The sequence below is a fragment of the Pseudomonas sp. GD04015 genome (assembly GCF_029837675.1).
Taxonomy (GTDB): Bacteria; Pseudomonadota; Gammaproteobacteria; order Pseudomonadales; family Pseudomonadaceae; genus Aquipseudomonas; species Aquipseudomonas paralcaligenes.
In genome coordinates this window covers 1-55,059 of sequence record NZ_JAOEEE010000030.1, presented here as the reverse complement: position 1 = coordinate 55,059, position 55,059 = coordinate 1, and the positions used below count along the sequence as shown (strand labels likewise).

Genomic DNA, 55,059 nt, shown 5'->3' with positions numbered 1-55,059 from the left:
GCGCCTCGCTGTGGGCGGCGGACAGCGTCACCCGCAGGCGCGCGCTGCCGGCCGGCACGGTGGGTGGGCGGATAGCGCCGACCAGCAGGCCGCGCGCCTTCAGCAGGGCGGAAAGCTTCAGCGCGCGCTCGCTGTCGCCGACCAGGATCGGCTGAATCGGCGTGGGGCTGTCCATCAGGCTCAGGCCGATTTCGGCCGCACCGGCGCGGAAGCGGGCGATCAGCCGGTTCAGGTGCTCGCGGCGCCAGTGCTCGGTGCTCAGCAGCTCCAGGCTCTTCAGAGTGGCGCAGGCCACTGCCGGCGGCTGGCTGGTGGTGTAGATGTAGGGCCGGGCGAACTGGACCAGCGTCTCGATCATGTCCGCGCTGCCCGCGACGAAGGCGCCGGCCGTGCCGAACGCCTTGCCCAGGGTGCCGACCAGCACCGGCACGTCGTCCAGGCCCAGGCCGAAGTGTTCGACGATGCCGCCACCCGTGGCGCCCAGCGGGCCGAAGCCGTGGGCATCGTCGACCATCACCCAGGCGCCCCGGCTGCGAGCCTCGGCGCAGAGTTCGGGCAGGTCGGCGAGGTCACCGTCCATGCTGAACACGCCGTCGCTCACCACCAGGGTATTGCCCTGGGCCCGGTCCAGGCGCTTGCTGAGGCTCACCGCGTCGTTGTGCAGGTAGCGCGAGAAGCGCGCGCCGGACAGCAGGCCGGCGTCCAGCAGGGAGGCGTGGTTGAGGCGGTCTTCCAGTACCGTGTCGCCCTGCCCCACCAGCGCGGTGACGGCCGCCAGGTTGGCCATATAGCCGGTGGAGAACAGCAGCGCGCGGGGCCGGCCGGTGAAGGCGGCCAGCGCCTCTTCCAGTTCGTGGTGCGGGCCGCTGTGACCGATCACCAGGTGCGAGGCGCCACCGCCCACGCCCCAGCGCTCCGCGCCGGCGCGCAGGGCCGCGATCACCTCGGGATGGTTGGCCAGGCCCAGGTAGTCGTTGGAGCAGAAGGCCAGCAGGCGCTGGCCGTCGACCAGCACGTCCGGCCCCTGCGGCCCCTGCAACAGCGGGCGCTGGCGGAACAGCTGGGCGGCCTGGCGTTCGGCGAGGCGGGAAGCGAGATCGAAAGACATGCAGTAGCTCCAAGCGGCAAGCCTCAAGCTGCAAGCCGCGCGCACCTGGCTTGCAGCTTGAGGCTTGTGGCTGCCGTTGTCAGACGGCCGCGTCGTAGAACAGCTGCGAATCGCGCTGCTCGACCAGGGCCTGCTCGATGGCCGCCTGGTGCACTTCGTCCGAGTGCTCCTCGCGCGCCTCGGGCTTGATGCCGAGGCGCTTGAACAGCTGCATGTCCTTGTCGGCCTGGGGGTTGGCGGTGGTCAGCAGCTTCTCGCCGTAGAAGATCGAGTTGGCGCCGGCCATGAAGGCCAGGGCCTGCATCTGCTCGTTCATCTGCTCGCGGCCGGCGGACAGACGCACGTGGGACTTCGGCATCATGATCCGCGCCACGGCCAGCATGCGGATGAAGTCGAACGGGTCAACGTCTTCCTCATGGGCCAGCGGCGTGCCCTCGACCTTGACCAGCATGTTGATCGGCACCGATTCCGGGTGCTCCGGCAGGTTGGCCAGCTGGATCAGCAGGCCCGCGCGGTCGTCGAGGGACTCGCCCATGCCGAGGATGCCGCCGGAGCAGATCTTCATCCCAGCGTCGCGCACGTAGGCCAGGGTCTGCAGGCGCTCGGAGTAGGTGCGGGTGGTGATGATGTTGCCGTAGAACTCCGGCGAGGTGTCGAGGTTGTGGTTGTAGTAGTCGAGGCCGGCTTCGGCCAGGGCGCGGGTCTGCTCCTGATCGAGCCTGCCGAGGGTCATGCAGGTCTCCAGGCCCAGCTTCTTCACGCCCTCGACCATCTTCAGCACGTAGGGCATGTCCTTGGCCGACGGGTGCTTCCACGCCGCGCCCATGCAGAAGCGGGTGGAGCCGATGGCCTTGGCCTCGGCGGCCGCCTCCAGCACCTTCTGCACCTCCATCAGTTTCTGCTTGTCCAGGCCGGTGTTGTAGTGGCCGGACTGCGGACAGTACTTGCAGTCTTCCGGGCAGGCGCCGGTCTTGATCGACAGCAGGGTGGAGACCTGCACCCGGTTCGGGTCGAAGTGCGCCCGGTGGACGATCTGGGCCTGGAACAGCAGGTCGTTGAACGGCTGCTCGAACAGCGCCTTCACCTCGGCGAGGGACCAATCGTGACGGGTGGCGGAAGCGATGCTGGCGCTCATGGGGATATTCCTTGTTCTAGGCTGTGTGACACGGCTGCGAGGCATAGTCGAAGGAAGGACCATGCGCTGTCAACCACTCACGGATGACCAGGTTTACATCTGGACAAAAAACAAACAGCACTGCCTGCTCTGCGACGAGGTGGCGGACACCGGCCATCCCCTGTGCGGCGCCTGCCAGGACGAGCTGCCCTGGCTCGGCGGGCACTGCCGCATCTGCGCGGTGCCGCTGCCGGCCAGCGGGCTGGTCTGCGGCGCCTGCCAGAAACGGCCACCGGCCTTCGCTCGGGTGGAGGCGGCCTGGCGCTACGCCTTTCCGGTGGACAGCCTGATCACCCGCTTCAAGCACCAGGCGAGATGGCCTCTGGGACGCCTGCTGGCGGAGCAGTTGTCACATCACCTGCTGCACGCCTTCGCCGAAGGACTGCCCCGGCCCGCCCTGCTCCTGCCCGTGCCGCTGGGGCGCAAGCGCCTGCGCCGCCGAGGCTTCAACCAGGCCGGGATGCTGGCCGACTGGCTGGGGACCACGCTGGGAATACCCGTGCGCGGCGACTGGCTGCTGCGCCCGCGGGAGGGCGCGAACCAGCAGGAGCTGGACGCCGCCGCGCGCCGGCGCAACCTGCGCCATGCCTTCGCCCTTGCCGATCATGCACAGCCGGACGGCCTGGCCGTGGCCTTGGTCGACGACGTGCTCACCACCGGCGCGACGGCCGAGGCACTGGCGCGACTGCTGCACTCACGCGGCGCCACCCGGGTGGACGTCTATTGCCTGGCCCGTACCCCGCGGCCCGGCGACTGAACCGGTAAAGCGGCCCTGCCGGGGGTACACTGGGCGCCCCCACCGGAGCACGCCATGAGCCATCCCTTCTCCACCCTCACCCCCGATCTCGTTCTCGATGCCGTGGAAAGCCTCGGCTACCTGAGCGACGCCCGGGTGCTGGCGCTGAACAGCTACGAGAACCGGGTCTACCAGGTCGGCATCGAGGAGAGCGAGCCGCTCATCGCCAAGTTCTACCGGCCGGACCGCTGGAGCGACGCGGCGATCCGCGAGGAACACACGTTCAGCCGGGAACTGGTCGAGCACGAGGTGCCGGTAGTGGCGCCGCTGGAGCGCGACGGCGAGAGCCTGTTCGAACACGCCGGCTTCCGCTTCGCTCTGTTCCCCCGCCGCGGCGGCCGGGCGCCGGAGCCGGGCAACCTGGACCAGCTGTACCGGCTCGGCCAGCTGCTCGGCCGCCTGCACGCGGTGGGGGCGACCCGCCCCTTCACCGAGCGCGAGACCCTGGCGGTGGACAACTTCGGCCATGCCTCCCTGGACACCCTGCTGCAGGGCGGCTTCATTCCGAGCGGCCTGCTGCCGGCCTACCGCTCGGTGGCGCAGGACCTGCTGGGCCGGCTCGACGCGCTGTTCGGCCGGGTGCGCTACAACGCCATCCGCCTGCACGGCGACTGCCACCCGGGCAACTTGCTGTACCGCGACGAGACCTTCAACGTGGTCGACCTCGACGACTGCCGCATGGGCCCCGCCGTGCAGGACCTGTGGATGATGCTCGCCGGCGAGCGCCAGGAACGCCTGGGCCAGCTCGCCGAGCTGATCGACGGCTACCAGGAATTCCACGACTTCGACCCGCGCGAGCTGCCGCTGATCGAGGGCCTGCGCGCCCTGCGCCTGCTCCACCACAGCGCCTGGATCGCCCGCCGCTGGGACGACCCCGCGTTCCCCCTGGCCTTCCCCTGGTTCGCCAACGAGCGCTACTGGGGCGACCAGGTGCTGATGCTGCGCGAGCAGATCGCGGCCCTCGACGAAGAGCCGCTGCGGCTGTTCTGAGGGTCAGGCGCGGGAGGCGTTGCGCACGGAAATCTGCGTATTCAGCGTCCAGAAGTCGTACAGCACGCCGATCAGGAACAGGCCGCCGGTGCACAGGTAGATGATGCCGGTGATCCACTTGCCCTGGTACATGCGGTGCACGCCGAACACGCCGAGGAAGGTCAGCAGAATCCAGGCGACGTTGTAGTCGACCTCGCCGGCGGTGAAGCGCAGGTCGGCCTCGCGGTCCATGGACGGGATCAGGAACAGGTCGATGATCCAGCCGATGAACAGCAGGCCGAAGGTGAAGAACCAGATGGTCCCGGTCACCGGCTTGCCGTAGTAGAAGCGGTGCGAACCGAGGAAACCGAAGATCCACAGCAGATAGCCGATGACCTTGCTGTGCGTGTCCTGTCGTTGCATGTGACCTCCCTGAATGACGGGCCGACGACCGGCCGGGACGAGACCTTGCGCGTTAGTTGATCACAAAATACTGTATATAAAAACAGTATATCGACCGACGCATGGAACTCATCGACAAACTAACCGTATTGGCCGACGCGGCCAAGTACGACGTGTCCTGCGCCAGCAGCGGCGCGCCGAAGCGCGACTCGCGGGGCAAGTCCGGCCTGGGCGCGACCAACGGCATGGGTATCTGCCACAGCTTCACGCCGGACGGGCGCTGCGTGGCCCTGCTGAAGATCCTGCTGACCAACTTCTGCCTGTATGACTGCCAGTACTGCGTCAACCGCCGCTCCAGCGACGTGCCGCGCGCCCGCTTCACGCCCGGGGAAGTGGTGCGCCTGACGCTGGACTTCTACCGGCGCAACTGCATCAGCGGCCTGTTCCTCAGCTCGGGGATCATCCGCTCGGCCGACTACACCATGGAACAGTTGGTGCGCGTCGCCAAGCTGCTGCGCGAGGAACACGAGTTCCGCGGCTACATCCACCTCAAGACCATCCCCGACGCCTCGCCCGAGCTTATCGCCGAGGCCGGCCGCTACGCCGACCGCCTCAGCGTCAACATCGAGCTGCCCAGCGAGGCCAGCCTGATCCGCCTGGCGCCGGAAAAGAGCGTCGGCACCATCAAGCAGGCGATGGGCTCGATCCGTCTGGGCGTGGACCAGGCCAGCGAGGAAAGACGCGGTCCGGCCTTCGCGCCCGCCGGGCAGAGCACGCAGATGATCGTCGGCGCGGACGACACCGACGACCGCACCATCCTCCACACCGCGCAGACCCTGTACGGCGCCTACAAGCTCAAGCGGGTCTACTACTCGGCCTTCAGCCCCATCCCGCACAGCCCGAAGAGCGTGCCGTTCGAGGCGCCGCCGCTGCTGCGCGAACACCGCCTGTACCAGGCCGACTTCCTCCTGCGCGGCTACGGCTTCGACGTCCGCGAGCTGATCGCCACGCCCGGCAACCTGGCCCTCGACATCGACCCCAAGCTGGCCTGGGCGCTGGCCAACCGCGCCCACTTCCCCCTCGACCTGAACCGCGCGGAACCGGCGATGATCGCCCGCGTGCCGGGCATCGGCGTGCTCAGCGCCAGGCGCCTGGTCGAGCTGCGCCGCCAGCGGCGGATTCGCTACGCCGACGTGGTGCGCCTGCGCTGCGCAATGGACAAGGTCAGGCCCTTCATCGTTACCCAGGACTACCGGCCCCGGCAGGCCACGCTGGAGTCCGCCGCCCTGCGCCGCCAGCTCAGCGACACGCCGGCGCAGATGGCCCTGTGGTGATGCACGACGCGCGCTTCGACGGCAGCTTCGCCGACTGGCGCCGCGAGGCCCGTCGCCTGCTGCAGGCCGGCGCCGAGCCCCAGGCGGTGAACTGGCGGACGGACGACGACGGCGGCCAGTTGTTCGCCGGCCTGGCGCCCACGGCCCCGGCGCCCGTGTCCGCGCCCGCCCCGCGCATCCCCCGGGAGCTGCCCGACCTGCTGGAGAGCGCGTCGCGCTACCGCGCCGACGACCGCTGGGCCCTGCTCTACCGGGTGCTCTGGCGTGTAGCCCACGGAGACCGCGCAGCCATGCTCGCCGGGGACGGCGACGGCAGCGTGCTGCAGCGACGGATCAAGGGCGTGCGCCGCGAGGCCCACCACATGCACGCGTTCCTGCGCTTCCGGCAGCGCCCCGCCGAGGCGGGGCCGCCGACCTTCGTCGCCTGGCACGAGCCGGCCCACGACATTCTGGAGATGGCCGCCGGTCATTTCGCCGAGCGATTGGGGCGCAACAGTTGGCTGATCGCCACGCCCGACGCGGCGGCGCTCTGGGATGGCACCCGGCTGCGCTTCCTGCGGCCCTGCCCGGCGGAGCTGCGCGAACTGGCGCGCAGCGCCGAGGACCCCGGCGCCGAACTCTGGCTGGCCTACTACGGCAGCACCTTCAACCCGGCGCGACTCAACCGCGACGTGCTGGAAAGCAACATGCCGGTGCGCTTCTGGAAACACCTACCGGAAGGCCCGCTGATCCCGCAGCTGATGAGCCAGGCCCGCGCCGGCCAGCAGCGCCTGGCGCAGGCCGCCAGCGTCGGCGAGCGGCAGGGCAAGGAGGTGCTGATCGCCAGCGACAAGGCCCAGCCGCGCCGGGCGCCGAGCACCTCGCTGGGCGAATGCCGCGACTGCGACATCTGGCGCGGCGCGACCTGCGCGGTGCCGGGGGAAGGGCCGGAGCAGGCGCCGATCATGCTGGTCGGGGAACAGCCGGGCGACCAGGAAGACCTCGCCGGCCGCCCCTTCGTCGGGCCGGCCGGGCAGGTGCTGAACCGCGCGCTGGCGCGGGCGGGGCTGCGCCGCGAGGCGCTGTACCTGACCAACGCGGTGAAGCACTTCAAGTGGACTCCCCGGGGCGGCCCGAACAGCCGCGCCGCCACCCGCAAGCATGCCACGCCCAAGCCGGGCGAGATCGAGGCCTGTCGCCGCTGGCTCGACGAGGAGCTGGCGCGGGTCGCGCCCGAGGTGGTGGTGGCCCTCGGCAAGACGGCCCTGGCCTCGCTGCTGGAAACCTTCGAGCCACAGCGTCTGCGCCTGGCGGACTTCGCCGGCGCGCCGTTCAGGCAGGGGGAGCGATGGATTGTGGTGGCGCCCCACCCGGCAGCGGTGCTGCGGGCGGGGGAAGAGGGCGAGAAACGCTTCGCCGAGCTGGTCGCAGCCCTGGAGCAGGCGCGCCGGCTGGCGGCGGGGGCGGTCAGCGGAAGCGCCGCCCCGGGTCTTCGTCGCTGACCTCCAGGCTCAGGCCCTGGGCGATGCTGGTCAGGTGGTCGCCGTCGGTCTCCGAGCCCAGCTTGATCATCAGGCGCAGGTCGTTCGCCGAGTCGGCGTAGAGCAAAGCATCTTCGTAAGTGATCTCGCCCTGGGTGTAGAGGTTGTACAGCGCCTGGTCGAAGGTCTGCATGCCCAGCTCGGTGGAACGCTTCATCAGACCCTTGAGCTCATGAACCTCGCCCTTGCGGATCAGGTCGGCGGCCAGCGGGGTGTTGATCAGCACCTCGATCACCGCGCGGCGGCCCTTGCCGTCCGGCGTCGGCACCAGTTGCTGGGCGACGATGGCCTTGAGGTTGAGCGACAGGTCCATCCACACCTGGTTGTGCCGGTCCGGCGGGAAGAAGTTGATGATCCGGTCCAGCGCCTGGTTGGCGTTGTTGGCGTGCAGAGTGGCCAGGCACAGGTGGCCGGTCTCGGCGAACGCCACGCCGTAGTCCATGGTTTCCCGGGTACGGATCTCGCCGATCAGGATCACGTCCGGCGCCTGGCGCAGAGTGTTCTTCAGCGCCACCTCGAACGACTCGGTATCGATGCCGACCTCGCGCTGGGTGACGATGCAGCTCTGGTGCTGGTGGATGTATTCGATCGGGTCTTCGATGGAGATGATGTGGCCGCTGGTGTTCTTGTTGCGGTAGCCGATCATCGCCGCCAGCGAGGTGGACTTGCCGGTACCGGTGGCGCCGACGAACAGCACCAGGCCGCGCTTGGTCAGCGCCAGCTTCTTCAGCACCTCGGGCAGCTTGAGGTCGTCCAGGGTCGGGATGTTGGTCTCGATGCGGCGCAGCACCATGCCCGCCAGGTTGCGCTGGTAGAAGGCGCTGACCCGGAAGCGGCCGATGCCGCGCGCGCTGATGGCGAAGTTGCACTCGTGGTTCTCGGCGAACTCGCGACGCTGCTGCTCGTTCATCACCGAGTGCACCGTCTCGCGGGTCTGCTCCGGAGACATGGAGGTCTTGGTCACCGGCATGATCTTGCCATTGACCTTCATCGAGGGCGGCACGCCGGCCGTGATGAACAGGTCCGACCCGCCCTTTTCCACCATCAAGCGCAACAGTTTCTCAAATTCCATTTTTCCCGCCCATGTGTCTCGTGCGTGGCCGACACGGCGGCCACGTCATTATTAGAAGTTTTCCGGCGTCTTGGCCTTCTCGCGCGCCGCGTCGCGGCTGACCAGGCCCTTCGCCACCAGGCCCTTAAGGCAGTTGTCGAGGGTCTGCATGCCCAGCGAACCACCGGTCTGGATCGACGAGTACATCTGCGCGACCTTGTCCTCGCGGATCAGGTTACGGATCGCCGGCGTGCCGATCATGATCTCGTGGGCCGCCACCCGACCGCCGCCGATCTTCTTCAGCAGCGTCTGCGAGATCACCGCCTGCAGCGACTCGGAGAGCATGGAGCGGACCATGGACTTTTCCTCGGCGGGGAACACGTCCACCACCCGGTCGATGGTCTTGGCCGCGGAGGTGGTGTGCAGGGTGCCGAACACCAGGTGGCCGGTTTCCGCGGCGGTCAGCGCCAGGCGGATGGTCTCCAGGTCACGCATCTCGCCCACCAGGATGATGTCCGGGTCTTCCCGCAGCGCCGAGCGCAGGGCCTCGGAGAAGCCATGGGTGTCGCGGTGCACCTCGCGCTGGTTGACCAGGCACTTCTTCGATTCGTGGACGAATTCGATCGGGTCCTCGATGGTGAGGATGTGGTGGTACTTGTTGTTGTTCAGATAGTCGAGCATGGCCGCCAGGGTGGTCGACTTGCCCGAACCAGTGGGGCCGGTCACCAGCACCAGGCCGCGCGGCACGTCGGTGATCTTCCTGAACACCTCGCCCATGCCCAGCTCTTCCATGGTCAGCACTTTCGAGGGAATGGTCCGGAACACGGCGCCGGCGCCGCGGTTCTGGTTGAAGGCGTTGACCCGGAAGCGCGCCACGCCGGGCACTTCGAAGGAGAAGTCGGTCTCGAGGAATTCCTCGTAATCCTTGCGCTGCTTGTCATTCATGATGTCGTAGATCAGCGCGTGGACCTGCTTGTGGTCCATCGGCGGCAAGTTGATCCGGCGCACATCGCCATCGACGCGAATCATCGGCGGCAGACCCGCCGAGAGGTGCAGGTCCGACGCGCCTTGCTTGGCGCTGAAGGCGAGCAGCTCGGTAATATCCATGGGACTCCCCAATCGAATGCAAGCAGGTAGAATGCCGCAGACCCCTGACGGGCGGGCTATAGAGCGCAAGTAATGTCCACGATAGCAGAGAATATTGCAAAGGTTCGCGAGCGTATCCGTGAGGCGGCGCAAGCCTCGCAGCGCAATCCGGACTCGGTCCGCCTGCTCGCCGTGAGCAAGACCCACCCCGCGCAGGCGGTGCGCGAGGCCAACGCCAGCGGCCAGGTCGACTTCGGCGAGAACTACCTGCAGGAAGCCCTGGCCAAGCAGCTCGAGCTGGCCGACCTGGACCTGGCCTGGCATTTCATCGGTCCGATCCAGTCGAACAAAACCAAGGCGATCGCCGAGCACTTCCACTGGGTGCATTCGGTGGACCGCCTGAAGATCGCCCAGCGCCTGTCCGAGCAGCGCCCCGATCACCTGCCGCCGCTGAACGTCTGCCTGCAGGTCAACGTCAGCGGTGAAACCAGCAAGTCCGGCTGCGCGCCGGAGGAGCTGCCCGCGCTGGCACAGGCGGTTACACAACTGCCGCGACTGCGTCTGCGCGGATTGATGACAATCCCCGAACCCAGCGACGACCCGCAGGCCCAGCGCGAGCCCCTGGCCCGCCTGCGCCAATTGCGCGACGCGCTGAACGCTGACCTCGACACCCTGTCCATGGGCATGAGCCAGGATCTGGAAGCCGCCATCGCCGAAGGCGCCACCTGGGTGCGCATCGGCACCGCATTGTTCGGCGCCCGGGACTACACCAGCCCGATCGCGGTCAGCCCCACTAATAAAGGAAACACACGATGAGTCACCCCCGCATCGCCTTCATCGGCGCCGGCAACATGGCCGCCAGCCTGATCGGCGGGCTGCTCGCCCAGGGCCTGCCGGCCAGCCACATCCGTGCCAGCGACCCGGGTGCCGAGCAGCGCGCCAGGGTCGCCGCCGAACACGGCATCGAACTGTTCGAAAGCAACGCCGAGGCCATCGCCGGCGCCGACATCGTGGTGCTGGCGACCAAGCCGCAGGTGCTCAAGGGCGTGTGCCAGGCCCTGGCGCCGAGCCTGCAGGCGGGCCAGCTGGTCGTCTCCATCGCCGCCGGCATCACCTGCGCCAGCCTCACTGCCTGGCTCGGCGAGGTGGCGCTGGTGCGCTGCATGCCCAACACACCGGCACTGCTGCGCCAGGGCGTCAGCGGCCTGTACGCCAACCCGCGGGTGTCTGCCGAACAACGCCAGCAGGCCGAACAGCTGCTGGGCGCCGTCGGCCTGGCCGTGTGGTTGGACGAGGAGCGCCTGATCGACGCCGTGACCGCCGTCTCCGGTAGCGGCCCAGCCTACTTCTTCCTGCTGATCGAGGCGATGACCGCCGCCGGCGAGCAGCTCGGCCTGCCCCGCGAAACCGCCGCCCAGCTGACCCTGCAGACCGCCCTGGGCGCAGCGCGCATGGCCACCGAAAGCGACGTCGACGCCGCCGAGCTGCGGCGCCGGGTCACCTCCCCCAATGGCACCACCGAAGCGGCGATCAAGACCTTCCAGGCCGGCGGCTTCGAGGCCTTGGTGCAACAGGCCCTGGATGCCGCCGCCCGGCGCTCCGCCGAACTCGCCGAACAACTGGGTCAATAAGGAATCCGCATCGATGAACGGACTGGATACCGCCGCCATCTACATCCTGCAGACGCTGGGCAGCCTTTACCTGCTGATCGTCCTGCTGCGCTTCGTCCTGCAACTGGTTCGCGCCGACTTCTACAACCCGCTCAGCCAGTTCGCGGTCAAGGCCACCCAGCCGCTGCTGCGCCCGCTGCGCCGGCTGATCCCGGGCTTCGGCGGCCTCGACCTGGCCTCGCTGCTGCTGGCCATCCTGCTGCAGATGGTGATCATGGCCATCACCCTGCTGCTGGCCTACGGCACCACCGGCAACCCGCTGCAACTGCTGATCTGGGCGCTGATCGGGGTGACCTCGCTGTTCCTCAAGATCTTCTTCTTCGCCCTGATCATCAGCGTGATCCTGTCCTGGGTCGCGCCGGGCAGCTACAACCCGGGCGCCCAGCTGGTGAACCAGATCTGCGAGCCGCTGCTGGCGCCGATCCGCAAGCTGCTGCCGAGCCTCGGCGGCCTGGACATCTCGCCGATCTTCGCCTTCATCGCGATCAACCTGCTCGACATGCTGGTGGTGAAGAACCTCGCCGCCGCCACCCACATGCCGTCGGTACTGGGCCTGCTGATGTGAGCTGGTTCCGCTGGGATGGCGAGGACCTGATCCTCGACTGCCACCTGCAGCCCCGGGCGAGCAAGGACGAATTCGCCGGGCTGCACGGCGAGCGGATGAAGATCCGCCTCACCGCGCCGCCGGTGGAGGGCAAGGCCAACGCCCACCTGATGGCCTTCCTGGCCGCCGCCTTCGGCGTCGCCAAGAGCCAGGTGAGCCTGGAGAGTGGCGAGCTGAACCGGCAGAAGCGGGTGCGCGTGCGCGCCCCCCGCACCCTCCCCGACCTGCCCGGGCTGACCGTCCGCCCTGCCTGAACAACCACCCGGCCACAGTTCCGTCATCCGTCGATTGACGGCGGCCATGGCCGTCGCATAATGCGGACATCTCCGGTGAACCGTCCCGGATCGTTGCGCCCTTGTCGAGCCACGAACCACCCCTCGGAGGAGTGTCGGGATGAGCATGGAACGTCTCAGCCAGCAGGTAGATGCCTACGTCGCCTGGAAGCGCGAGCTGATGCGCGAGATCACCCGCTACCGCAGCTGGCTGGCGCAGCACCGCCTCGGCTCGGAAGCGATGGACGCCCGCCTGGAGCGCTCCCTCAAGCTGCTGCGCACCGACCATATCACCCTGGCCTTCGTCGGTGAGTTCTCCCGCGGCAAGACCGAGCTGATCAACGCCCTGTTTTTCTCCGAGTACGGCCAGCGCATGCTGCCGTCCCACGCCGGGCGCACCACCATGTGCCCCACCGAACTGTTCTTCGACCCCCGCTCCGAGCGCCCCTACATCCGCCTGCTGCCGATCGAGACGCGCATGGCCGACGCCAGCGTGTCGCAGTTCAAGCGCATCCCGCGGCACTGGGTGAACATCCCGCTCGACCCGAGCGACCCGGACAACATGGCCCTGGCCTTCGCCCAGGTGGCCAAGACCAAGCCGATGCCGGTGGAGCAGGCGATCCAGCTCGGCTTCCTGCCGGACATGCTGGAGGCGACCGGCAAGCCCGGCCAGGTGCTGGTGCCGGCCTGGCGCCACGCCATGGTCAACTTCGACCACCCGCTGCTGCGCCAGGGCCTGCGCATCCTCGACACGCCCGGCCTCAACGCCCTCGGCAGCGAACCCGAACTGACCCTGTCGATGCTGCCCAATGCCCAGGCGATCCTGTTCCTGCTGGCCGCCGACACCGGCGTCACCTCCAGCGACATGGCGATCTGGAACGAGCACATCCGCCAACTCGATGGCGACGCCCAGGCCAGCCTGTTCGCCGTGCTCAACAAGGTCGACGTGCTGTGGGACGACCTGGCCGGCGAGGAAAGCGTCGCCAGGGCCATCGCCCAGATGCAGGACGCCACCGCTCGCCAACTCGGCATCTCCACCGCCAGCGTGCTGCCGCTGTCGGCCAAGCAGGCCCTGCTGGCCAAGGTGCGCAAGGACGAGCCGCTGCTCGCCCGCAGCCAGTTGGCCGACCTGGAGAACCTGCTGTGCGAACGCATCGTCGCGCAGAAGGAACGGCTGCTCGAAGACCGCGTGGTCAACCAGGTGCTGGCCCTGCTTAACAACAGCCAGCACGTGCTGAACCTGCGCCTGGAAAAGGTGCGCGAGCAGCAGTCGTTGCTCCAGGCGCACCAGCACGACAACGGCCAGTTGCTGTTCGACCTGACCGCCAAGACCAAGGAAGACCACAGCCAGCACCACAAGCGCCTGCTCGGCCTGAAGACCAACCAGCGCCTGCTCCACCGCCAGGGCGACCTGCTCCGCGCCGCGGTGCGCCCGGAGCGCCTGGAAGACCACCTGGCCCAGGTTCGCCAGGGCCTGAGCGGCAGCTGGACCACCCTCGGCATCAACCAGGCCATCGTCGAGTTCTTCCGCAACGTGGAGCACGACCTCGGCAACCTGGCGCACGAGGCCGAGATGGCCAACAAGATGGTCGCGGCCATCTACCGCCGGCACAACGAGGAAAACCCGCTGCACGGCGTCGATGCGCCGAAGTTCAACAGCCGCGGCTACCAGCGCGAGCTGCAGCAGCTGCGCGGCAAGGCCGACCAGTTCCGCCTGCACCTGAAGACGCTGATGACGGAACAGCGCAGCCTGACCCGGCGCTTCTTCTCCACCCTGGTGCAGGAGGTCGTCGGCCTGCACCGGCGCCTGCGCAGCGAAGCGGAACAGTGGGCCAGCGACGCCCTGATGCCGCTGATGCAGAACACCCTCGAACACAAGCAGATGCTCGAGAGCCACATGCTGCGTCTCAAGTCCCTGGCCCAGGAAACCCAGCAGGCGCGCCAGCGCGGCCAGCAGCTGGCCGGCTACTGCACCCAGCTGGAGAACCAGCTGGCCCAGGCCGGCGAGATGCTCCGCGCCCTGCGCAAGCCGGCACCTATCCAGCGCCAGGGCAAGGTGGTCACCCTGCCCGGCGTCGCCCGCCAGCAGAGCGCCGCCGACCCGGCGTGAGGCCAGCCAAATCAGCGGCTTAGCCACGGCCCCCGCGCTTGCTGCCGGGGGCCGTGCTCTTTAGACTGCTGCACTTTCCTGCAGCGAGAGCTGGCTCGATGCCGACCGTTTTCCCCGCCGATTCCGTAGGCCTGGTGACCCCGCAGGTCGCCCGCTTCAGCGAACCGCTGGCGCTGGTCTGCGGCCGCAGCCTGGCCGACTACCAGCTGGTCTACGAGACCTACGGCACCCTCAACGCCTCGGCCAGCAACGCCGTGCTGATCTGCCACGCGCTGTCCGGCCACCACCACGCCGCCGGTTTCCACAGCGTGGAAGACCGCAAGCCAGGCTGGTGGGACAGCTGCATCGGCCCGGGCAAGCCGATCGACACCGATCGCTTCTTCGTCGTCAGCCTGAACAACCTCGGCGGCTGCAACGGCTCCACCGGCCCCTCCAGCCTCAACCCGGCCAGCGGCAAGCCCTACGGCGCCGACTTCCCGGTGATGACGGTGGAGGACTGGGTGCACAGCCAGGCGCGCCTGGCCGACCTGCTCGGCGTGCGCCAGTGGGCCGCGGTGATCGGCGGCAGCCTCGGCGGCATGCAGGCCCTGCAGTGGACCATCAGCCACCCGGAACGGGTCCGCCACTGCCTGGCCATCGCCTCGGCGCCCAAGCTCTCGGCGCAGAACATCGCCTTCAACGAGGTGGCGCGCCAGGCCATCCTCACCGACCCGGAATTCCACGGCGGCCACTTCCAGGAACAGGGCGTGGTGCCCAAGCGCGGCCTGATGCTGGCGCGCATGGTCGGCCACATCACCTACTTGTCCGACGATGCCATGGGCGAGAAATTCGGCCGCGAGCTGAAGACCGACAAGCTCAACTACGACTTCCACAGCGTCGAGTTCCAGGTCGAGAGCTACCTGCGCTACCAGGGCGAGGAGTTCTCCGGGCGCTTCGACGCCAACACCTACCTGCTGATGACCAAGGCGCTCGACTACTTCGACCCGGCCGCCGCCCACGGCGGCGACCTGGCCGCCACCCTGGCCGCGGCCAGGGCGGACTTCTGCGTGATGTCCTTCACCACCGACTGGCGCTTCTCGCCGGCGCGCTCACGGGAGATCGTCGACGCCCTGCTGGCGGCGAAGAAGAACGTCAGCTACCTGGAGATCGACGCGCCGCAGGGCCACGACGCCTTCCTGATGCCGATCCCGCGCTACCTGCAGGCCTTCGGCGCCTACATGAAACGGATCGAGGTATGAGCATGCGCGCGGATCTGGAGATCATCCAGGAATGGATTCCGGCCGGCAGCCGGGTGCTCGACCTCGGCTGCGGCGACGGCGAACTGCTGGCCTGGCTGTACGCCAACAAGAACGTCAGCGGCTACGGCCTGGAGATCGACCCCGAGAAGATCGCCAAGTGCATCGCCGGCGGCGTCAACGTGATCGAGCAGAACCTCGACGAGGGCCTGGGCAACTTCGCCGACAACAGCTTCGACGTGGTGGTGATGACCCAGTCGCTGCAGGCCCTGCACTACCCGGACAAGGTCATGGCGGAAATGCTGCGGGTCGGCAAGACCTGCATCATCACCTTCCCCAACTTCGGCCACTGGCGCTGCCGCTGGTACCTGACCACCAAGGGCCGCATGCCGGTGTCCGAGTTCCTGCCCTACACCTGGTACAACACGCCGAACATCCACTTCTGCACCTTCGAGGACTTCGAGCGCCTGTGCCTGGAGCAGGGCGCCAGGGTGGAGGAACGCCTGGCCGTCGACCACGCCCACCGGCACAACCTGGGCAGCCGCCTATGGCCTAACCTGTTGGGTGAGATCGGCATCTATCGCGTCAGCGGGTCCGGCCTGGCCGATCACCGCGTAGCCGTCTAACCCGCCACGCTTCGGAGGACCACTCATGCGCCGTTTCGCATCCCTATTGTTCTGCCTGCTTCTCGCCCTGCCGGCCGTCGCCGAACGCAAACAGACCTTCGGCGAACTGGACGTGCACTACAGCGTGTTCAACTCCAGCTTCCTGCAGCCCGACATCGCCGCGGCCGCCGGCCTGACCCGCAGCAAGACCGTCGGCGTGCTCAACGTGGCCGCCCTGAAGGACGGCAAGGGCCAGCCCGCCCAGGTCAGCGGCACGCTGAAGAACCTGATGGGCCAGAGCACCACGCTGGAATTCCGCCAGGTGCTGGAAAGCGGCGCGGTGTACTACCTCGCCGAGTTCCCGCTGCGCCAGCGCGAGATGCTGACCTTCAGCATCGTCGTGCAGGTCGGCAGCGGCGCGCCGCACACCCTCACCTTCAACCAGGAAGTGTTCCCGGACGAATGACCATGCCCTTCACAGAACTGGTGCTGGCCAGCCACAACGCCGGCAAGCTCAAGGAACTCCAGGCCATGCTGGGCGAGCACGTGCGGGTGCGCTCGGTGGGCGAATTCTCCAGCGTCGAGCCCGAGGAAACTGGCCTCTCCTTCGTCGAGAACGCCATCCTCAAGGCGCGCAACGCCGCCCGCGTGTCCGGCCTGCCGGCGCTGGCCGACGACTCCGGCCTGGCGGTGGACGCCCTCGGCGGCGCGCCGGGCATCTACTCGGCGCGCTACGCCGATGGCCAGGGCGACGCGGCCAACAACGCCAAGCTGCTGGACGTTCTGAAGGACGTGCCGGACGCCGAGCGCGGCGCCCAGTTCGTCTGCGCCCTGGCCCTGGTGCGACACGCCGACGACCCGCTGCCGATCCTCTGCGAGGGCCTGTGGCATGGCCGCATCCTGCACGAGGCCCGTGGCGCCGAGGGCTTCGGCTACGACCCGCTGTTCTGGGTGCCGGAGCGCGAGTGCTCCAGCGCCGAACTGGCCAGCGACGAGAAGAACCGCATCAGCCACCGCGCCCGCGCCATGGCCCTGCTCAAGCAGCGCCTGGGGCTATGAAAGCTGCAAGCCACAAGCCGCAAGCTTCAAGTAAAAGCGGCTTGCAGCTTGGGGCTTGCAGCTTCGAACTGCCGCCTCTGGCGGCCTACATCCACATCCCGTGGTGCGTGCGCAAATGCCCGTACTGCGACTTCAATTCCCACGCCGCCGGCCCCGAGCTACCGGAAGAAGCCTACGTCGACGCCCTGCTGGCCGACCTCGACACCGACGCCGGGCACGTCCACGGCCGCCGGCTGACCTCGATCTTCTTCGGCGGCGGCACCCCCAGCCTGTTCTCCGCCCGCGCCCTCGGCCGGCTGCTGGAGGGCGTGGAGCGGCGCGTCGGCTTCGCCGACGACATCGAGATCACCCTGGAGGCCAACCCGGGCACCTTTGAGCAGGCCAAGTTCAGGGACTACCGCGCGCTCGGCATCAACCGCCTGTCGATCGGCGTGCAGAGCTTCCAGGGCGACAAGCTCGTGGCCCTCGGCCGCATCCACGACGGCGGCGAGGCAGTGCGCGCAGCGGACATGGCGCGCGCCGCCGGCTTCGACAACTTCAACCTGGACCTCATGCACGGCCTGCCCGGGCAAAGCGTCGAGGACGCCCTCTTCGACCTGCGCACAGCCATCGACCAGGCGCCCACGCACCTGTCCTGGTACCAGCTGACCATGGAGCCGAACACGGTGTTCTGGAGCCAGCCGCCCGAGCTGCCCGAGGACGACCTGCTGTGGGACATCCAGGAGGCCGGCCAGGCCCTGCTCGCCGCCGAGGGCTACGCGCAGTACGAGGTGTCCGCCTACGCCAAGGCCGGGCGCCAGGCGCGGCACAACCTCAACTACTGGACCTTCGGCGACTTCCTCGGCATCGGCGCGGGCGCCCACGCCAAGCTGAGCACGCCGGACGGGCGCATCGTGCGTACCTGGAAGACCCGCCTGCCCAAGGACTACCTCGACCCGGCCAAGCCCTTCCAGGCCGGCGAGCGGTCGCTCGACGCCGAGGAACTGCCGTTCGAGTTCCTGATGAACGTGCTGCGCCTGACCGACGGCGTGCCGGCCGAGCTGTTCGAGCGGCGCACCGGCCTGCCCCTGGTCAGCCTCGCCGCCGCGCGGCGCGAAGCCGAGACGCGCAAGCTGCTGGCCGCCGATCCCACACGCCTGGTCGCCACCCGCGAAGGCCAGCTGTTCCTCAACGATCTGCTCCAGCACTTCCTGCCCTGACAGCGGCGACGCCGATCCGGTAGTCTATGCGCCCGTCCCACCACCGCAGGCGCTCCGAGTGCTCGACCCGCGCAGCATCGTCTTCATCCTGGCGGCCCTCAGCCTGCTGATGGCCGTGGTGCTGTTCGCGATGCCCGTGTCGATCCGCCAGCGCCTCGGCGGCGCGCGCCACTGGAGCCTGGCGATGCTGGTGCTGGCCGGCGGCTCGGCGCTGTTCGGCCTGCGCGACATCGTACCGGACCTGCTGTCGGTGACGGTGGCCAACGCCGCCAGCCTGGCCTCGGTGGCGATGATCTATTCCGGCGGCCGCGCCTTCTTCGGCCTGGCGCCGCGCAACGGCCTGCTGGCCACCACAGTGGTCGTCGCCTGCCTGGTGATGGTCGTCTGCACCTACGTGCAGGACCTGTTCTCGGTGCGCGTCGTCGTCTTCTCGCTGGTCTCCGGCGGCCTGCTGTTCCTGTTCGGCCTCGACACCTCGCGGCGGCGCCCGCGCCACCCCGGCAGCGCGCGCTTCCCCTACCTGTTCACCTCGATCACGGTGTTCTTCGACGTGCTGGTGTCCGGCCTGCGCATCGTCAACGCGCTGCTCGCTCCGCACACCGGCAGCGAGAACTTCTTCGCCCCCACACCGATCAACGTGCTGTATTTCTCCACCCACAGCCTGCTGGCGATCTGCATCTCGGTCGGCTTCATCCTGATGCTCAACGAGCGCCTGCACGCCATGCTCGAGCACCAGCTCAGCCACGACGCGCTGACCAACGCCTACACCCGCACCATCGTCATCGAGATGGCCGAGCGCGCCCTGGCCGGCGGCCGCCGCCCGGTCTCCCTGCTGCTGCTCGACGTCGACCACTTCAAGCACGTCAACGACACCCTGGGCCACCAGACCGGCGACGCGGTGCTGCAGCACATCGTCGCCACCCTCGGCACCGCCTTGCGCCCGGACGAGCCGCTGGGCCGCTACGGCGGCGAGGAATTCATCCTGCTGCTGCGCGACGCCAGCGCCGAACAGGCCATGGTGGTGGCCGAGCGCCTGCGCCAGCGGGTCGCCGACACGCCGTTCACCCGCGCCGGCGAGAGCCGCAGTATCACCCTGAGCATCGGCTGCGCCACCGCCGCGCCGGGCGAGACCCTGGAACAGCTGCTGCAGCGCGCCGACGCCGCGCTGTACCGGGCCAAGCGCGCCGGCCGCAACCAGGTGCAGCAGGGCTGACCCCTTCGACCGACACGAGGACTCCAGATGGACCTGCTACTCGACCTGATCGCCACCCTGTCCCGCTGGTGCCGCGGGCACCTGTACGAAATCGCCCTGGCGATCATGGCCACCCTGCTGGTGCTGTTCGGCCCGGCCATCAACGCCTGGGTGCAGCGCTCCATCGGCGGTCTCAACTTCATCCTGCGCACGCTGATCTTCGTGCTGGTCTGCGCCGTCGGCTACGGCCTGGCGATGGTCTTCCTGACTCCCTGGCTGGCCAAGGGCCTGGGCTACTTCAACAACTACACCCTGTCGCCGGTCCTGCTGCTGGTGTTCTTCCTGATCGGCGTCCTGGCCGACCGCAACTGACCGTTTCCCCGGACCGGGCGGCACCGCGACGGAGCCGCCCAAAGCATCCGACGAACGGTACAACCCGGCGCAAGCGCCCACCCCGTTTGCTGACCACGCGGTCAATCCATCAGCCCGCCGCAGAGCGGGCGCCGCTCCCTCGCCTGGCGAAACTTGCGCCCCGCAGAACCTCGTCTAACGTAAACCCCCACCACGCCTAATCGACGAGCGGAACCACCTTGGCGGCGAGTCTCCTCGCCCCACGCCAGGCCACTCGGATCAATCGGGAGCCCGCAGGGAAAGCCTGGAAAAATGGATAGCTCGCTATTGATCGAGGTCAATATCACCCCCCTCAATGGCGCGCTAAATAAGACATAACTTCTCTCCGGATTGGAGGTGTTCGATGTCCTCTTCAGCGCAGAAACTTCGATTGGGGGCGCTCATCGCCCTGGTGGTGGGCTCGATGGTCGGCGGCGGCATCTTCTCGCTGCCGCAGAACATCGCGGCCAGCGCCAGCGCCGGTGCGACGCTGATCGGCTGGCTGATCACCGGCGTGGGCATGCTGACCCTCGCCTTCGTGTTCCAGACCCTGGCCAACCGCAAGCCCGCGCTGGACGGCGGGGTCTACGCCTACGCCAAGGCGGGCTTCGGCGACTACATGGGCTTCTCCTCGGCCTGGGGCTACTGGATCAGCGCCTGGATCGGCAACGTCAGCTACATGGTCCTGCTGTTCTCCACCCTCGGCTACTTCTTCCCGGTGTTCGGCGAGGGCAACACCCTGCCGGCGGTGATCTGCGCCTCGGTGCTGCTCTGGCTGCTGCACTTCCTGGTGCTGCGCGGCATCAAGGAAGCGGCCTTCATCAACACCGTCACCACCATCGCCAAGATGGTGCCGCTGGCGCTGTTCATCGTGATCGCCGCCATCGCCTTCAAGATGGACGTGTTCACCACCGACTTCTGGGGCAACGGCAACACCGAGCTGGGCAGCGTGATGGACCAGGTGCGCAACATGATGCTGGTCACCGTGTGGGTGTTCATCGGCATCGAGGGCGCCAGCATCTTCTCCGCCCGCGCCGAGAAGCGCAGCGACGTCGGCAAGGCCACGGTGATCGGCTTCGTCGGTGTGCTCCTGCTGCTGGTGCTGGTCAACGTGCTGTCCCAGGGCATCCTGACCCAGGCCGAGCTGTCCGGCCTGAAGAACCCGTCCATGGCCGGCGTGCTGGAGCACGTGGTCGGCCCCTGGGGCGCCCAGCTGATCTCCATCGGCCTGATCGTCTCGCTGGCCGGGGCCCTGCTGTCCTGGACCCTGCTCTGCGCCGAAATCCTCTTCGCCAGCGCCCGCGACCACACCATGCCGGAGTTCCTGCGCAAGGAGAACGTCAACCACGTCCCGGCCAACGCGCTGTGGCTGTCCAACGGGCTGATCCAGCTGTTCCTGGTCATCACCCTGTTCAACAGTTCCACCTACCTCAGCCTGCTGTACCTGGCCACCTCGATGATCCTGGTGCCCTACTTCTGGTCCAGCGCCTACGCGGTACTCCTGGCCTTCCGTGGCGAGACCTACGAGAACGCCGCCGGCGAGCGCAACAAGGACCTGCTGATCGCCGCCATCTCCACCCTGTACGCGGTCTGGCTGGTGTACGCCGCCGGCATCCAGTACCTGCTGCTGTCCGCCCTGCTCTACGCCCCTGGCGTCATCCTCTTCGCCAAGGCCAAGCGCGAGCTGGGTCAACCCATCTTCACCGGTGTCGAGAAACTGATCTTCGCCGCCGTCCTGATCGGTGCCGCCATCGCCGCCTACGGCCTCTATGACGGTTTCCTCAGTCTGTAAGAGAAGGAGTTCGATATGTCCAAGAAAGCCCTCGGCGTCCATTCCGAAGCCGGCAAGCTGCACAAGGTGATGGTCTGTTCGCCCGGCCTCGCCCACCTGCGCCTGACCCCCGCCAACTGCGACGAACTGCTGTTCGACGACGTGATCTGGGTCAGCCAGGCCAAGCGCGACCACTTCGACTTCATGACCAAGATGCGCGAACGCGGCATCGAGGTGCTGGAGATGCACAACCTGCTGGAAGAGACCGTCCAGAACAAGGACGCGCTGGCCTGGATCCTCGACCGCAAGATCACCCCCAACAGCGTCGGCCTCGGCCTGCAGAACGAAGTGCGCTCCTTCATCGAGGGCCTGGAGCCGCGCCGCATCGCCGAATACCTGATCGGCGGCGTGTCCGGCGCCGACCTGGCCAAGCACAAGGGCTCGGACGTGGCGAAGATGTTCAACGCCTACCTGGGCGAGTCCAGCTTCATCTTCCCGCCGCTGCCCAACACCCAGTTCACCCGCGACACCACCTGCTGGATCTACGGCGGCGTCACCCTCAACCCGATGTACTGGCCGGCACGACGCCAGGAGACCCTGCTCGCCAGCGCGATCTACAAGTTCCACCCGGACTTCGCCAACGCCGACTTCCAGATCTGGTACGGCGACCCCGACGTCGACCACGGCGCGGCGACCCTGGAGGGCGGCGACGTGATGCCGATCGGCAACGGCACCGTGCTGATCGGCATGGGCGAGCGCAGCTCGCACCAGGCCATCGGCCAGGTCGCCCAGGCGCTGTTCGCCAAGGGCGCGGCGGAGAGAGTCGTGGTAGCCGGCCTCGGCAGGTCGCGCGCCGCCATGCACCTGGACACTGTGTTCAGCTTCTGCGACCGCGACCTGGTGACCATCTTCCCCGAAGTGGCCAACTCCATCGTGCCGTTCGTGCTGCGCCCCGACGAGAGCAAGCCCGGCGGCATCGACGTGCGCCGCGAGGACAAGTCGTTCCTCGACGTGGTCGCCGAATCCCTCAACCTCAAGCAACTGCGCGTGGTGGAAACCGGCGGCGACAGCTACGAGGCCGAGCGCGAACAGTGGGACGACGGCAACAACGTGGTCTGCCTGGAGCCAGGCGTGGTCATCGGCTACGACCGCAACACCTACACCAACACCCTGCTGCGCAAGGCCGGCGTCGAGGTCATCACCATCAGCGCCAGCGAACTGGGCCGCGGCCGCGGCGGCGGCCACTGCATGACCTGCCCGATCATCCGCGACCCCATCGACTACTAAACGCCAAACCGCCCGGCGGCCCACCCGCCGCCGGGCGGTGGTTTCCCACACCCACAAGGAGCAAGAACCATGGCTTTCAACATGCACAACCGCAACCTGCTCAGCCTGATGCACCACAGCACCCGCGAGTTGCGCTACCTGCTGGACCTCTCCCGCGACCTCAAGCGCGCCAAGTACACCGGCACCGAACAGCAGCACCTGCAACGCAAGAACATCGCACTGATCTTCGAGAAGACCTCCACCCGCACCCGCTGCGCCTTCGAGGTGGCCGCCTACGACCAGGGCGCCAACGTCACCTACATCGACCCGAATTCCTCGCAGATCGGCCACAAGGAAAGCATGAAGGACACCGCCCGGGTGCTCGGCCGCATGTACGACGCCATCGAGTACCGCGGCTTCAAGCAGGAGATCGTCGAGGACCTGGCCCAGTACGCCGGCGTGCCGGTGTTCAACGGCCTCACCGACGAATACCACCCGACCCAGATGCTGGCCGACGTGCTGACCATGCGCGAGCACAGCGACAAACCGCTGCACGACATCAGCTACGCCTACCTGGGCGACGCCCGCAACAACATGGGCAACTCGCTGCTGCTGATCGGCGCCAAGCTCGGCATGGACGTGCGCATCGCCGCGCCCAAGGCCCTGTGGCCGACCGACGAACACGTCGCCGCGTGCAACAAGTTCGCCGAAGAGAGCGGCGCGCGCATCACCCTCACCGAGGACCCGAAGGAAGCGGTCAAGGGCGTCGACTTCGTCCACACCGACGTCTGGGTGTCCATGGGCGAACCGGTGGAAGCCTGGGGCGAACGCATCCAGCAACTGCTGCCGTACCAGGTCAACGCCGAACTGATGAAGGCCGCCGGCAACCCGCGGGTCAAGTTCATGCACTGCCTGCCGGCGTTCCACAACAGCGAGACCAAGGTCGGCAAGCAGATCGCCGAGCAGTACCCGAACCTGAAGAACGGCATCGAAGTCACCGAGGACGTGTTCGAGTCGCCCTGGTGCATCGCCTTCGAACAGGCGGAGAACCGCATGCACACCATCAAGGCGATCCTGGTCTCGACCCTGGCCGACGTCTGACGCGCGTGCACGGACAATCCCCTCTCCCTCCGGGAGAGGGTCAGGGTGAGGGCGTTGCAGGCCACTCGGTGCTGCCGAACAGTCCCTCACCCCCGCCCCCTCTCCCAGAGGGAGAGGGAAACCGAACAAGGAGAAGCAAATGCGACTAGTCATCGCCCTGGGCGGCAACGCCCTGCTGCGGCGTGGCGAGGCCATGACCGCGGACAACCAGCGCGAGAACGTGCGCATCGCCTGCGAGCAGATCGCCAAGGTGGCGCCGGGCAACGAACTTGTGATCGCCCACGGCAACGGCCCCCAGGTCGGCCTGCTGGCCCTGCAGGGCAACGCCTACGACCCGGCCAACCCCTACCCGCTCGACGTGCTCGGCGCCGAGACCGAAGGCATGATCGGCTACATGATCGAACAGGAGCTGGGCAACCTGCTGCCGTTCGAGGTGCCCTTCGCCACCATCCTCACCCAGGTCGAGGTGGACGGCGGCGACCCGGCCTTCCGCAACCCGACCAAGCCCATCGGCCCGGTCTACGCCAAGGAAGAGGCCGAGCGCCTGGCCGCCGAGAAGGGCTGGAGCATCGCCCCGGACGGCGACAAGTTCCGCCGCGTGGTGGCCAGCCCGAGGCCGCAGCGCATCTTCGAGATCCGCCCGATCAAGTGGCTGCTGGAAAAAGGCACGGTGGTGGTCTGCGCCGGCGGTGGCGGCATCCCCACCATGTACGACGGCCAGAAGCTGCGCGGCGTGGAAGCAGTGATCGACAAGGACCTGTGCTCGGCCCTGCTGGCCGAACAGCTGTCCAGCGACCTGCTGGTGATCGCCACCGACGTGGACGCGGCCTACATCGACTGGGGCAAGCCGACCCAGAAAGCCATCGCCCAGGCCCACCCGGACGAACTGGAGCGCCTCGGCTTCGCCGCCGGCTCCATGGGGCCCAAGGTGCAGGCCGCCTGCGAGTTCGCCCGCAATACCGGGCAGGTCGCGGTGATCGGCTCGCTGGGCAACATCGAAGCCATCGTCCAGGGCACCTCCGGCACCCGCATCAGCACCGCCGAACCCGGCCTCAGCTACCGCTGAAACGACGGGCGCGCGGTCCCGTTTCCCCACCACCGCGCAGACAGGTCGTGACCTGACAGTCACGACCTGCGTCATCCTGACATCCCGATTCATTTTGAGTCGCCACCGGTAAACACCGCCTGGCCGGACCGGCCATTGCCAACGACAACGCCTGCCGGGGCGATCGAAGGAGTTTTGCGTGATGTCTCGTCTTCCCGTCATCGTCGGCTTCGGCGGTTACAACGCCGCAGGCAGAAGCTCGTTCCACCACGGCTTCCGCCGCATCGTCCAGGAATCCCTGGACGCCACCACCCGCCAGGAGACCCTGGCCGGCCTGGCCGTGATGATGAAGCGGGTGCAGGTGGTCGACGGCCGCTTCCAGAGCCTCGACGGCCAGCCCCTGACCCCGGCCGAGATCGAGGCGCGGCATGGCGCCGAAATCCTCGCCGGCACCCTGGTGCGGCGCATCGAGAAGCGCCACCTGGACGTGGACGCAGTGCATTGGCAGAAGAACCTGGCCGTCGCCGGCGCCCAGTTCACCACCCTGCGCAAGCAACTGCCCGAGCCACTGCCGGCCAGCTGGCAGGTAGAAGACGTGGACGACCAGCAGGTGCGCGTGACCCTGGCGGAGAGCTGCGAATTCAAGGTCGACAGCTACCGCGCCCTGCCGGTGAAATCCGCCGGCCAGCTGCCCTCGGGCTTCGAGCCGGGCGAGCTGTACCACTCCCACTTCCACCCGCGCGGCCTGCAACTGGCGGTGACCGGCGCCACCGACGCCCTGCGCTCCACCGGCCTGGACTGGCGCACCATCCAGGACCACGTGCAGCCGGATGAAGTGGCGGTGTTCGCCGGCAGCATCATGAGCCAGCTCGACGAATACGGCTTCGGCGGCATGCTGCAGTCGCGCCTCAAGGGCGGCCGGGTCACCACCAAGCAGTGCCCGCTGGGCCTCAACAGCATGCCGGCCGACTTCATCAACGCCTACGTGCTGGGCAGCGTCGGCACCACCGGCAGCGTCACCGGCGCCTGCGCCACCTTCCTCTACAACCTGCAGAAGGCCATCGAACAGATCGCCAGCGGCCAGGCCCGGGTGGCCCTGGTCGGCAACGCCGAGGCGCCGGTCACCGCCGAGATCATCGACGGCTACGGCGCCATGGGCGCCCTGGCCACCGAGGACGGCCTGCGCCGGATCGAGGGCCGGGACGAGGTCGACTTCCAGCGCGCCAGCCGGCCGTTCGGCGACAACTGCGGCTTCACCCTCTCCGAGTCCTGCCAGTTCCTGGTGCTGATGGACGACGCCCTGGCCTTGGAGCTGGGCGCCGACATCCACGGCGCGGTGCCGGACGTGTTCATCAACGCCGACGGCTTCAAGAAATCCATCTCCGCCCCCGGCCCGGGCAACTACCTGACCCTGGCCAAGGCCGTGGCCAGCGCCGCCCAGCTGGTGGGCATGGACAGCGTGCGCCAGCGCAGCTTCGTCCACGCCCACGGCTCCAGCACCCCGGCCAACCGGGTCACCGAATCCGAACTGCTGGACCGGGTCGCCGCCGCCTTCGGCATCGAGCAGTGGCCGATCACCGCGGTGAAGGCCTTCCTCGGCCACTCCCTGGCCACCGCCAGCGGCGACCAGGTGATCGCCGCCCTCGGCACCTTCCGCCACGGCCTGCTGCCGGGCCTGAAGACCATCGACAAGGTGGCCGACGACGTGCACCGCGAACACCTGAGCCTGGAGACCCACGACCGCCAGACCGACATGGAAGTCTGCTTCGTCAACTCCAAGGGCTTCGGTGGCAACAACGCCACCGGCGTGGTGCTGGCGCCGCAGGTGGCCGAACGCATGCTGCGCAAGCGCCACGGCGAAGCCGCCTTCGCCGCCTGGCAGGCCAGGCGCGAAACCACCCGCGCCGCGGCGGCGGCGTACGACCAGCAAGCGCTGCGGGGGCAGTACGACATTCTCTACAACTTCGGCCGCGACCTGATCGACGACCAGCAGCTGCGGTTCAGCGCCGAGGGCATCCAGGTGCCGGGCTTCGCCCAGCCGCTGCTGTACAGGAAGGACGAGCGCTACAGCGACATGCTGTAAGCGGGCTGTAGGGTGCGCCATGCGCACCAACGGGCCCCCGGTGCGCACGGCGCACCCTACGCGGCGGTCTCAGCGGTGCAGCACGTACTGCCCGCTGAAACGCACCGCCTCGGCGTCGCCGACGAGGATGCGGCTGTGCAGCCCGATCCGTGCCATGCCACGGCGCCGGTACAAGGCCAGGAATTTCTCCCACTCGGCCAGTGGCGGTGCGGCGCAGGTCGCCACGGCATCGCTCAGGACCGGCTCGGCATAGTCGATCTGGCCCTGCTGGATGACGATATGGCCATCGGTGATCCCCGCCTCGCGCAGGCTCAGGTGCAGCCAGCCCCAGCCGGCCAGCACAGCGCCGCAATACAGACTGCCGCCGAACATGCTGCTCTTGTGGTTGAGGTTGGCCGCCAGCGGCAGGCCCAGGCGCAACTCGCCCTCGCGCCAGCCCAGCACGCCCAGGCCGAGGGCCTGGGTCAGCGGGATGTCCTGGTGCAGCAGCTGCTCCAGGTAGGCGCGGTCATCATTCATATTCTGAGTCGGTGCAGGGGCTCGCGAGCTAGAGCCTGGCGAGGCAAAAGTGAGTGAGGAAGCGGAGTTTACTTGTAGTAAATGAGCATGACTCGCTCCGCTCACCCTTCGGGCCGCGCTAAAGCGCGTTAGCAGCAAGCTGCTTGCCGAACCCACTTTTAACACAGCCAGGCCGACGCGCAGCAGCCCCTGCGCGGACTCAGTCCAGCGCGCGGGCCAACTGGATTAGCTCGGCGCGCCATTCGGCGGCCTGGGGCAGGCCAAGGAAGGACGGGTTGAGGTAGCTCTCGCGCGCCTCGTAGGTCAGCGCCTCGCCCTTGAGGTCGAGCACTTCGCCGCCTGCGCCTTCCAGCACGCCCTGGGCCGCGGCGGTGTCCCACTGCGAGGTGGGCGCCAGGCGCGGGTAGCAGTCGGCGTTGCCTTCGGCCAGCAGGCAGAACTTCAGCGAACTGCCGATGTTGGCCAACTGCAGGTCGCCGAAACGCTCGCTCAGGCCGGCCAGCAGGCGTTCCTGGGCCGGGCTGGAGTGGCGCTTGCTGGCCACCAGGGTGAAGGCCTCGGCCGGCGCCTGGCGCACGGCGATGGCCTCGGGTTCACCGTCCGGCGCCTGGCGCCAGGCGCCCAGGCCGGCGCCGCCGAAGTAGCAGAGACCATTGGCCGGCACGCCGACCACGCCGAACACCACGCGGCCGCGCTCGATCAGGGCGACGTTGACGGTGAACTCCTCGCTGCCGGAGATGAATTCCTTGGTGCCGTCCAGCGGGTCCACCAGCCACCAGCGCTGCCATTCGGCACGCTCGGCGAAGGGGATGCCGGCATCCTCCTCGGACAGCACCGGCACGTCCGGCGCCAGCTCGCGCAGGCCGGCGGCGAGGATTTCATGGGCGGCCAGGTCGGCGGCGGTGACGGGTGAGGCGTCGGCCTTCTCGAGCACCGCCACATCGTTGCGCCAGTGCGGCAGGGTGGCCTGGCCGGCGCGTTGCACCAGGGCGATCACCGCGGGCAGATAGGGATGGCTCACGGCTTGAATTCTCCACGTTGGGTCAGCAGGTCGCGGACCAGATAGAGGGCGGCCAGGGCGCGGCCTTCGGTGAACTGGGGATGGCGGACCAGATCGCTGAGTTCGCGCAGGCTGACCTTGTCCACCCGCATCGGTTCGGGCTCGTCGCCCGGCAGACGCTCTTCGTAGAGGCCGCGAGCCAGCACCACCTGGATCTTCTGGCTCATGTAGCCGGGCGACAGGCTCAGTTCGGCGAGCAGCTCCAAGCGCTCGGCGCCGAAGCCGGCCTCTTCCTTGAGTTCGCGGTCGGCGGCCACCAGCACGTCCTCGCCGGGCTCGATCAGCCCCTTGGGCAGCGACAGCTGGTAATCGTCGGTGCCGGCGCAGTACTCCTCGACCAGCACGGCGTGCTCGGCGTCGAGCAGCGCCACCACCATCACCGCGCCGTAGCCCGAGCCCTTGCCCACCAGCCGCTCGTAGGTGCGCTCGACGCCATTGGCGAAGCGCAGCTGCAGCTCTTCGACGCGGAACAGGCGGCTGCTGGCGACGATCTCGCGGGCCAGCACCTGGGGTTTCTCACGCATCATTCGCTCCTTGATTCGAACGGGTATCATACCCCGCTCCCCCGGAATGTCCGTGCGGGATATTCGCTCTCCGTCTGTTTCCGGACTTTGCCATGCCTCAGCTGCCCTGGGCCGACATCGATACCGTCCTGCTCGACATGGACGGCACCCTGCTCGACCTGCACTTCGACAACCACTTCTGGCTGGAACATCTGCCGCTGCGCTACGCCGAACTGCACGGCATCACCCGCGAGGCGGCCGACGCCGAGCTGCTGCCGCTGTTCCGCAGCCACGCCGGCACCCTGCCCTGGTACTGCACCGACTTCTGGAGCCGCGAGCTGAACCTGTCGGTGCGCGACCTCAAGCGCGAGGTGGCCCACCTGATCGCCCTGCGCCCGGACGCCGACCTGTTCCTCGGCGCCCTGCGCGACGCCGGCAAGCGCGTGGTGCTGATCACCAACGCGCACCGCGACTCGCTGTCGCTGAAGCTGGAGAAGGTCGAGCTGGCGCCCTATTTCGACCGCCTGATCAGCTCCCACGACTACGGCTTCCCCAAGGAGGACCAGCAATTCTGGTTCGCCCTGCAGCAGGACTTCCCCTTCGAACCGGCGCGCAGCCTGTTCATCGACGACAGCCTGCCGATCCTGCGCGCCGCCGGCCGCTACGGCGTTGCCCACCTGCTGGCAGTGCGCCAGCCCGACAGCCGCGGCCAAATCCGGGACACCGAGGAGTTCGCCGCCGTCGAGGACTACCGCCAGCTCGGCGCCCAACTGTCGCTGACGGCCTGAACGCCGGACACGAAAAGGCCCGCCGAGGCGGGCCTTGATCGGGCGCGGGACCGGTGAACGTCAGATACCCTCGCGACGCAGCGCGGCGGCGTTGAAGTCGTTCTTCTTCAACTGTACGTCGAAGTTGTACATCGGCTCGTTGTTGTCCAGGCCATCGACGAAGTAGCGACCGCCCTTGAAGTCGTAGATGGTCTCCAGGGTGCTGAGGAACATCGGCACGTCGTAGTAGTTGATCGGATGCGCCTCCTGCAGACCGACCAACTCGCCGTTCTTGTCGTACAGGTCGACGGCGAGGATCTGCCAGCTGTCCTCGTCGATGTAGAAGCGGCGCTCGGCGTAGGGATGACTGTGGCCCTTGCGCAGCTTGGCGTCCACCACCCACACGCGGTGCAGCTCGTGGCGCAGCAGCTCGGGATTGACGTGTTTCTTCTGCAGGATCTTCTCGTAGGGAATGCCTTTCTGGTGCACGGCGTAGCTGTTGTAGGGCACCAGCATTTCGCGCTTGCCCTCCAGCGTCCAGTCGTAGCGATCCGGCGCGCCGTTGTAGGCGTCCACCACGTCGGCGGTAGCCATGCCGCTGGTGTCCGGCTGCATCGCCTCGTAGGCCAGCATCGGCAGGCGGCGCACCCGGCGCTCGCCCCGGCTGAAGCGCCAGGCCTTGCGGATCGCCAGCACCTGGTCGAGAGTCTCCTGCACCACCAGGGCGGAGCCGGCCAGCTTGCTCGGCGCGGTGACCACGTACTTGTAGTAGAACAGGGTGTTGTCCAGGTCGGCCGGGGTCATGCCCTCGCGTCCGTAGACGAACATCAGGTCGCGCTCGCGCTTGACCAGGGTGTAGTCACCACTCGCCAGCACCGCGGCATGGTTGGTGGTCATGCGGGTCTGCTCGCCGCGGTAGCGGGTGATGTGGTTCCAGATCGCTTCCTGGCCGTTCTGCGGGATCGGGAAGGGAATCCCCGCCGCGGCGCCCTCGATGCCGTTGCCGCCGGCGATCAGCGAGGCGTTGGTGGCGTTGGAGCGGGTAGCGTCGTAGATGCGCTCCGGCACGGCGGCGCTGCGACGGCTCGGGAACACCCGCAGGTAGTAGTCGGGGCTGCGCTCCAGCAGTTTCTGGTAGCCGGGCGTCAGCAGCGCCTTGTACTGGGCCAGGTTGTTCTTGTCGACGCGATACAGCTCGGCATCGGCGGCGAAGGGGTCCGGATGGTGCATGCCGGACTGGTAGCTGGCCGGCGGCTTGACTCCGCCCTCCCACGACGGAATGGTGCCGGCCGCGTTGCCGGCGCGCTCCCCCCCCAGGGGCGTCAGGTCTTGCCCGAGACGAGCGGCCTGGGCAGCATCGACACGCGCATGGGCCGGCAGGGCGAAAGCCACTGCCATAGACAGGACTGCAATAGTTCTCAGCACAGCGTTCTCCTCGCGACGCGCTCAGGCGTCGCTGCTCTTATACGTACGACCAGTGTAGGTCGCGCTCGCAGATTGCCGTTGGGTGAGGTGGCCATCCTGGCGCCGGGTGGTCCCGGTCGTATCGGCTCCGCGTCCGGCGGAGCCCTGAATGCTTATTCGCAGCGCTGGAACTTGAGATCCCAGACTCCGTGGCCGAGGCGCTCTCCACGCTTCTCGAACTTGGTCACCGGGCGCTCGCTGGGGCGCTCCACGTAACCGGAAGCACCCGCCAGATTATGGTAGCCCGGTGCCAGCGACATTACCTCCAGCATATGCTCCGCGTATGCCTGCCAATCGGTGGCCATGTGCAGGATGCCGCCGACCTTGAGCTTGCGTCGCACCAGTTCGGCAAAGGCCGGCTGGACGATGCGCCGCTTGTGGTGGCGGGCCTTGTGCCAGGGGTCGGGGAAGAACAGCAGCACGCGGTCGAGGCTGGCGTCGGCCACGCAGTCGCGCAGCACTTCCAGGGCATCGCAGCTGTACACGCGGATGTTGCTCAGGTCCTGCGTCAGCATGCCGTTGAGCAGGGCGCCGACGCCCGGCTTGTGCACTTCCACGCCGATGAAATCCTGCTCCGGCGCGGCGGCGGCCATCTCCAGGGTGGCGTGGCCCATGCCGAAGCCGATCTCGAAGGTGCGCGGCGCGCTGCGGCCGAACACCTGGTCGAAATCGCACGGGCCGTCGGCCAGTTCCAGGCCGAACTTCGGCCAGCCCTGGTCCAGGCCGCGCTGTTGGCCCTCGGTCATGCGCCCGGAGCGCATGACGAAACTCTTGATGCCGCGCAGCGGGCGTTCGGCGGCGCCTTCGCCCGCCGACTCGATGATGTCGCTCATGGAATGCTCTTGGAACCTGTTCAGAATCTCTGTCGCATGCGGGAAAACATGCCGTGGGAGCGGCCTTGGCCGCGAAGCTTTTACGGTGCCCTCTCGGTTCGCGGCCAAGGCCGCTCCTACAACTGCGCCTAAGCTCTCGCGAGTTTTTGAACAGGCTCCTACTTGATCAGGCCATCCAGCGGCGACGACGCGCTGGCATAGAGCTTCTTCGGCATGCGTCCGGCCAGGTAGGCCATGCGCCCGGCGATGATCGCGTGCTTCATGGCCGCGCCCATCAGCACCGGGTCCTGGGCGTGGGCGATGGCGCTGTTCATCAGCACCGCCTCGCAGCCCAGCTCCATGGCGATGGTGGCGTCGGAGGCGGTGCCCACGCCAGCGTCGACCAGCACCGGCACGGTCGCCTCTTCGAGGATGATGCGCAGGTTGTACGGGTTGCAGATGCCCAGCCCGGTGCCGATCAGGCCGGCCAGCGGCATCACCGCGATGCAGCCCATCTCGGCCAGCTGGCGGGCGATGATCGGGTCGTCGCTGGTGTACACCATCACGTCGAAGCCTTCCTTGACCAGCACTTCGGCCGCCTTGATGGTCTCGATCACGTTGGGGAACAGGGTCTTCTGGTCGGCCAGCACTTCCAGCTTGACCAGCGCGCGGCCGTCGAGCAGTTCGCGAGCCAGGCGGCAGGTGCGCACCGCTTCCTCAGCGTTGAAGCAGCCGGCGGTGTTGGGCAGGATGGTGTACTTGTCCGGCGAGATCACATCCAGCAGGTTCGGCTCGCCCGGGTTCTGCCCGATGTTGGTCCGGCGCACGGCGACGGTGACGATCTCGGCACCGCTGGCCTCGATGGCCAGGCGGGTTTCCTCGAGGTCCTTGTACTTGCCGGTGCCCACCAGCAGGCGCGACCCGTAGGTGCGGCCGGCCAAGGTGAAAGGCTTGTCGATGATGGCGCTCATGGCAGTTCCTCGGGCGACTAGCCGCCGCCGATGGCGTGGACGACTTCCAGCTGGTCGCCGTCGTGCAGGACGGTCGTGCCGTGCTGGCTGCGCGGCACGATGTCCAGGTTGAGCTCGACCGCCACGCGCTTGCCGGTTGCGTCCAGGCGCACGAGCAGGTCGGCGACGGTGGCGCCGGCGGGCAGCTCGAAGGGTTGGCCGTTCAACTGGATGTGCATGGCTGGGCGGTCAGATCATGAAAGGGTCGGCATTCTAGCTCTATCGGCGGCACTGACCAAGGCATGTGCGTCCGATACCCGGGCAACCGGGCCAGCAACCGCTCTGCCCCGTCATCCCCGCGCAGGCGGGGACCCAGCGAGGCAGCCCTATGGATTCCCGCCTGCGCGAGAATGACGGGTTTTCCTGCTACCTCGCCCATAAGTCCGCCGGGCTGCGCCGTTCCGTCAGGCCCGCCCGGAGCGCAGCGCCGCCAGCCCCAGGCACAGCCAGCCGGCGAGGAAGCACACGCCGCCCAGCGGGGTGATCATGCCGAGCTTGCCCAGGCCGCTGAGCGTCAGCAGGTAGAGGCTGCCGGAAAACAACAGGATGCCGGCGACGAACAGGCTGCCGGCGGCCGTCACCAGGCGCCCGGGGAGGCGCTCGGCGAGCAGCGCCACGCCGAACAGGGCCAGGGCGTGGACCAGCTGGTACTGCACGCCGGTCTGGAACACCGCCAGGTACTCCACGCTCAGCCGGCCCTTGAGGCCATGGGCGGCGAAGGCGCCCAGCGCCACGCCGGAAAAACCGGCCAGGGCCGCCAGCGCCAGAAAGACTCGTAACATGATCCCACTCCCGGACAGACTCGATGCGGCCGCTATAATGGCCCGCTCTCCCTGATCGGGCCAAGCCATGCTGCGCAACCTGTTTCGCCGCCTGACCAAACTGCTGCTGTGGTTCGTCGCCGGTTCGCTGCTGGTGGTGCTGGCGCTGCGCTGGATCGACCCACCCGGCACGGCGCTGATGGCCGAACGCAAGGTCCAGTCGTGGCTCGACGGCCAGCCGATCGACCTGCAGCGCAGCTGGCGGCCGTGGCGGGAGCTGCCGGACGACCTGAAAATCGCGGTGATCGCCGCCGAGGACCAGAAGTTCGCCGAGCACTGGGGCTTCGACGTCGCCGCCATCCGCCAGGCCATGGCGCACAACGCGGGCGGCGGCAACCTGCGCGGCGCCAGCACCATCAGCCAGCAGGTGGCCAAGAACCTGTTCCTCTGGTCTGGCCGCAGCTGGCCGCGCAAGGCGCTGGAAGCCTGGTTCACCGGGCTGATCGAACTGCTCTGGCCGAAGCAGCGCATCCTCGAGGTCTACCTCAACAGCGTGGAATGGAGCGACGGGGTGTTCGGCGCCGAGGCCGCCGCGCGCCACCACTTCAAGATTGGCGCGCCCTACCTGTCGGCCCAGCAGGCCAGCCTGCTGGCCGCCGTGCTGCCCAACCCGCGCGGCTGGAGCGCCAGCCGGCCCAACACCCACGTGCAACGCCGGGCCAACTGGATTCGCCGGCAGAGCCAGCAGCTGGGCGGCAGCCACTACCTCAACCAGCTGGCGCAAAAGCCGATGGCAATGCCGCAGTGGTGGCCGGAGTGGCTGCCGAAGCCCTGATCAGTGGCTGAGCAGGCGCCGGGGCACCACGCGCAGCAGCTGCAGGCGGTCATTCTCGAGGTGAGCGGTCAGGCCCAGCTGCGGATAGACCCAGGCCTCGCCTTCCGGCAGTTGCAGGCGCAGGCGCGGCGCGCCCAGGCTGGCACTCAGGTTCTCCGCGGAGACGGCAGTGGCCTGCCGCGGACGCAGGTTGAGCGCCTCGATGGGGCGTTCGGCCAGCTGCTCGCGCATGGCTTCCGACTGCGGCTGTTCCGGGTCGCCGGGCTTGGTGCCGCTGGCCTGGGCCAGGCTGTCGCGCTGGGCCTGGCTGAGCGCCAGCTCGGCTTCCAGCAGCCAGTTGCCCTCGCCCAGCGCCGGCTCGTCGCGCAGCAGCAGGCGCGGGCCATCCAGGCTCGGCTGCAGCCACAGCTCGGCCTCCGGCAGGCGCGCCGCGAGTTGGCCCAGGTTCAGGCGATCCTCGGCCAGCGGCTGCAGCACCTCGACCTGCCAGGCACCCAGCCAGGGCAGCGGCGCGGCCTTCTCTTCGCGCGGCGTCAGCAGCCAGTAGCCGAGCAGGCAGCTGGCCAGGGCCACGACGGTGAACAACAGGGCGGGCGGACGACGGGTCAAGGCGATCTCCGGGCAGAAAAAAGCCGCACCTGGGTGCGGCTTTTCGGGCTCATTGGAAGCTGCTCACAAGCTCGCGAGCTAGAGCCAGACAAGGCAAAAATGGCCGAGGGAGCGGAGTTTACTGTAGTAAATGAGCATCCCGAGGCCATTTTTAACGCCGGCTGGCCGACGCGCAGCAGCTTGTGTGCAGCTTCTACGCCTGGATAGAGCCTTTCAGCTTATTCATGGCGTTCTTCTCCAGCTGGCGGATGCGCTCGGCGGAGACGTTGTACTTGGCGGCCAGGTCGTGCAGGGTCGCCTTCTCCTCGGCCAGCCAGCGCTGGTTGAGGATGTCGCGGCTGCGCTCGTCCAGGCCTTCCAGCGCCTCGTGCAGGCTGGCGCTGGAGCTGTCGCTCCAGTCGGCGTCCTCAAGCTGCAGGGCCGGGTCGTAGCGATGGTCTTCCAGGTAGTGGGCCGGGGACTGGTAGGCGCTGTCGTCATCGGCGTCGGCCGCCGGGTCGAAGGCCATGTCCTGGCCGGACAGGCGGCTCTCCATCTCGCGCACTTCGCGCGGCTCCACGCCCAGGCTCTCGGCCACGGCATGCACTTCGTCGTTGCTCAGCCAGGCCAGGCGCTTCTTCTGGCTGCGCAGGTTGAAGAACAGCTTGCGCTGGGCCTTGGTGGTGGCGACCTTGACGATGCGCCAGTTGCGCAGGATGAATTCGTGGATTTCCGCCTTGATCCAGTGCACGGCGAAGGACACCAGGCGCACGCCCATCTCCGGGTTGAAGCGCTTGACGGCCTTCATCAGGCCGACGTTGCCTTCCTGGATCAGGTCGGCCTGGGCCAGGCCGTAGCCGGCGTAGCTGCGGGCGATATGGACGACGAAGCGCAGGTGGGCCAGCACCATCTGGCGCGCGGCTTCCAGGTCCTGCTGGTAGTAGAGACTCTCGGCCAGCTCGCGCTCCTGCTCGACGGAGAGCAGCGGGATGCTGTTCACCGCATGCACGTAGGCCTCCAGGTTGGCGCCTGGGACTAGGGCATGGACAGGTTGCAGGGAATTGGTCATCAAAAACCTCCGGTATTACGGGATCGGCGCAGTCTAGCACCGTCGATCCTCTGACGGGCAACCCGCGGGAAAGTTCCCATACAGATAGCCCTGGATCGATAGGAAAACGAAACTGTTACCGTGGCGCAAGCTCGCTCAGGTGCCGCGCCACGGCCAGCCAGGCGCCAATATAGCCGAGCAGAACCGCCCCTAGAAGCAGCGACAGACCATCGGCCGCCGGCACGCCACCCAGGGCGAAATCGCTGCCGTAGAGCCCGGCCAGGCGCACCACAGCGTCGTTCAGCCAGTCCAGGCCGAAGGCGAGCAGGCCCCAGGCGAGCAGGCCGGCGCCCAGGCCGTAGAACGCGCCCATATAAAGGAAGGGACGGCGCACGTAGCCATCGGTGCCACCGACCAGCTTGATCACTTCGATCTCGCTGCGGCGGTTCTCGATGTGCAGGCGAATGGTGTTGCCGATCACCAGCAGCAGGGCCATCACCAGCAGCAGGGTCAGGCCGAAGACGAAGCGGTCGCCCAGGCCGAGGATGGCGGTCAGGCGTTCGACCCACTGCAGGTCGAGCTGGGCCTGGTCGACGCCGGGCAGTTCGGCCAGGCGCTGGCGCAGCGCGTCCAGGGCCACCTTGTCGATCTCTTCCGGGGTTACCACCACCACGGCGGGCAGCGGGTTTTCCGGCAGCTCGCGCAGCGCCTGGCCGAGGCCGGACTGCTCCTCGAAGGCGGCCAGGCCGGCCTCGCTGCCGATGAACTCGGCCTCGGCCACGTTAGGCATGGCGGCGATCTCGTCGCGCAGCTGCAGGCCGGCGTCGTCGCCGGCCTCCTGCTTGAGGTAGAGGGAAATCTGCGCGGCCTTCTGCCAGGAGCCGCCGAGCCGCTCGACGTTGTCCAGCAGCAGGGCCAGGCCCATGGGCAGGGACAGCGCCACGGCCATCACCAGGCAGGTGAAGAAGCTGCCGATCGGCTGGCGCACCAGCCGGCCGAGACTGTCCACCAGGCTGGCGCGGTGACTCTCGACCCAGGCGGCGAACAGGGTGGAGAAGTCCGGCCCCTGCTTGATCGGCTTGTCGGCCTTGGACTGCACCGAGCCGACCCGCTCGGCGGCCTTGATGTTGCGCTGGTTGTCGCTCATCAGCCGGCCTCCCCGTCGCCGATCAGTCGGCCGCGTTGCAGGGTGAGCATGCGGTGGCGCATGCGTGCGATCAGGGCCAGGTCGTGGCTGGCGATCAGCACCGTGGTGCCGAGGCGGTTGATGTCCTCGAACACGCCCATGATCTCGGCGGCCAGGCGCGGGTCAAGGTTGCCGGTGGGTTCGTCCGCCAGCAGCAGGGCCGGGCGGTGGACCACGGCGCGGGCGATGCCGACGCGCTGCTGCTGGCCGGTGGACAGATCGGCCGGGAACTGCTCGGCCTTGTCCGACAGGGACACGCGCTCCAGCGCCGCGCCGACCCGCTTGGCGATGTCCGGCTTGGACAGGCCGAGGATCTGCAGCGGCAGGGCGACGTTGTCGAACACGCTGCGATCGAACAGCAGCTGGTGGTTCTGGAACACCACGCCGATCTGCCGGCGCAGGAAGGGAATCTGCGCGGTGGTGATCTGCGACAGGTCCTGGCCCGCCAGCAGCAGCTTGCCGGTGGTCGGCCGCTCCATCGCCAGCAGCAGGCGCAGCAGGGTGGACTTGCCGGCGCCGGAATGGCCGGTGACGAAGAGGAACTCGCCCCGGCGCACGCGGAAACTCAGTTCGTGCAACCCGACATGGCCATTGGGATACCGCTTGCCGACCTGCTCGAATCGAATCATCCCCGCTCCTTCTCGGCAAACAGTGCCTGGACGAAATCGTCGGCGACGAAGGTGCGCAGATCGTCGATGCCTTCGCCGACGCCGATGTAGCGGATCGGCAGGCCGAACTGCTTGGCCAGGGCGAAGATCACCCCGCCCTTGGCGGTGCCGTCCAGCTTGGTCAGGGCCAGCCCGGTGAGGGCCACGGCCTGGTTGAACTGCTTGGTCTGGTTGATCGCGTTCTGCCCGGTGCCGGCGTCCAGCACCAGCAGCACCTCGTGGGGCGCGGTCTCGTCCAGCTTGCCAATGACCCGACGGACCTTCTTCAGTTCCTCCATCAGGTTGTCCTTGGTGTGCAGACGGCCGGCGGTGTCGGCGATCAGCACGTCTGCGCCCCGGGCCTTGGCGGCCTGCACCGCATCGAAGATCACCGACGCGGAATCGGCGCCGGTGTGCTGGGCGATCACCGCGATATTGTTGCGCTCGCCCCACACCTGCAGCTGCTCGACGGCGGCGGCGCGGAAGGTATCGCCGGCGGCGAGCATGACCTTCTTGCCCTCGCCCTGCAGCTTCTTGGCCAGCTTGCCGATGGTGGTGGTCTTGCCGACGCCGTTCACGCCGACCACCAGGATCACGTAGGGCTGTTTCTCGGCGGTGATCGCCAGCGGCTGCTCGACCGGCTTGAGCAGAGCGCCCAGCTCTTCCTGCAGGGCCTTGTACAGCGCGCCGCTGTCGGCCAGCTCCTTGCGCGCCACGCGCTTGGTCAGGCTGCCGATGATGGCGCCGGTAGCCTCAACGCCGACGTCGGCCATCAGCAGGCGGGTTTCCAGTTCTTCGAGCAGGTCGTCGTCGATGGCCTTCTTGCCGAGGAACAGGCTGGCCATGCCCTCGCCCAGGCTGGCGCTGGTCTTCGACAGGCTCTGCTTGAGGCGGGCGAACCAGCCGCCCTGGTTGTCACCGGGCTTGCTCTGCTCGACCTGCACCGGGACAACCTCGGCCACCGGCTGCGGCTCCGGCGGGACCTCGACCGGCGCGGGCTGCTCGTGCACCGGGTGGGTGACTTCGCTGCCGGCGTTGATGCGGAAGCGGGAGAAGGCCGGACGCGGCTCCTCGGCCGCCGGCACCGCCTCGACCACCGGCAGGTGCTCGACCGGCGGCTGCACCACGACCGGGGCCGGCTCGGCGACGGCTTCGGGCGCGGGTGCAGGCGGCTCGACGGCGGCGGCAGGCTCGACAGCGGCGGGAATCTCGATGGGCGCCTCGGCCGGCGCAGGCGCGGCAGGCGGCTCGGCCAGTGGCGCCGGGCTCGCGGGGGCCTCGGGTGCAGGCTGCTGGGCCTCGGCTACCGGGGCCGGCTCAGCCACGGGCTCGGGCTGCGCTGGCGGGGGTGTTTCCTGGGCGTCCTGCGGTTTCTTGCGCAGCCAGCCGAACAGGGATTTCTTCTCGCCGGGCTGCTCCGGCGATGGCTTGTCGTCTTGGGAACCAAACATGGGTCGCTTGATCTCAGGGGAGCCGCACGGATCGCCGCGCCGCCCCGGAAAAGGATGCGGTATCCTAGCACCTCTTCGCCCGCCGGCGGTACGACCGCCCGGGCTGTCCGACAGGTCCAGATTCCCTATGACAAGACTCGCCCGCCGCTGCGCCGGCCTGCTCCTCGCCACTCTCCTCGCCACTCTCATCGCCCCTCTTGCGGCCATCGCCGCGGAACCGCAACCGACCCACGAATTCCAGCTGGACAACGGCCTCAAGGTCATCGTCCGCGAGGACCACCGCGCGCCCGTGGTGGTCTCCCAGCTCTGGTACAAGGTCGGCTCCAGCTACGAGACGCCCGGCCAGACCGGCCTGTCCCACGCCCTCGAACACATGATGTTCAAGGGCAGCCGCAAGCTCGGCCCCGGCGAGGCCTCGCGCATCCTTCGCGACCTCGGTGCCGAGGAGAACGCCTTCACCAGCGACGACTACACCGCCTATTACCAAGTGCTGTCGCGCGACCGCCTGGCCGTGGCCTTCGAGCTGGAGGCGGACCGCCTGGCCAGCCTCAAGCTGCCGGCCGACGAGTTCGCCCGCGAGATCGAGGTGATCAAGGAGGAGCGCCGCCTGCGCACCGACGACAAGCCCACCTCGCTCGCCTACGAACGCTTCAAGGCCATGGCCTACCCGGCCAGCGGCTACCACACCCCGACCATCGGCTGGATGGCCGACCTCGACCGCATGACGGTCGAGGAACTGCGCCACTGGTACCAGGCCTGGTACGCGCCGAACAACGCCACCCTGGTGGTGGTCGGCGATGTCACCAAGGACGAGGTGCGCGGCCTGGCCGAGAAATACTTCGGCGCCATCCCGCGCCGCGACGTGCCGCCGGCGAAGACTCCCCGCGAACTGGCCGAGCCCGGCGAGCGGCGCATCACCCTCTATGTGAAGACCCAGCTGCCGAGCCTGCTGATGGGCTTCAACGTGCCCGGCCTGGCGACCAGCGCCGACGCCCGCGAGATTCACGCCCTGCGCCTGATCGGCGCGCTGCTCGACGGCGGCTACAGCGCGCGCCTGCCGGCCCGCCTGGAGCGCGGCGAGGAACTGGTGTCCGGCGCCTCGGCCAGCTACGACGCGTTCAAGCGCGGCGACAGCCTGTTCCTGCTCTCCGCCACGCCCAACGTGCAGAAGGGCAAGACCCTGGCGCAGGTCGAGGCGGGCCTGTGGGCCCAGCTCGACGCGCTCAAGCAGACCCCGCCCAGCGCCGAGGAACTGGCCCGTGTGCGTGCCCAGGTGATCGTCGGGCTGGTCTACGAGCGTGACTCGATCACCAGCCAGGCCAGCACCATCGGCTCGCTGGAAACCGTCGGCCTGTCCTGGCAACTGATGGACCAGGACCTGGCCGCCCTCGAGGCCGTCACCCCCGCCGACATCCAGAAGGCCGCGCGCACCTACTTCACCCCGTCGCGCCTGTCGGTCGCCCACATCCTGCCCGAGAACGCCGCAGAAGGAGCCCAGCCATGAGCGAGCGCAACGGCATCCGCTACGGCCTGCTCGGCCTCGTCCTGATCCTGCTGGCCGGCCTGCTGGTGTACATCGCCAGCCGCCCGGTCCAGGCGCCCACCCTGGCCGCCGCGCCCGCCACGCCGGCGCCGCTGGAATCGCTGGCCCTGCTCGAAGGCAAGGCGCCGAGCAAGCGCACCCTGGACATCCAGCGCTGGCAGACCGCCGAAGGCGCCCGGGTGCTGTTCGTCGAGGCGCGCCAGCTGCCGATGTTCGACCTGCGCCTGACCTTCGCCGCCGGCAGCAGCCAGGACGACGGCGTGCCCGGCCTGGCCACCCTGACCAACGCCATGCTCAACGAGGGCGTGCCCGGCAAGGACGTCACCGCCATCGCCGAGGGCTTCGAGAGCCTGGGCGCCGAGTTCGGCAACGGCGCCTACCGCGACATGGCCATCGCCAGCCTGCGCAGCCTCAGCGCCGCCGGGCAGCGCGAGCCGGCCCTGGCCCTGTTCGAGCAGGTGATCGGCCAGCCGACCTTCCCGGCCGACGCCCTGGCGCGGATCAAGAACCAGCTGCTGGCCGGTTTCGAGTACCAGAAGCAGAACCCCGGCAAGCTGGCCGGCCTGCAACTGTTCGAGCGGCTCTACGGCAACCACCCGTACGCCCACCCGAGCGAGGGCAGCGAGCAATCCATCCCCGCCATTTCGGTGGCGCAGCTGCAGGCCTTCCACCACAAGGCCTACGCCGCCGGCAACGTGGTGATCGCCCTGGTCGGCGACCTCTCCCGCGCCGAAGCCGAGGCCATCGCCGCGCAGGTCTCCGCCGCCCTGCCCCAGGGCCCGGCGCTGCCGCGCATCGCCCAGCCCGAGGAGCCCAAGGCCGGCCCCAGCCACATCGAGTTCCCGTCCAACCAGACCCACCTGATGCTGGCCCAGCTCGGCGTCGACCGCCGCGACCCGGACCACGCCGCGCTGACCCTGGGCAACCAGATTCTCGGCGGCGGCGGCTTCGGCACCCGGCTGATGGAGGAAGTGCGCGAGAAGCGCGGCCTGACCTACGGCATCTACTCCGGCTTCAGCGCCATGCAGGCCCGCGGCCCGTTCATGATCAACCTGCAGACCCGCGCCGACCAGAGCGAAGGCACCCTCAAGCTGGTGCAGGACATCCTCGCCGACTACCTGGCCAACGGCCCGACCCAGAAGGAACTGGACGACGCCAAGCGCGAGATGGTCGGCAGCTTCCCGCTGACCACCGCGAGCAACGCCGACATCGTCGGCCAGCTCGGCGCCATGGGCTTCTACGACCTGCCGCTGACCTACCTGGACGACTTCATGAGCGAAGTGCAGGGGCTGACCGTGGAACAGGTGAAAGCCGCCATGGCCAGGCACCTGGCCGTGGACAAGCTGGTCATCGTCAGCGCCGGCCCGACGGTCGAGCAGAAGCCGCTGCCACCGCCCACCGACAAGCCCGCCGAACGGCCGGCCGGCCCGCCGGAGCACTGATGCGCAAGCCCTCCGGCAAACCCGCCCACGGCGGCGGCCAGCTGCGCATCATCGCCGGCCAGTGGCGCTCGCGGCGCTTCGCCTTTCCCGACGGACCGGGCCTGCGACCGACCCCGGACCGGGTGCGCGAGACGCTGTTCAACTGGCTGGCGCCGCACATCGAGGGCGCCCGCGTGCTCGACTGCTTCGCCGGCAGCGGGGCGATGCTGCTGGAGTCCCTGTCCCGGGGCGCCGCCAGCGCCCTCGGCCTGGACCTCAACCCGCAGTCGGTGGCGGCCCTGCGCGGACACCTGGCCACCCTGGACTGCACAACCGGGCAGGTGCAGCAGGTCGATGCGCTGCGCCACCTGGAGAGCCAGCCGGCGACGCCGTTCGACCTGGTGTTCCTCGACCCGCCCTTCCACCAGAACCTGCTGGCCCCGGCCTGCGCCCTGCTCGAAGAGCGCGGCTGGCTGGCGCCGCGCGCCTGGGTCTACTGCGAGAGCGAGACCGCTCCATCCGCCCTCGGCCTGCCCGGCAACTGGCGCCTGCACCGCGAGAAGAAGGCCGGCCAGGTGTACTACTCGCTGTGGGAACGCACGCAGGGCGGGTAAACCCGCGTGTGTGCGGCACCCCCTTTTCGCGGGTTCCACCCGCCCTACCGGGACGACTGTGGGAGCGGCCTTGGCCGCGAAGCTTTTACTCAGCATTCGCGGCCAAGGCCGCTCCCACAACAGCGTGTGGACACGCCCCACGACTGTCATTCAGCCGGCCAATGGTGCTTCCGCTTTGCGCCGTCGCGCTCTAGCCTGATGCTTTGCACCCGAACCGCCCGTCCATGAACGACACCTTCCAACCCGCCTGGTGGCTGCCGAGCCCGCACCTGCAGACCCTCTGGGGCTCGCTGTGCCGCACGCCGCCGCGCCTCGACCGGCAGCGCGAGCGGCTGTGGCTGGAGGATGGCGACTTCCTCGACCTCGACTGGCACGGCCCGCACGAGGCCGACGCGCCGCTGGTGCTGGTGCTGCACGGGCTGACCGGCTCCTCCAGCTCGCACTACGTGCTCGGCCTGCAGCAGCAATTGGCGGCCCAGGGCTGGGCCAGCGTGGCGCTGAACTGGCGTGGCTGCTCCGGCGAGCCCAACCTGCTGCCACGCGGCTACCACTCCGGGGTCAGCGAAGATGTGCTCAGCGTGGTCCGCCACCTGCAGGCCCGGCGGCCGCTGGCGCCGCTGCACGCGGTGGGCTACTCGCTGGGCGGCAACGTGCTGCTCAAGTACCTGGGCGAGACCGGCGCGGACTCCGGCCTGCAGGCGGCGGTGGCAGTGTCCGTGCCGTTCCGCCTGGACCACTGCGCCGAGCGCATCGATCGCGGCTTCTCCAAGGTCTACCAGGCGCACTTCATGCGCGCCCTGGTGGCCTACGTGCGCGACAAGCAGCAGCGCTTCACCGACGAGGGCCACCACGAGCGGCTGGCGGCGCTGCGCGAACTGGGCACGCTGGACGGCATGCGCACCTTCTGGGACTTCGACGGCCGCTTCACCGCGCCGCTGCACGGCTACGCCGACGCCGCCGACTACTACCGGCGCGCCTCCAGCGGCTACTACCTGGGGGACATCCGCACCCGCACCCTGCTGATCCAGGCCGGCGACGACCCCTTCATCTTCCCCCACAGCGTGCCGCGCGCCCACGAACTGTCCCGCAGCACCCGCCTGGAACTGCACGCCCACGGCGGCCACGTCGGTTTCATCGGCGGTACGCCCCGCCGGCCGCAGTTCTATCTGGAAAAGCGCATCCCCGCCTGGCTGGCGGGCGCGAAGGTCTAGTCGTCCTTGGGCTTCTCGCTGCGCACGGCCTGAGCAAAGGCCATGATCACTTCGCGGACGATCTTGCGCTGCGCCGGTGGCAGCGACAGGTAGGCCTCGAAGGTGGCGCGCTCCTGATACAGACCGGCGTCTTCCCAGCGCGCCCGCTGTTCGCGGATGTGGCGGACCGCCTTGTCGCCGTAGCGCAGGGCCTGCGGCTCGATCCGCAGCCATTCGGCCAGCACCAGCAGCTTTTCCTGAGAGGGAATGGATTGTCCGCGCAGCCAGCGCGACACCGCCTGGAAGGTGACCGAACGGCCCCAGTAGCGGGAGTTGAACTCGCGTTCCAGCACGGCGGGGCGCGCGGGATAGCCCGCAGCGGTCATGGCATTGCGCAGGCGTTCGGCGAATTCGGCTTTCTCGTTCATGGAAGCAAAACTAAATTCGCTTTCACGACGAACTTAACTTTCAATTTAATCTTCTATTAAATAGTTGGTTCAGTTTTACTGAAGGCTTTCGCCGAACCAAGTTCCGGGCTCGGCGGCACAGGAGGAAGACGCACATGGACAAGGAAACGAGTGAGAGGAACGCGCGTATACGCGATCTTTCCCGACGCACCCTGGAAGCGCTGTCGGCGCTCATCGAGCGGGTGCATGACCCGGTCGCCAAGGCGCGCCTGGAGCAGCACCAGGCGCGGCTGCGCAAGCGTCTGGAAGAAAGACGGCGGCACTAGCCGCCTAGCGCTTCATCCCGACAGTACCGCCGCCATCGGCACGTGCAGGCGCGCCAGCAGCGCCTGCACGGCGTCGCGCGCCGACTCGGTGACGTGGCCGCTCTCCAGCGCCAGGATCTGGTAGATGCCGCGACGCATCAGCTCTTCGCTGAGGTCGCCGGGGTTGCTGCGGATGGTGCACAGGAAGCGCACCCAGGAGGTCAGGATGATCCAGCTGTTGAGGGTCAGCGCCTCGATCTGCTGCTCGTCCATGGCCAGGATGTCGGCGGCGACGAAGCCCTGGTAGATGTCCGAGGCCGCCCGCAGGCAGCGGTGGGCGAAGGCGCGGTAGCGCTCGGCCAGCTCCAGGTCGCTTTCCAGCAGGTGCTCCAGGTCGCGGTGCAGGAAGCGGTAGTGCCACATGGCCGCCAGCAGCGCCTCCAGGTAGAAGGTCTTGTCCTCCACTGTCAGCGCGCGGCCCTCGGGCAGGCGCAGGAAGGTGTCGACCCGGCTTTCGTATTCGGCGAACAGCTCGGCGATGATCGCCTGCTTGTTGCGGAAGTGGTAGTACAGGTTGCCCGGCGAGATGCCCAGGTGCGCGGCGATGTGGTTGGTGGTGACACTGCGCTCGCCCTGGGCGTTGAACAGCTCCAGGCTGGCTTCGACGATGCGGTCGCGGGTCTTGTTCTTCGGGGCCATGGTTCGGCTCGGCGCGAGAAAAGGGACAAAAGTACAGGGAAGCGGCCGATCTGACGACCGGCGCGGTCCGTGATTGACAGTTTAGAGCAATTACTCTAAAAATCGACTTCACCAATCCGCCGTTCCTTCGAGAGGACGCTCCGCCATGGTCGCCGACGTTGCCTATCTCCAACAAAACCAACAACAGATAGACGCCCTGGAGCCGCTGCTGGCCGCCCAGCGCGCCGCCTACCGCGCCAACCCGATGCCGTCGGCCGAGCAGCGCCGCGCCTGGCTCAAGGCCCTGCGCGAGCTGATCCTGAGCGAGCAGCAGGCGCTGGTCGAGGCGGTGTCCCGCGATTTCAGCAACCGCGCCGCCAACGAAACCCTGCTGGCCGAGATCATGCCCAGCCTGCACGGCATCGACTACACCAGCAAGCGCCTGGGCAAGTGGATGAAGCCGTCGCGGCGCAGCGTCGGCGCGGCCTTCCAGCCGGCCTCGGCGCGGGTGGTGTACCAGCCGCTCGGCGTGGTCGGCGTGATCGTGCCGTGGAACTACCCGCTGTACCTGGCCTTCGGCCCGCTGATCGGCGCCCTGGGCGCCGGCAACCGGGTGATGATCAAGATGAGCGAGTCGACCCCGGCCACCTCGCAGCTGGTCAAGGACCTGCTCGCGCGCATCTTCCCCGAGGACCACGTGGCCGTGGTGCTGGGCGAGGCCGAGGTCGGCCAGGCGTTCTCGCGCCTGCCCCTCGATCACCTGCTGTTCACTGGCGCCACCAGCATCGGCAAGCACGTGATGCGCGCCGCCGCCGAGAACCTGGTGCCGGTCACCCTGGAGCTGGGCGGCAAGTCGCCGGCCATCGTCTCCGCCGACGTTCCGCTGGAAGACGCCGCCGAGCGCATCGCCTTCGGCAAGACCATGAACGCCGGGCAGACCTGCGTGGCACCGGACTACGTGCTGGTGCCGGAGGAGCGCGTCGAGGGCTTCGTCGCCGCCTACCGCGCCACCGTGCAGCGCTTCTATCCGAAGCTGGAAAACAACCCGGACTACACCGCCATCATCAACGAGCGCCAGCTGTCGCGCCTCAAGGGCTACATCACTGACGCCGAGGCCAAGGGCGCGCAGCTGGTGCCGCTGTTCCCCGGCGACCAGGGCCGCCGCCTGGCCCACAGCCTGGTGCTCAACGTCTCCGACGAGATGAAGCTGATGCAGGAGGAAATCTTCGGCCCGCTGCTGCCCGTGGTGCCGTACAAGCGCCTGGAAGATGCCTTCGCCTATATAAACGACCGCCCGCGCCCGCTGGCGCTGTACTACTTCGGCTACGACAAGGGCGAGCAGCAGCGCGTGCTGCACGAGACCCACTCCGGCGGCGCCTGCATCAACGACACCCTGCTGCACGTGCCTCAGGACGACATGCCGTTCGGCGGTATCGGCCCGTCCGGCATGGGCCACTACCACGGCCACGAGGGTTTCCTGACCTTCAGCAAGGCCAAGGGCGTGCTGATCAAGCAGCGCTTCAACGCCGCGCGCTTCATCTACCCGCCGTACGGCACCGCGATCCAGAAGCTGATCCACAAGCTGTTCATCCGCTGAGGCCCGCCATGACCGATCTCTCCACCGCCGCGCCGCCGCTGTCGCGCCGCGGCCTGCTCAAGGTCGGCCTGCTCGGCGGCGCCTTCCTCGCCACCGCGGGGGTCACCGCCACCCTCAGCGGCTGCTCCAGCGATGGCGCGGCCGCCGGCTTCTCGGTGCTGCGCGCCAGCGACCTGCCCAGCCTGCGCGCCATCGTCCCGGTGATGCTGGAGGGCGCGGTCGAACCGGGCGCCATGCAGGCGGCGGTGGACGCCACCGTGCAGGGCATCGACCGCAACCTGGGCTACCTCTCGCCCGAACTGCTCAAGCTCACCCAGCAGTTGCTGGACGTGCTGGCCATGGCCGTCACCCGCGGCCCGCTGACCGGCATCTGGGGCAGCTGGGAAAACGCCAGCGCGGAGGACGTGCGCCGCTTCCTCGACCGCTGGGAACACAGCTCGCTGGACCTGCTGCGCATGGGCCACACCTCGCTGCTGCAGCTGGTGCTGATGGCCTGGTATGCGCGGCCGCAGTCGTGGGCCCACTGTGGCTACCCCGGCCCGCCGAGGTTCTGACGGCCGGCTGCGCGTCGGCCAGGCGTCGTTGCAAGTGCGCTCGGACAGGTCATTTACAACTCGTAAACTCCCCGTCCTCGTGCACTTGCGCCTAGCCTGACTCTAGCTCGCTCGGCCTCGACTCCGAGCACAACGACAAGAACAAGAAAGAGAGCCTGAAATGCCTGTACCCGATAGCTTCCGCGAAGGCATCGCCCGCGGCTGGACCACCTACGACGGCTCGCGCCTGGACAAGGACCTGCTGCTGGAGGCCGACGTCGCCATCATCGGCAGCGGCGCCGGCGGCGGCACCACGGCGGAAATCCTCAGCGCCGCCGGGTTCAAGGTGCTGCTGATCGAGGAAGGCCCGCTGAAGACCAGCAGCGACTTCAAGATGCAGGAGGCCGACGCCTACCCGCAGCTGTACCAGGAAGGCATCGGCCGGATGAGCAAGGACGGCGCCATCACCATCATGCAGGGCCGCGCCGTGGGCGGCACCACCCTGGTCAACTGGACCTCCAGCTTCCGCACCCCGGAGCCGACCCTGGCCCACTGGGCCGAGGCCCACAGTGTGCAGGGCCACGGTGCCGCCGAGATGGCGCCCTGGTTCGAGAAGATGGAACAGCGCCTGGGCGTGGCGCCCTGGGCCATCCCGCCGAACCCGAACAACGCGGTGATCAGCGCCGGCTGCGAGAAGCTCGGCTACGCCTGGCACATCATCCCGCGCAACGTGCGCGGCTGCTGGAACCTGGGCTACTGCGGCATGGGCTGCCCGGTCAACGCCAAGCAGTCGATGCTGGTCACCACCATTCCCGCCGCCCTCGACCAGGGCGGCGCCCTGCTCTACCTGGCCCGCGCCGAGCGCCTGCTGCACGACGGCGAGCACGTCACCGGCCTGGAGTGCCTGGGCATGGACGAACGCGCGGTGGCGCCCAACGGCCGGCGCATCATGGTCAAGGCGCGCCACTACGTGCTGGCCGGCGGCGGCATCAACTCGCCGGCGCTGCTGCTGCGCTCCCAGGCGCCGGACCCGCACGCGCGGGCCGGCAAGCGCACCTTCCTGCACGTGGTGAACTTCTCCGCGGCACAGTTCGAGCAGATGATCGCTCCCTTCTACGGCGCGCCGCAGTCGGTCTATTCCGACCACTTCCAGTGGAACGACGGCACCACCGGGCAGATGTCCTACAAGCTGGAAGTGCCACCGCTGCACCCGGCCCTGGCGGCCACCCTGCTCGGCCGCTTCGGCGTCGACAACGCCCTGCGCATGGAGCAGCTGCCGCACACCAACGTGATGCTGGCGCTGATGCGCGACGGCTTCCACCCGGACAGCGCCGAGGGCACCGTGGAGCTGCGCGGCGACGGCACCCCGGTGCTCGACTACCGCATGACCGACTACACCTGGGACGGCATCCGCAGGGCCTTCCACAGCATGGCCGAGATCCAGTTCGCCGCCGGCGCCAAGGCGGTGCTGCCGGTGCACGCCCAGGCCGACTACGCGAAGACCCTGGCCGAGGCCCGAGCGCTGATCGACCGCCTCGACCTGCGCCTTTACCAGACCCGCCTGGGCAGCGCCCACGTGATGGGCGGCTGCGCCATGGGCGAGGACCCGCGGCAGGCGGTCACCGACAGCCTGGGGCGCCACCACCAGCTGGAGAACCTGTCGATCCACGACGGCTCGCTGTTCCCCACCAGCATCGGCGCCAACCCGCAGCTGTCGATCTACGGCCTCACCGCCAAGCTCTCTACCCTGCTGGCCGAACGCCTGAAGGCCTGAGTGCGGGATGATCGGTAGAGCGGTGCTGCGTCCCCCGTCGTCCCCGCGAAGGCGGGGACCCAGAGACGCGCCATCCCCCCCACCTGGATTCCCGCCTGCGCGGGAATGACGGAGTTTTCTACCTTGTCCATCCAGGGTTCCACCCGCTTGCCCTCCCTGCACCATCGAGGCACGTGGCTGGAACTGCAGCTGCACGCCCCCTACACCCCCGTCGTCCCCGCGAAGGCGGGGACCCAGAGACGCGCTATCCCGGCCTGCGCCTGGATTCCCGCCTGTGCGGGAATAACGGAGTTTCCGGCTTTGTCCGTCCAGAACTTCACCCCATTGCCCTCCCTGCCGCCATCAAGGCACGTGGGTGGAACTGCAGCTGCACGCCCCCACACACTCCGTCGTCCCCGCGAAGGCGGGGACCCAGAGACGCGCTATCCCGGCCTGCACCTGGATTCCCGCTTTCGCGGGAATGACGGAGTTTCCGGTCTTGTCCGTCCAGAACTTCACCCCATTGCCCTCCCTGCGCCATCAAAGCACGTGGGTGGAACTGCAACTGTACGCCCCCCACACACCCGTCGTCCCCGCGAAGGCGGGAACCCAGCGACGCGCCATCCCGGCCTGCGCCTGGATTCCCGCCTGTGCGGGAATGACGGAATCTACCGCCTCGCCCACACAGCCCCATCCCCCGATCACCCTGCCACTGCGCGCCATGCTTGGCCCCGAGCGAAGCGCTGCGCTACCATCCGCGACTCTTCCCGCCTTCCGAACAGGACGATGCGATGAATCGAGTGTTGTACCCGGGCACCTTCGACCCCATCACCAAGGGCCACGGCGACCTTATCGAGCGTGCCTCGCGCCTGTTCGACACGGTGATCATCGCGGTAGCCGCCAGCCCGAAGAAGAACCCGCTGTTCCCGCTTGAGCAACGGGTCGAACTGGCCAGGGAAGTCACCAAGCACCTGCCCAACGTCGAGGTGGTGGGTTTCTCCACCCTGCTGGCGCACTTCGTCAAGGAGCAGCAGGCCAACGTCTTCCTCCGTGGCCTGCGGGCGGTGTCGGACTTCGAGTACGAGTTCCAGCTGGCCAACATGAACCGTCAGCTGGCGCCGGACGTGGAGAGCATGTTCCTCACCCCGTCGGAGAAGTATTCCTTCATCTCCTCCACCCTGGTGCGCGAGATCGCCGCGCTGGGCGGCGACATCAGCAAGTTCGTCCACCCGGCGGTGGCCGACGCCCTGGCCGAGCGCTTCAAACGGTAATCCCCGGGCTGCGAGCGGGCGGCTCCGTCGCCCGCGCATGGCGCGAAGCCGGCCGATCCGGCACAATTCGCCCACTGAATGCCTGAAAGTGCCATGCCCGCCGGGCCTGGCAGGAGTTGCCCCGATGTCCCTGAAGATCACCGACGACTGCATCAACTGCGACGTCTGCGAACCCGAGTGCCCGAACGCCGCCATCTCCCAGGGGGAAGAGATCTACGTGATCGACCCCAACCTGTGCACCGAATGCGTGGGCCACTACGACGAGCCGCAGTGCCAGCAGGTCTGCCCGGTGGACTGCATCCCCCTCGACGACGCCAACGTCGAGAGCAAGGAGCAGTTGATGGACAAGTACAAGCGCATCACCGGCAAGGCCTGAAACACTCCCACGCCCCATCGCGGGTCGATCTCCGCTAGGCTTCAAGCCTGCCAAGCCCGGATCGATCCCATGCCGTTCAAACCCCTTCTCGCCTGCCTGCTGCTGAGCGGCGCCCTCGCCGCCCAGGCCGCGCCGCGCCCCGAGCAGGCCGCCGTCGCCAGCGCCCACCCCGCCGCCACGGTGGCCGGCCTGGAAACCCTGGCCCACGGCGGCAACGCCTTCGATGCCGCAATCGCCATCGCCGCCGCCCTGGCGGTGGCCGAGCCCTATGGCTCGGGTCTCGGCGGTGGTGGTTTCTTCCTGCTGCGCCAGGCTGGAGAGCCACCGACCTATCGCTTCATCGACGCCCGCGAGCGCGCCCCGGCGGCGGCCGGCCCCGATCTGTACCGACGCAATGGCACGGTGCAGCGCGAGCTGTCGCTGAACGGCCCGCTAGCCGCCGCCATTCCCGGCCTGCCGGCGGCGCTGGACCACCTGGCCCGGCACTACGGCACGCTGCCGCTGAACGACTCGCTGACGCCCGCCATTCGCCTGGCCCGCGACGGCGTCGGCATCGACCGCATCTACCGCGAACGCGCCGAATGGCGCCTGCAGGCCCTGCAGCAGGACCCGACCAGCGCCGCCATCTTCCTCGACCAGAACCGCGTGCCGCCGCTGCATGGCCTGCTGCGCCAACCGCCCCTGGCGCGCACCCTTGAGCGCCTGGCCAAGGACGGGCACGCCGGCTTCTACCAGGGCGAGACGGCGCGCCTGCTGCTGGAGGGCGTGACGGCCGGCGGCGGCGTGTGGAGCGCCCGCGACCTGCGCGACTATCGGGTGATCGAGCGCCAGCCGCTGCGCATCACCCTGGACGGCGGCCGCGAGCTGATCGGCGCACCGCCGCCCTCGGCCGGCGGCGTGGCCCTGGCCCAGAGCCTGCTGATGCTGCAGCAGCTGCCCTGGCAGAAGGCCGGCGCCGTGCAGCGCAGCCACTACGTGGTCGAGACCCTGCGCCGCGCCTACCGCGACCGCGGCCTGCTGGGCGACCCTGACCACGTGCGCAACCCGCTGCCGCAGCTGCTCGCCCCCGACTACCTGCGTGGCCTGGCCAAGGGCATCGCCCTGCAGCACGCCACGCCCAGCGCCAGCCTGCCGCCGGCGCCGGCCTGGCGCGAGGGCGACCACACCACCCACTTCACCGTGCTCGACGGCGAGGGCAACGCGGTGGCCGCCACCCTGTCGATCAACCTGCCGTTCGGCGCCGCCTTCACCGCGCCCGGCACCGGCGTGGTGCTGAACAACGAGATGGACGACTTCGCCGCCGACCCGAAGGGCAGCAACGTCTACGGCCTGGCCGGCAGCCACGCCAACGCCGTCGCCCCGGGCAAGCGGCCGCTGTCGAGCATGAGCCCGACCTTCATCGAGAGCGAGCAGGAACTGGCCTCGTTCGGCACGCCGGGCGGCAGCCGCATCCCCAGCATGGTGCTGCTGGCGGTGCTCGACTACCTGGACGGCAAGCCGGTGCAACAGTGGACGGCCACCCCGCGCTATCACCACCAGTACCTGCCGGACGTGATCGAGTACGAGCCGGACGCCTTCGGCCCCGGCCAGTTGAGCGGCCTGGAGATGCGTGGCCATCGCCTCAAGCGGGTCGAGCGCGGCTTCGGCAACCAGCAGGTGCTGCTGTGGCACAAGCGCAGCGGCCAGGTGGAAGCGGCCAGCGACCCACGGGGTGTGGGCCGCGCCGCGCTGCTGAAGCAGGCGGACTGAGCTATTCGAGGACGATCAGCGGGCCGCTCTCCGGCTCGACCTGGCGCAGGCCGTGCAGCGGCCCCTGCTCCTCGGCCAGCAGCAGGACGTTGCGCAGGCTCTGGAAGATGCGCCCGACGTAGCCCAGGTCGTTCATCAGCGAACTGGTCTGCAGGCCATCCAGCTGGCCCTGGCGGACCAGGGCGAACAGCCGCTCGCGATAGACCCGGTCGAACTCCGCCGCCTCGTCGTCCAGCATGCGCAGGCGCGCGCTCCAGGCCTCGTCGCTGACATCCAGGCGGGACAGCTCGTAGAGTTCGTGCAGCAGCGCCAGCAGGTGGCCGCGCAGCTCGACGTACGCCGAGCGCACGGTGGACGGTTCCTGGCGCAGGTACAGGCCCAGGTTCTTCTGCAGGTGCTTGGCGTCCTTGACCGCGTCCACCAGCTGCAGCGCGGCGAGCTGGCCGGCCATCCAGAACTGCCGGTGCGCCTCGTCCAGCGGCAGCTCCAGGCGCCCCATGAAGCTCAGCAGGTCGCCGTACACGCCCTTGATGTGCCGCTGGTACAGGGCCTCGGCCTCCAGCGCGTGGGAGTCGGGCGCGGCGCGCAGCAGCGCCTCGTCGCCGCGCACCCGGGCCAACTGGTCCACCGGCAGGTACAGGGCATGGCAGATCACCTCCAGGCTGAGCCGGCTGAGGTGACGCAGCTCGCGCATCACCGCGCTGGCGGCGGCGTCCACCGAGTCCAGCGCCTGGTCGTTGAGGTAGCGCGCGCGGGTGCGCGGGAATTCCTGCGGGCCTGGGGTGGCCAGCTCGGTGATCAGCACCTGCGGCTCGGCCTTCTCCGGCAGCCAGCGCAGCAGCAGCCGGGCGAGCAGCCCCTGCCAGGGCCAGAACAGCAGCACGCCGAAGGCGTTGAACAGGCTGTGGAACAGGGCCAGCTGGATCAGGCTGTTGTTGCCCAGCCCGACCAGCCCGGTGAGCCACTGCACCAGCCAGGTGAGCGGGGTGAGCAGGAGGAAGGCGAGCAGCGCGGTAACCACGTTGAACAGCACATGGGCCAGCGCCAGGCGCTGGCCGCTGCGGTTGCCGCCGAGGGAGCCGACGATCGCGGTGCTGACGCTGCTGCCGACGTTCGAGCCGATGGCGATGGCCAGGCTCTGGCCCAGTTCCAGCTGGCCGCTGGCCAGCGCCGCCAGGGTCAGCATCAGCGTGGCATGGCTGGACTGCAGCACCACGGTCGCCACCAGGCCGATCAGGGTGAACAGCAGCTGCCCGGACAGTCCCTCCGCCCGGTAGATGGCCAGGTCCATGTCGCCGCCGAAGCTGGAGAAGCCGTCCTTGATCTGGTCGATGCCGAGGAAGATGAAGGCGATGCCCAGCACGATACGCCCGGCCGCCTTGCTCTTCGCCCCGTTGAAGCCGGCCAGCACGCCGAACACCAGCAGCGGCAGGGCCAGCGGGCTGAGGCTGAGGTCCTGCCCGGCCAGCGCCAGCAGCCAGATGCCGCTGGTGGCGCCGAGGTTGGCGCCGAACAGGATGGCGATGCCGCCGGCCAGCTGGATCAGACCGGTGCTGATGAAGGCGATGGTCAGCAGCGACACCAGGGTGCTCGATTGCAGCAGCATGGTGCCGCCGACGCCGAACAGCATGGCCTTGCCCGACGTGGCCGTGCTACGGCCGAGCAACTGCTCCAGCTTGCCGCCCGCCAACTGGCGCAGGCCCTCCTCCAGACACTGCATGCCGAACAAGAACAGGGCCAAGCCGGCGCACAGCTGCAGCCAGCCGGCGCTGCTCCAGAAAGACCAGGCCAGGCCGCCCGCCAACAGCGCCAGCAGGCTCGCACGTCCGAATGGGTTCACAGCGTCGCTCCCTTATGCGTTTCGCGCATATTAATGGCACAGCCGCTGGCGGAGCTACGAACGGGGCGGCGGTAGGGGCAAGACTATGA

At 68.4% G+C, this 55,059-nt stretch carries 55 protein-coding genes (1 of these 55 only partly in view); 34 read left to right on the top strand and 21 right to left on the bottom strand.

Translation table 11 applies throughout. The annotated features are described in order from the left end of the window. Window positions 1–1,108: the 5' portion of an 8-amino-7-oxononanoate synthase gene (bioF, locus tag N7640_RS20265; protein WP_279904621.1), read on the bottom strand. The gene continues 62 nt to the left of window position 1, outside the view; the window shows 1,108 of its 1,170 coding nt (coding positions 1–1,108); the start codon lies at window positions 1,106–1,108; its stop codon lies beyond the left edge, outside the window. A gap of 79 nt (window positions 1,109–1,187) precedes the next feature. Then, window positions 1,188–2,243, bottom strand: coding sequence for a biotin synthase BioB (gene bioB / locus N7640_RS20260; protein ID WP_220812398.1), 1,056 nt, complete (start codon window positions 2,241–2,243; stop codon window positions 1,188–1,190). A gap of 61 nt (window positions 2,244–2,304) precedes the next feature. On the opposite strand from bioB, the gene N7640_RS20255 reads away from it, so the two are divergent. Continuing rightward, complete coding sequence (locus N7640_RS20255; protein ID WP_279904623.1) at window positions 2,305–3,039, top strand: ComF family protein; 735 nt, start codon at window positions 2,305–2,307, stop codon at window positions 3,037–3,039. Between the two features lie 54 nt (window positions 3,040–3,093). After that, on the top strand, window positions 3,094–4,068 hold the full coding sequence (locus tag N7640_RS20250) for a serine/threonine protein kinase (protein WP_279904624.1): 975 nt from the start codon (window positions 3,094–3,096) through the stop codon (window positions 4,066–4,068). Between the two features lie 3 nt (window positions 4,069–4,071). On the opposite strand, the gene N7640_RS20245 is transcribed toward N7640_RS20250, so the two are convergent. Further along, the gene (locus tag N7640_RS20245) at window positions 4,072–4,470 is read right to left on the bottom strand and encodes a TM2 domain-containing protein (RefSeq protein WP_279904626.1); all 399 of its coding nucleotides are present in this window, start codon (window positions 4,468–4,470) and stop codon (window positions 4,072–4,074) included. Between the two features lie 101 nt (window positions 4,471–4,571). On the opposite strand from N7640_RS20245, the gene N7640_RS20240 reads away from it, so the two are divergent. Then, the gene (locus N7640_RS20240; RefSeq protein WP_279904627.1) at window positions 4,572–5,783 is read left to right on the top strand and encodes a putative DNA modification/repair radical SAM protein; all 1,212 of its coding nucleotides are present in this window, start codon (window positions 4,572–4,574) and stop codon (window positions 5,781–5,783) included. After that, complete coding sequence (locus tag N7640_RS20235; RefSeq protein WP_279904629.1) at window positions 5,783–7,264, top strand: UdgX family uracil-DNA binding protein; 1,482 nt, start codon at window positions 5,783–5,785, stop codon at window positions 7,262–7,264. Before N7640_RS20240 ends, N7640_RS20235 begins: the two co-directional genes overlap by 1 nt. On the opposite strand, the gene N7640_RS20230 is transcribed toward N7640_RS20235, so the two are convergent. Next, a complete protein-coding gene (locus N7640_RS20230; protein ID WP_279904632.1) occupies window positions 7,230–8,375 on the bottom strand; it encodes a PilT/PilU family type 4a pilus ATPase in 1,146 nt (381 codons plus the stop codon). The two genes, N7640_RS20235 and N7640_RS20230, sit on opposite strands and share 35 nt — an antisense overlap. 51 nt (window positions 8,376–8,426) lie before the next feature. After that, window positions 8,427–9,461: a type IV pilus twitching motility protein PilT gene (gene pilT / locus N7640_RS20225; protein ID WP_220812405.1), complete on the bottom strand. Its 1,035-nt coding sequence runs from the start codon at window positions 9,459–9,461 to the stop codon at window positions 8,427–8,429. A 72-nt stretch (window positions 9,462–9,533) separates the two neighbouring features. Here pilT and N7640_RS20220 point away from each other — a divergent pair, with 72 nt between their 5' ends. From N7640_RS20220 to N7640_RS20140, 17 genes are all read left to right on the top strand, one after another. Then, a complete protein-coding gene (locus N7640_RS20220) occupies window positions 9,534–10,256 on the top strand; it encodes a YggS family pyridoxal phosphate-dependent enzyme (protein WP_279904634.1) in 723 nt (240 codons plus the stop codon). Then, window positions 10,253–11,071, top strand: coding sequence for a pyrroline-5-carboxylate reductase (gene proC / locus N7640_RS20215; RefSeq protein WP_279904635.1), 819 nt, complete (start codon window positions 10,253–10,255; stop codon window positions 11,069–11,071). Before N7640_RS20220 ends, proC begins: the two co-directional genes overlap by 4 nt. 13 nt (window positions 11,072–11,084) lie before the next feature. Continuing rightward, a complete protein-coding gene (locus N7640_RS20210; RefSeq protein ID WP_220812408.1) occupies window positions 11,085–11,675 on the top strand; it encodes a YggT family protein in 591 nt (196 codons plus the stop codon). After that, on the top strand, window positions 11,672–11,968 hold the full coding sequence (locus tag N7640_RS20205) for a DUF167 domain-containing protein (RefSeq protein WP_220812409.1): 297 nt from the start codon (window positions 11,672–11,674) through the stop codon (window positions 11,966–11,968). Before N7640_RS20210 ends, N7640_RS20205 begins: the two co-directional genes overlap by 4 nt. A gap of 139 nt (window positions 11,969–12,107) precedes the next feature. Beyond that, window positions 12,108–14,096 carry a dynamin-like GTPase family protein gene (locus N7640_RS20200; RefSeq protein ID WP_279904636.1) on the top strand — a complete coding sequence of 663 codons (1,989 nt, stop codon included), beginning with the start codon at window positions 12,108–12,110 and terminating at the stop codon, window positions 14,094–14,096. Window positions 14,097–14,194: 98 nt separating this feature from the next. Next, on the top strand, window positions 14,195–15,334 hold the full coding sequence (locus tag N7640_RS20195; RefSeq protein WP_279904637.1) for a homoserine O-acetyltransferase: 1,140 nt from the start codon (window positions 14,195–14,197) through the stop codon (window positions 15,332–15,334). 2 nt (window positions 15,335–15,336) lie between these two features. Then, a complete protein-coding gene (gene metW / locus N7640_RS20190; RefSeq protein ID WP_279904656.1) occupies window positions 15,337–15,957 on the top strand; it encodes a methionine biosynthesis protein MetW in 621 nt (206 codons plus the stop codon). A 25-nt stretch (window positions 15,958–15,982) separates the two neighbouring features. Further along, window positions 15,983–16,402, top strand: a complete 420-nt coding sequence (locus N7640_RS20185; RefSeq protein WP_279904638.1) for a DUF4426 domain-containing protein — start codon at window positions 15,983–15,985, stop codon at window positions 16,400–16,402. A gap of 2 nt (window positions 16,403–16,404) precedes the next feature. Further along, window positions 16,405–16,995 carry an RdgB/HAM1 family non-canonical purine NTP pyrophosphatase gene (gene rdgB, locus N7640_RS20180; protein ID WP_279904639.1) on the top strand — a complete coding sequence of 197 codons (591 nt, stop codon included), beginning with the start codon at window positions 16,405–16,407 and terminating at the stop codon, window positions 16,993–16,995. Next, window positions 16,992–18,194, top strand: a complete 1,203-nt coding sequence (gene hemW / locus N7640_RS20175; protein WP_279904640.1) for a radical SAM family heme chaperone HemW — start codon at window positions 16,992–16,994, stop codon at window positions 18,192–18,194. Before rdgB ends, hemW begins: the two co-directional genes overlap by 4 nt. Before the next feature lie 58 nt (window positions 18,195–18,252). Then, window positions 18,253–19,407, top strand: a complete 1,155-nt coding sequence (locus N7640_RS20170) for a GGDEF domain-containing protein (protein ID WP_279904641.1) — start codon at window positions 18,253–18,255, stop codon at window positions 19,405–19,407. Window positions 19,408–19,434: 27 nt separating this feature from the next. Continuing rightward, complete coding sequence (locus tag N7640_RS20165) at window positions 19,435–19,758, top strand: DUF3392 domain-containing protein (RefSeq protein WP_220812416.1); 324 nt, start codon at window positions 19,435–19,437, stop codon at window positions 19,756–19,758. A 382-nt stretch (window positions 19,759–20,140) separates the two neighbouring features. Beyond that, window positions 20,141–21,568: an arginine-ornithine antiporter gene (gene arcD, locus N7640_RS20160; RefSeq protein WP_279904643.1), complete on the top strand. Its 1,428-nt coding sequence runs from the start codon at window positions 20,141–20,143 to the stop codon at window positions 21,566–21,568. A gap of 15 nt (window positions 21,569–21,583) precedes the next feature. Next, a complete protein-coding gene (gene arcA, locus N7640_RS20155; RefSeq protein ID WP_279904644.1) occupies window positions 21,584–22,834 on the top strand; it encodes an arginine deiminase in 1,251 nt (416 codons plus the stop codon). Window positions 22,835–22,903: 69 nt separating this feature from the next. Further along, on the top strand, window positions 22,904–23,914 hold the full coding sequence (locus N7640_RS20150) for an ornithine carbamoyltransferase (protein WP_279904646.1): 1,011 nt from the start codon (window positions 22,904–22,906) through the stop codon (window positions 23,912–23,914). Window positions 23,915–24,053: 139 nt separating this feature from the next. Further along, entirely contained in the window at window positions 24,054–24,980 is a 927-nt protein-coding gene (gene arcC / locus N7640_RS20145) for a carbamate kinase (RefSeq protein ID WP_220812420.1), read from the top strand. Between the two features lie 181 nt (window positions 24,981–25,161). After that, entirely contained in the window at window positions 25,162–27,042 is a 1,881-nt protein-coding gene (locus N7640_RS20140; protein ID WP_279904647.1) for a beta-ketoacyl synthase, read from the top strand. Between the two features lie 69 nt (window positions 27,043–27,111). Here the strand turns inward: N7640_RS20140 and N7640_RS20135 are convergent, their stop codons facing one another. From N7640_RS20135 to nudE, 3 genes are all read right to left on the bottom strand, one after another. Next, entirely contained in the window at window positions 27,112–27,561 is a 450-nt protein-coding gene (locus tag N7640_RS20135) for a YiiD C-terminal domain-containing protein (protein WP_279904648.1), read from the bottom strand. Between the two features lie 199 nt (window positions 27,562–27,760). Then, window positions 27,761–28,582 (bottom strand): 3'(2'),5'-bisphosphate nucleotidase CysQ, encoded by an 822-nt coding sequence (cysQ, locus tag N7640_RS20130; RefSeq protein ID WP_279904649.1) that lies wholly within the window; start codon window positions 28,580–28,582, stop codon window positions 27,761–27,763. Next, the gene (gene nudE, locus N7640_RS20125) at window positions 28,579–29,145 is read right to left on the bottom strand and encodes an ADP compounds hydrolase NudE (protein ID WP_279904650.1); all 567 of its coding nucleotides are present in this window, start codon (window positions 29,143–29,145) and stop codon (window positions 28,579–28,581) included. Before nudE ends, cysQ begins: the two co-directional genes overlap by 4 nt. 92 nt (window positions 29,146–29,237) lie before the next feature. Between nudE and yrfG the strand changes: the two genes are divergently transcribed. Continuing rightward, entirely contained in the window at window positions 29,238–29,912 is a 675-nt protein-coding gene (gene yrfG / locus N7640_RS20120; protein WP_279904651.1) for a GMP/IMP nucleotidase, read from the top strand. Between the two features lie 60 nt (window positions 29,913–29,972). Here yrfG and N7640_RS20115 read toward each other — a convergent pair whose 3' ends face one another. The 5 genes from N7640_RS20115 to N7640_RS20095 all read right to left on the bottom strand — a co-directional run bounded on the left by N7640_RS20115 (window position 29,973) and on the right by N7640_RS20095 (window position 33,959). Then, window positions 29,973–31,289, bottom strand: coding sequence for a DUF1329 domain-containing protein (locus tag N7640_RS20115; RefSeq protein WP_279904652.1), 1,317 nt, complete (start codon window positions 31,287–31,289; stop codon window positions 29,973–29,975). A gap of 179 nt (window positions 31,290–31,468) precedes the next feature. Then, entirely contained in the window at window positions 31,469–32,140 is a 672-nt protein-coding gene (gene trmB / locus N7640_RS20110; RefSeq protein ID WP_220812710.1) for a tRNA (guanosine(46)-N7)-methyltransferase TrmB, read from the bottom strand. A 206-nt stretch (window positions 32,141–32,346) separates the two neighbouring features. Then, complete coding sequence (locus tag N7640_RS20105; RefSeq protein WP_279902814.1) at window positions 32,347–33,138, bottom strand: thiazole synthase; 792 nt, start codon at window positions 33,136–33,138, stop codon at window positions 32,347–32,349. A 17-nt stretch (window positions 33,139–33,155) separates the two neighbouring features. Then, window positions 33,156–33,356, bottom strand: a complete 201-nt coding sequence (gene thiS / locus N7640_RS20100; RefSeq protein ID WP_220812428.1) for a sulfur carrier protein ThiS — start codon at window positions 33,354–33,356, stop codon at window positions 33,156–33,158. 225 nt (window positions 33,357–33,581) lie between these two features. Continuing rightward, complete coding sequence (locus tag N7640_RS20095) at window positions 33,582–33,959, bottom strand: DUF423 domain-containing protein (RefSeq protein WP_279902815.1); 378 nt, start codon at window positions 33,957–33,959, stop codon at window positions 33,582–33,584. 67 nt (window positions 33,960–34,026) lie between these two features. On the opposite strand from N7640_RS20095, the gene mtgA reads away from it, so the two are divergent. Then, the gene (mtgA, locus tag N7640_RS20090) at window positions 34,027–34,773 is read left to right on the top strand and encodes a monofunctional biosynthetic peptidoglycan transglycosylase (protein WP_279902816.1); all 747 of its coding nucleotides are present in this window, start codon (window positions 34,027–34,029) and stop codon (window positions 34,771–34,773) included. On the opposite strand, the gene N7640_RS20085 is transcribed toward mtgA, so the two are convergent. From N7640_RS20085 to ftsY, 5 genes are all read right to left on the bottom strand, one after another. After that, complete coding sequence (locus tag N7640_RS20085; protein ID WP_279902817.1) at window positions 34,774–35,382, bottom strand: hypothetical protein; 609 nt, start codon at window positions 35,380–35,382, stop codon at window positions 34,774–34,776. A gap of 193 nt (window positions 35,383–35,575) precedes the next feature. Next, entirely contained in the window at window positions 35,576–36,430 is an 855-nt protein-coding gene (gene rpoH, locus N7640_RS20080; RefSeq protein WP_220812432.1) for an RNA polymerase sigma factor RpoH, read from the bottom strand. Window positions 36,431–36,545: 115 nt separating this feature from the next. After that, entirely contained in the window at window positions 36,546–37,556 is a 1,011-nt protein-coding gene (gene ftsX, locus N7640_RS20075; protein ID WP_279902819.1) for a permease-like cell division protein FtsX, read from the bottom strand. Continuing rightward, window positions 37,556–38,224 (bottom strand): cell division ATP-binding protein FtsE, encoded by a 669-nt coding sequence (gene ftsE / locus N7640_RS20070; RefSeq protein WP_220812434.1) that lies wholly within the window; start codon window positions 38,222–38,224, stop codon window positions 37,556–37,558. The genes ftsX and ftsE overlap by 1 nt, the downstream gene beginning before the upstream one ends. Beyond that, a complete protein-coding gene (gene ftsY, locus N7640_RS20065; protein WP_279902820.1) occupies window positions 38,221–39,693 on the bottom strand; it encodes a signal recognition particle-docking protein FtsY in 1,473 nt (490 codons plus the stop codon). The genes ftsE and ftsY overlap by 4 nt, the downstream gene beginning before the upstream one ends. A 127-nt stretch (window positions 39,694–39,820) precedes the next feature. On the opposite strand from ftsY, the gene N7640_RS20060 reads away from it, so the two are divergent. The 4 genes from N7640_RS20060 (at window position 39,821) to N7640_RS20045 (ending at window position 44,482) form a co-directional block, all read left to right on the top strand. Next, window positions 39,821–41,197 (top strand): pitrilysin family protein, encoded by a 1,377-nt coding sequence (locus N7640_RS20060; protein WP_279902821.1) that lies wholly within the window; start codon window positions 39,821–39,823, stop codon window positions 41,195–41,197. Next, window positions 41,194–42,678 (top strand): pitrilysin family protein, encoded by a 1,485-nt coding sequence (locus N7640_RS20055; RefSeq protein WP_279902822.1) that lies wholly within the window; start codon window positions 41,194–41,196, stop codon window positions 42,676–42,678. The genes N7640_RS20060 and N7640_RS20055 overlap by 4 nt, the downstream gene beginning before the upstream one ends. Continuing rightward, window positions 42,678–43,271 (top strand): 16S rRNA (guanine(966)-N(2))-methyltransferase RsmD, encoded by a 594-nt coding sequence (gene rsmD / locus N7640_RS20050; RefSeq protein WP_279902823.1) that lies wholly within the window; start codon window positions 42,678–42,680, stop codon window positions 43,269–43,271. Before N7640_RS20055 ends, rsmD begins: the two co-directional genes overlap by 1 nt. Before the next feature lie 224 nt (window positions 43,272–43,495). Further along, entirely contained in the window at window positions 43,496–44,482 is a 987-nt protein-coding gene (locus tag N7640_RS20045; protein ID WP_279902824.1) for a hydrolase, read from the top strand. On the opposite strand, the gene N7640_RS20040 is transcribed toward N7640_RS20045, so the two are convergent. Beyond that, window positions 44,479–44,889, bottom strand: coding sequence for a transcriptional regulator (locus tag N7640_RS20040; RefSeq protein WP_279902825.1), 411 nt, complete (start codon window positions 44,887–44,889; stop codon window positions 44,479–44,481). The genes N7640_RS20045 and N7640_RS20040 overlap by 4 nt on opposite strands. Before the next feature lie 134 nt (window positions 44,890–45,023). On the opposite strand from N7640_RS20040, the gene N7640_RS20035 reads away from it, so the two are divergent. Beyond that, window positions 45,024–45,194 carry a hypothetical protein gene (locus N7640_RS20035; RefSeq protein WP_279902826.1) on the top strand — a complete coding sequence of 57 codons (171 nt, stop codon included), beginning with the start codon at window positions 45,024–45,026 and terminating at the stop codon, window positions 45,192–45,194. Window positions 45,195–45,206: 12 nt separating this feature from the next. On the opposite strand, the gene N7640_RS20030 is transcribed toward N7640_RS20035, so the two are convergent. Further along, window positions 45,207–45,872, bottom strand: coding sequence for a TetR/AcrR family transcriptional regulator (locus N7640_RS20030; protein WP_220812443.1), 666 nt, complete (start codon window positions 45,870–45,872; stop codon window positions 45,207–45,209). A 145-nt stretch (window positions 45,873–46,017) separates the two neighbouring features. Between N7640_RS20030 and N7640_RS20025 the strand changes: the two genes are divergently transcribed. The 6 genes from N7640_RS20025 (at window position 46,018) to ggt (ending at window position 53,130) form a co-directional block, all read left to right on the top strand. Beyond that, on the top strand, window positions 46,018–47,448 hold the full coding sequence (locus N7640_RS20025) for a coniferyl aldehyde dehydrogenase (protein WP_220812444.1): 1,431 nt from the start codon (window positions 46,018–46,020) through the stop codon (window positions 47,446–47,448). An 8-nt stretch (window positions 47,449–47,456) separates the two neighbouring features. Beyond that, entirely contained in the window at window positions 47,457–48,002 is a 546-nt protein-coding gene (locus N7640_RS20020; protein WP_279902829.1) for a twin-arginine translocation pathway signal protein, read from the top strand. A 160-nt stretch (window positions 48,003–48,162) separates the two neighbouring features. Next, on the top strand, window positions 48,163–49,755 hold the full coding sequence (locus tag N7640_RS20015) for a GMC family oxidoreductase (RefSeq protein ID WP_279902830.1): 1,593 nt from the start codon (window positions 48,163–48,165) through the stop codon (window positions 49,753–49,755). Window positions 49,756–50,525: 770 nt separating this feature from the next. Continuing rightward, entirely contained in the window at window positions 50,526–51,005 is a 480-nt protein-coding gene (coaD, locus tag N7640_RS20010) for a pantetheine-phosphate adenylyltransferase (RefSeq protein ID WP_220812447.1), read from the top strand. Window positions 51,006–51,129: 124 nt separating this feature from the next. Further along, window positions 51,130–51,381: a YfhL family 4Fe-4S dicluster ferredoxin gene (locus N7640_RS20005; RefSeq protein ID WP_220812448.1), complete on the top strand. Its 252-nt coding sequence runs from the start codon at window positions 51,130–51,132 to the stop codon at window positions 51,379–51,381. 69 nt (window positions 51,382–51,450) lie between these two features. Continuing rightward, window positions 51,451–53,130 (top strand): gamma-glutamyltransferase, encoded by a 1,680-nt coding sequence (gene ggt / locus N7640_RS20000; RefSeq protein ID WP_279902831.1) that lies wholly within the window; start codon window positions 51,451–51,453, stop codon window positions 53,128–53,130. A 1-nt stretch (window position 53,131) separates the two neighbouring features. Here the strand turns inward: ggt and N7640_RS19995 are convergent, their stop codons facing one another. Further along, entirely contained in the window at window positions 53,132–54,970 is a 1,839-nt protein-coding gene (locus tag N7640_RS19995; protein ID WP_279902832.1) for a Na/Pi symporter, read from the bottom strand. Between the last annotated feature and the right edge of the window lie 89 nt (window positions 54,971–55,059).

What these genes read in the sequence shown, in the direction of transcription:
- bioB (WP_220812398.1), bottom strand. Translation starts at nt 2,243, where the DNA reads ATGAGCGCCAGCATCGCTTCCGCCACCCGTCACGATTGGTCCCTCGCC.
- N7640_RS20255 (WP_279904623.1), top strand. Translation starts at nt 2,305, where the DNA reads ATGCGCTGTCAACCACTCACGGATGACCAGGTTTACATCTGGACAAAA.
- N7640_RS20250 (WP_279904624.1), top strand. Translation starts at nt 3,094, where the DNA reads ATGAGCCATCCCTTCTCCACCCTCACCCCCGATCTCGTTCTCGATGCC.
- N7640_RS20245 (WP_279904626.1), bottom strand. Translation starts at nt 4,470, where the DNA reads ATGCAACGACAGGACACGCACAGCAAGGTCATCGGCTATCTGCTGTGG.
- N7640_RS20240 (WP_279904627.1), top strand. Translation starts at nt 4,572, where the DNA reads ATGGAACTCATCGACAAACTAACCGTATTGGCCGACGCGGCCAAGTAC.
- N7640_RS20235 (WP_279904629.1), top strand. Translation starts at nt 5,783, where the DNA reads ATGCACGACGCGCGCTTCGACGGCAGCTTCGCCGACTGGCGCCGCGAG.
- N7640_RS20230 (WP_279904632.1), bottom strand. Translation starts at nt 8,375, where the DNA reads ATGGAATTTGAGAAACTGTTGCGCTTGATGGTGGAAAAGGGCGGGTCG.
- pilT (WP_220812405.1), bottom strand. Translation starts at nt 9,461, where the DNA reads ATGGATATTACCGAGCTGCTCGCCTTCAGCGCCAAGCAAGGCGCGTCG.
- N7640_RS20220 (WP_279904634.1), top strand. Translation starts at nt 9,534, where the DNA reads ATGTCCACGATAGCAGAGAATATTGCAAAGGTTCGCGAGCGTATCCGT.
- proC (WP_279904635.1), top strand. Translation starts at nt 10,253, where the DNA reads ATGAGTCACCCCCGCATCGCCTTCATCGGCGCCGGCAACATGGCCGCC.
- N7640_RS20210 (WP_220812408.1), top strand. Translation starts at nt 11,085, where the DNA reads ATGAACGGACTGGATACCGCCGCCATCTACATCCTGCAGACGCTGGGC.
- N7640_RS20200 (WP_279904636.1), top strand. Translation starts at nt 12,108, where the DNA reads ATGAGCATGGAACGTCTCAGCCAGCAGGTAGATGCCTACGTCGCCTGG.
- N7640_RS20195 (WP_279904637.1), top strand. Translation starts at nt 14,195, where the DNA reads ATGCCGACCGTTTTCCCCGCCGATTCCGTAGGCCTGGTGACCCCGCAG.
- metW (WP_279904656.1), top strand. Translation starts at nt 15,337, where the DNA reads ATGCGCGCGGATCTGGAGATCATCCAGGAATGGATTCCGGCCGGCAGC.
- N7640_RS20185 (WP_279904638.1), top strand. Translation starts at nt 15,983, where the DNA reads ATGCGCCGTTTCGCATCCCTATTGTTCTGCCTGCTTCTCGCCCTGCCG.
- rdgB (WP_279904639.1), top strand. Translation starts at nt 16,405, where the DNA reads ATGCCCTTCACAGAACTGGTGCTGGCCAGCCACAACGCCGGCAAGCTC.
- hemW (WP_279904640.1), top strand. Translation starts at nt 16,992, where the DNA reads ATGAAAGCTGCAAGCCACAAGCCGCAAGCTTCAAGTAAAAGCGGCTTG.
- N7640_RS20165 (WP_220812416.1), top strand. Translation starts at nt 19,435, where the DNA reads ATGGACCTGCTACTCGACCTGATCGCCACCCTGTCCCGCTGGTGCCGC.
- arcD (WP_279904643.1), top strand. Translation starts at nt 20,141, where the DNA reads ATGTCCTCTTCAGCGCAGAAACTTCGATTGGGGGCGCTCATCGCCCTG.
- arcA (WP_279904644.1), top strand. Translation starts at nt 21,584, where the DNA reads ATGTCCAAGAAAGCCCTCGGCGTCCATTCCGAAGCCGGCAAGCTGCAC.
- N7640_RS20150 (WP_279904646.1), top strand. Translation starts at nt 22,904, where the DNA reads ATGGCTTTCAACATGCACAACCGCAACCTGCTCAGCCTGATGCACCAC.
- arcC (WP_220812420.1), top strand. Translation starts at nt 24,054, where the DNA reads ATGCGACTAGTCATCGCCCTGGGCGGCAACGCCCTGCTGCGGCGTGGC.
- N7640_RS20140 (WP_279904647.1), top strand. Translation starts at nt 25,162, where the DNA reads ATGTCTCGTCTTCCCGTCATCGTCGGCTTCGGCGGTTACAACGCCGCA.
- N7640_RS20135 (WP_279904648.1), bottom strand. Translation starts at nt 27,561, where the DNA reads ATGAATGATGACCGCGCCTACCTGGAGCAGCTGCTGCACCAGGACATC.
- nudE (WP_279904650.1), bottom strand. Translation starts at nt 29,145, where the DNA reads ATGCGTGAGAAACCCCAGGTGCTGGCCCGCGAGATCGTCGCCAGCAGC.
- yrfG (WP_279904651.1), top strand. Translation starts at nt 29,238, where the DNA reads ATGCCTCAGCTGCCCTGGGCCGACATCGATACCGTCCTGCTCGACATG.
- N7640_RS20115 (WP_279904652.1), bottom strand. Translation starts at nt 31,289, where the DNA reads ATGGCAGTGGCTTTCGCCCTGCCGGCCCATGCGCGTGTCGATGCTGCC.
- N7640_RS20105 (WP_279902814.1), bottom strand. Translation starts at nt 33,138, where the DNA reads ATGAGCGCCATCATCGACAAGCCTTTCACCTTGGCCGGCCGCACCTAC.
- thiS (WP_220812428.1), bottom strand. Translation starts at nt 33,356, where the DNA reads ATGCACATCCAGTTGAACGGCCAACCCTTCGAGCTGCCCGCCGGCGCC.
- N7640_RS20095 (WP_279902815.1), bottom strand. Translation starts at nt 33,959, where the DNA reads ATGTTACGAGTCTTTCTGGCGCTGGCGGCCCTGGCCGGTTTTTCCGGC.
- mtgA (WP_279902816.1), top strand. Translation starts at nt 34,027, where the DNA reads ATGCTGCGCAACCTGTTTCGCCGCCTGACCAAACTGCTGCTGTGGTTC.
- rpoH (WP_220812432.1), bottom strand. Translation starts at nt 36,430, where the DNA reads ATGACCAATTCCCTGCAACCTGTCCATGCCCTAGTCCCAGGCGCCAAC.
- ftsX (WP_279902819.1), bottom strand. Translation starts at nt 37,556, where the DNA reads ATGAGCGACAACCAGCGCAACATCAAGGCCGCCGAGCGGGTCGGCTCG.
- ftsE (WP_220812434.1), bottom strand. Translation starts at nt 38,224, where the DNA reads ATGATTCGATTCGAGCAGGTCGGCAAGCGGTATCCCAATGGCCATGTC.
- ftsY (WP_279902820.1), bottom strand. Translation starts at nt 39,693, where the DNA reads ATGTTTGGTTCCCAAGACGACAAGCCATCGCCGGAGCAGCCCGGCGAG.
- N7640_RS20060 (WP_279902821.1), top strand. Translation starts at nt 39,821, where the DNA reads ATGACAAGACTCGCCCGCCGCTGCGCCGGCCTGCTCCTCGCCACTCTC.
- N7640_RS20055 (WP_279902822.1), top strand. Translation starts at nt 41,194, where the DNA reads ATGAGCGAGCGCAACGGCATCCGCTACGGCCTGCTCGGCCTCGTCCTG.
- rsmD (WP_279902823.1), top strand. Translation starts at nt 42,678, where the DNA reads ATGCGCAAGCCCTCCGGCAAACCCGCCCACGGCGGCGGCCAGCTGCGC.
- N7640_RS20045 (WP_279902824.1), top strand. Translation starts at nt 43,496, where the DNA reads ATGAACGACACCTTCCAACCCGCCTGGTGGCTGCCGAGCCCGCACCTG.
- N7640_RS20040 (WP_279902825.1), bottom strand. Translation starts at nt 44,889, where the DNA reads ATGAACGAGAAAGCCGAATTCGCCGAACGCCTGCGCAATGCCATGACC.
- N7640_RS20035 (WP_279902826.1), top strand. Translation starts at nt 45,024, where the DNA reads ATGGACAAGGAAACGAGTGAGAGGAACGCGCGTATACGCGATCTTTCC.
- N7640_RS20030 (WP_220812443.1), bottom strand. Translation starts at nt 45,872, where the DNA reads ATGGCCCCGAAGAACAAGACCCGCGACCGCATCGTCGAAGCCAGCCTG.
- N7640_RS20025 (WP_220812444.1), top strand. Translation starts at nt 46,018, where the DNA reads ATGGTCGCCGACGTTGCCTATCTCCAACAAAACCAACAACAGATAGAC.
- N7640_RS20020 (WP_279902829.1), top strand. Translation starts at nt 47,457, where the DNA reads ATGACCGATCTCTCCACCGCCGCGCCGCCGCTGTCGCGCCGCGGCCTG.
- N7640_RS20015 (WP_279902830.1), top strand. Translation starts at nt 48,163, where the DNA reads ATGCCTGTACCCGATAGCTTCCGCGAAGGCATCGCCCGCGGCTGGACC.
- coaD (WP_220812447.1), top strand. Translation starts at nt 50,526, where the DNA reads ATGAATCGAGTGTTGTACCCGGGCACCTTCGACCCCATCACCAAGGGC.
- N7640_RS20005 (WP_220812448.1), top strand. Translation starts at nt 51,130, where the DNA reads ATGTCCCTGAAGATCACCGACGACTGCATCAACTGCGACGTCTGCGAA.
- ggt (WP_279902831.1), top strand. Translation starts at nt 51,451, where the DNA reads ATGCCGTTCAAACCCCTTCTCGCCTGCCTGCTGCTGAGCGGCGCCCTC.